At 68.2% G+C, this 52,998-nt stretch carries 57 protein-coding genes, 1 tRNA gene and 5 pseudogenes (1 of these 63 cut by a window edge); 27 read left to right on the forward strand and 36 right to left on the reverse strand.

Going from position 1 to position 52,998, the window contains the following annotated elements; genetic code table 11:
* The 3 genes in view from RUTHE_RS04310 to dusB are tightly spaced (each overlapping or abutting the next) and all read right to left on the reverse strand, a layout consistent with a single transcriptional unit that may run on beyond the window.
* Positions 1-258 carry the start of a sigma-54-dependent Fis family transcriptional regulator gene (locus RUTHE_RS04310; protein ID WP_021097071.1) on the reverse strand. It extends 1,125 nt beyond the left edge of the window, so 258 of the gene's 1,383 nt are visible here — the first part of the coding sequence; the start codon lies at positions 256-258; its stop codon lies off the left edge, out of view.
* On the reverse strand, positions 258-1,346 hold the full coding sequence (locus RUTHE_RS04315) for a two-component system sensor histidine kinase NtrB (RefSeq protein ID WP_021097072.1): 1,089 nt from the start codon (positions 1,344-1,346) through the stop codon (positions 258-260). Before RUTHE_RS04315 ends, RUTHE_RS04310 begins: the two co-directional genes overlap by 1 nt.
* Positions 1,343-2,338, reverse strand: a complete 996-nt coding sequence (gene dusB / locus RUTHE_RS04320) for a tRNA dihydrouridine synthase DusB (protein WP_021097073.1) — start codon at positions 2,336-2,338, stop codon at positions 1,343-1,345. Before dusB ends, RUTHE_RS04315 begins: the two co-directional genes overlap by 4 nt.
* A gap of 148 nt (positions 2,339-2,486) precedes the next feature.
* Here dusB and RUTHE_RS04325 point away from each other — a divergent pair, with 148 nt between their 5' ends.
* The 3 genes from RUTHE_RS04325 to RUTHE_RS04335 are packed head-to-tail and all read left to right on the forward strand — an operon-like array spanning position 2,487 to position 4,593.
* Positions 2,487-3,617: a bifunctional 2-C-methyl-D-erythritol 4-phosphate cytidylyltransferase/2-C-methyl-D-erythritol 2,4-cyclodiphosphate synthase gene (locus RUTHE_RS04325; protein ID WP_021097074.1), complete on the forward strand. Its 1,131-nt coding sequence runs from the start codon at positions 2,487-2,489 to the stop codon at positions 3,615-3,617.
* Between the two features lie 8 nt (positions 3,618-3,625).
* Positions 3,626-4,123, forward strand: coding sequence for a phosphatidylglycerophosphatase A family protein (locus RUTHE_RS04330; RefSeq protein ID WP_040644988.1), 498 nt, complete (start codon positions 3,626-3,628; stop codon positions 4,121-4,123).
* Positions 4,120-4,593: a CinA family protein gene (locus RUTHE_RS04335; RefSeq protein ID WP_021097076.1), complete on the forward strand. Its 474-nt coding sequence runs from the start codon at positions 4,120-4,122 to the stop codon at positions 4,591-4,593. Before RUTHE_RS04330 ends, RUTHE_RS04335 begins: the two co-directional genes overlap by 4 nt.
* On the opposite strand, the gene RUTHE_RS04340 is transcribed toward RUTHE_RS04335, so the two are convergent.
* Entirely contained in the window at positions 4,569-5,027 is a 459-nt protein-coding gene (locus tag RUTHE_RS04340) for a type II toxin-antitoxin system RatA family toxin (protein WP_021097077.1), read from the reverse strand. The two genes, RUTHE_RS04335 and RUTHE_RS04340, sit on opposite strands and share 25 nt — an antisense overlap.
* Before the next feature lie 136 nt (positions 5,028-5,163).
* On the opposite strand from RUTHE_RS04340, the gene hpt reads away from it, so the two are divergent.
* The 5 genes from hpt (at position 5,164) to RUTHE_RS04360 (ending at position 7,750) form a co-directional block, all read left to right on the forward strand.
* Entirely contained in the window at positions 5,164-5,700 is a 537-nt protein-coding gene (gene hpt / locus RUTHE_RS04345) for a hypoxanthine phosphoribosyltransferase (protein ID WP_021097078.1), read from the forward strand.
* 2 nt (positions 5,701-5,702) lie between these two features.
* Positions 5,703-5,873 carry a hypothetical protein gene (locus tag RUTHE_RS16765; protein ID WP_021097079.1) on the forward strand — a complete coding sequence of 57 codons (171 nt, stop codon included), beginning with the start codon at positions 5,703-5,705 and terminating at the stop codon, positions 5,871-5,873.
* Positions 5,874-5,960: 87 nt separating this feature from the next.
* A complete protein-coding gene (locus RUTHE_RS04350; RefSeq protein ID WP_021097080.1) occupies positions 5,961-6,224 on the forward strand; it encodes a GlsB/YeaQ/YmgE family stress response membrane protein in 264 nt (87 codons plus the stop codon).
* A gap of 154 nt (positions 6,225-6,378) precedes the next feature.
* Entirely contained in the window at positions 6,379-6,846 is a 468-nt protein-coding gene (locus tag RUTHE_RS04355; protein WP_021097081.1) for a c-type cytochrome, read from the forward strand.
* 4 nt (positions 6,847-6,850) lie between these two features.
* Positions 6,851-7,750, forward strand: a complete 900-nt coding sequence (locus RUTHE_RS04360) for a c-type cytochrome (RefSeq protein WP_021097082.1) — start codon at positions 6,851-6,853, stop codon at positions 7,748-7,750.
* Here RUTHE_RS04360 and RUTHE_RS04365 read toward each other — a convergent pair.
* A pseudogene (locus RUTHE_RS04365) lies at positions 7,747-8,357 on the reverse strand (lytic transglycosylase domain-containing protein). The gene RUTHE_RS04360 and the pseudogene RUTHE_RS04365 sit on opposite strands and share 4 nt — an antisense overlap.
* A 207-nt stretch (positions 8,358-8,564) precedes the next feature.
* Between RUTHE_RS04365 and ssb the strand changes: the two are divergent.
* Complete coding sequence (ssb, locus tag RUTHE_RS04370; RefSeq protein WP_021097084.1) at positions 8,565-9,044, forward strand: single-stranded DNA-binding protein; 480 nt, start codon at positions 8,565-8,567, stop codon at positions 9,042-9,044.
* Between the two features lie 15 nt (positions 9,045-9,059).
* On the opposite strand, the gene aroB is transcribed toward ssb, so the two are convergent.
* Complete coding sequence (gene aroB, locus RUTHE_RS04375) at positions 9,060-10,154, reverse strand: 3-dehydroquinate synthase (protein WP_021097085.1); 1,095 nt, start codon at positions 10,152-10,154, stop codon at positions 9,060-9,062.
* The gene (locus tag RUTHE_RS04380; protein ID WP_051150405.1) at positions 10,151-10,660 is read right to left on the reverse strand and encodes a shikimate kinase; all 510 of its coding nucleotides are present in this window, start codon (positions 10,658-10,660) and stop codon (positions 10,151-10,153) included. Before RUTHE_RS04380 ends, aroB begins: the two co-directional genes overlap by 4 nt.
* Positions 10,661-10,902: 242 nt before the next feature.
* Between RUTHE_RS04380 and RUTHE_RS16770 the strand changes: the two genes are divergently transcribed.
* The 4 genes and pseudogenes from RUTHE_RS16770 (at position 10,903) to RUTHE_RS04395 (ending at position 14,583) form a co-directional block, all read left to right on the forward strand.
* Complete coding sequence (locus RUTHE_RS16770) at positions 10,903-11,055, forward strand: hypothetical protein (RefSeq protein WP_021097087.1); 153 nt, start codon at positions 10,903-10,905, stop codon at positions 11,053-11,055.
* Between the two features lie 2 nt (positions 11,056-11,057).
* On the forward strand, positions 11,058-12,602 hold the full coding sequence (locus RUTHE_RS04385) for a hypothetical protein (RefSeq protein ID WP_021097088.1): 1,545 nt from the start codon (positions 11,058-11,060) through the stop codon (positions 12,600-12,602).
* Positions 12,599-13,555: pseudogene (locus RUTHE_RS04390) on the forward strand (tyrosine recombinase). The gene RUTHE_RS04385 and the pseudogene RUTHE_RS04390 overlap by 4 nt, the downstream one beginning before the upstream one ends.
* Positions 13,556-13,893: 338 nt before the next feature.
* Entirely contained in the window at positions 13,894-14,583 is a 690-nt protein-coding gene (locus RUTHE_RS04395) for an invasion associated locus B family protein (protein WP_021097090.1), read from the forward strand.
* A gap of 11 nt (positions 14,584-14,594) precedes the next feature.
* Here the strand turns inward: RUTHE_RS04395 and RUTHE_RS04400 are convergent, their stop codons facing one another.
* From RUTHE_RS04400 to RUTHE_RS04415, 4 genes are read right to left on the reverse strand one after another with little or no spacing between them, the layout of a single operon-like run.
* Positions 14,595-15,806, reverse strand: a complete 1,212-nt coding sequence (locus tag RUTHE_RS04400) for a beta-ketoacyl-[acyl-carrier-protein] synthase family protein (protein WP_021097091.1) — start codon at positions 15,804-15,806, stop codon at positions 14,595-14,597.
* Complete coding sequence (locus tag RUTHE_RS16385; protein ID WP_021097092.1) at positions 15,803-16,063, reverse strand: acyl carrier protein; 261 nt, start codon at positions 16,061-16,063, stop codon at positions 15,803-15,805. Before RUTHE_RS16385 ends, RUTHE_RS04400 begins: the two co-directional genes overlap by 4 nt.
* Before the next feature lie 29 nt (positions 16,064-16,092).
* Complete coding sequence (locus RUTHE_RS04410) at positions 16,093-17,175, reverse strand: UDP-3-O-(3-hydroxymyristoyl)glucosamine N-acyltransferase (protein WP_021097093.1); 1,083 nt, start codon at positions 17,173-17,175, stop codon at positions 16,093-16,095.
* Positions 17,176-17,201: 26 nt separating this feature from the next.
* Positions 17,202-18,812, reverse strand: a complete 1,611-nt coding sequence (locus RUTHE_RS04415) for a L,D-transpeptidase family protein (protein WP_021097094.1) — start codon at positions 18,810-18,812, stop codon at positions 17,202-17,204.
* Between the two features lie 296 nt (positions 18,813-19,108).
* On the opposite strand from RUTHE_RS04415, the gene mepK reads away from it, so the two are divergent.
* The gene (gene mepK, locus RUTHE_RS04420; RefSeq protein ID WP_021097095.1) at positions 19,109-19,678 is read left to right on the forward strand and encodes a peptidoglycan L,D-endopeptidase MepK; all 570 of its coding nucleotides are present in this window, start codon (positions 19,109-19,111) and stop codon (positions 19,676-19,678) included.
* A gap of 219 nt (positions 19,679-19,897) precedes the next feature.
* On the opposite strand, the gene RUTHE_RS04425 is transcribed toward mepK, so the two are convergent.
* The 11 genes and pseudogenes from RUTHE_RS04425 to iscR form a co-directional block, all read right to left on the reverse strand.
* Positions 19,898-19,974 (reverse strand) — tRNA-Arg (locus RUTHE_RS04425).
* Between the two features lie 41 nt (positions 19,975-20,015).
* Positions 20,016-21,234: pseudogene (locus tag RUTHE_RS04430) on the reverse strand (cysteine desulfurase).
* Complete coding sequence (locus tag RUTHE_RS04435; protein ID WP_021097098.1) at positions 21,227-21,829, reverse strand: YIP1 family protein; 603 nt, start codon at positions 21,827-21,829, stop codon at positions 21,227-21,229. Before RUTHE_RS04435 ends, RUTHE_RS04430 begins: the two are co-directional and overlap by 8 nt.
* The gene (locus tag RUTHE_RS04440; RefSeq protein WP_021097099.1) at positions 21,819-22,337 is read right to left on the reverse strand and encodes a hypothetical protein; all 519 of its coding nucleotides are present in this window, start codon (positions 22,335-22,337) and stop codon (positions 21,819-21,821) included. The genes RUTHE_RS04435 and RUTHE_RS04440 overlap by 11 nt, the downstream gene beginning before the upstream one ends.
* A 1-nt stretch (position 22,338) precedes the next feature.
* Positions 22,339-23,625: a SufB/SufD family protein gene (locus RUTHE_RS04445; RefSeq protein ID WP_021097100.1), complete on the reverse strand. Its 1,287-nt coding sequence runs from the start codon at positions 23,623-23,625 to the stop codon at positions 22,339-22,341.
* Positions 23,622-24,383: a Fe-S cluster assembly ATPase SufC gene (gene sufC, locus RUTHE_RS04450; RefSeq protein ID WP_021097101.1), complete on the reverse strand. Its 762-nt coding sequence runs from the start codon at positions 24,381-24,383 to the stop codon at positions 23,622-23,624. Before sufC ends, RUTHE_RS04445 begins: the two co-directional genes overlap by 4 nt.
* A 25-nt stretch (positions 24,384-24,408) precedes the next feature.
* The gene (locus tag RUTHE_RS15325) at positions 24,409-24,816 is read right to left on the reverse strand and encodes a hypothetical protein (RefSeq protein WP_051150375.1); all 408 of its coding nucleotides are present in this window, start codon (positions 24,814-24,816) and stop codon (positions 24,409-24,411) included.
* On the reverse strand, positions 24,809-25,120 hold the full coding sequence (locus RUTHE_RS04460; RefSeq protein ID WP_021097103.1) for a heavy metal-binding domain-containing protein: 312 nt from the start codon (positions 25,118-25,120) through the stop codon (positions 24,809-24,811). Before RUTHE_RS04460 ends, RUTHE_RS15325 begins: the two co-directional genes overlap by 8 nt.
* 28 nt (positions 25,121-25,148) lie before the next feature.
* Positions 25,149-26,659, reverse strand: a pseudogene (gene sufB, locus RUTHE_RS04465) (Fe-S cluster assembly protein SufB).
* 27 nt (positions 26,660-26,686) lie between these two features.
* Complete coding sequence (locus RUTHE_RS04470; RefSeq protein WP_021097106.1) at positions 26,687-27,727, reverse strand: cysteine desulfurase family protein; 1,041 nt, start codon at positions 27,725-27,727, stop codon at positions 26,687-26,689.
* Complete coding sequence (gene iscR / locus RUTHE_RS04475) at positions 27,724-28,182, reverse strand: Fe-S cluster assembly transcriptional regulator IscR (RefSeq protein WP_021097107.1); 459 nt, start codon at positions 28,180-28,182, stop codon at positions 27,724-27,726. Before iscR ends, RUTHE_RS04470 begins: the two co-directional genes overlap by 4 nt.
* Before the next feature lie 155 nt (positions 28,183-28,337).
* Between iscR and RUTHE_RS04480 the strand changes: the two genes are divergently transcribed.
* The 6 genes from RUTHE_RS04480 to typA all read left to right on the forward strand — a co-directional run bounded on the left by RUTHE_RS04480 (position 28,338) and on the right by typA (position 34,385).
* Positions 28,338-28,991 (forward strand): alpha/beta hydrolase, encoded by a 654-nt coding sequence (locus RUTHE_RS04480; protein ID WP_021097108.1) that lies wholly within the window; start codon positions 28,338-28,340, stop codon positions 28,989-28,991.
* A 24-nt stretch (positions 28,992-29,015) separates the two neighbouring features.
* Positions 29,016-29,291 carry a hypothetical protein gene (locus tag RUTHE_RS04485; protein ID WP_021097109.1) on the forward strand — a complete coding sequence of 92 codons (276 nt, stop codon included), beginning with the start codon at positions 29,016-29,018 and terminating at the stop codon, positions 29,289-29,291.
* Positions 29,292-29,450: 159 nt separating this feature from the next.
* Positions 29,451-30,665 carry an NADP-dependent isocitrate dehydrogenase gene (locus RUTHE_RS04490; protein WP_021097110.1) on the forward strand — a complete coding sequence of 405 codons (1,215 nt, stop codon included), beginning with the start codon at positions 29,451-29,453 and terminating at the stop codon, positions 30,663-30,665.
* Positions 30,634-31,257 carry a YitT family protein gene (locus tag RUTHE_RS04495; RefSeq protein WP_021097111.1) on the forward strand — a complete coding sequence of 208 codons (624 nt, stop codon included), beginning with the start codon at positions 30,634-30,636 and terminating at the stop codon, positions 31,255-31,257. Before RUTHE_RS04490 ends, RUTHE_RS04495 begins: the two co-directional genes overlap by 32 nt.
* A 178-nt stretch (positions 31,258-31,435) precedes the next feature.
* Positions 31,436-32,545, forward strand: a complete 1,110-nt coding sequence (locus tag RUTHE_RS04500; protein WP_021097112.1) for a hypothetical protein — start codon at positions 31,436-31,438, stop codon at positions 32,543-32,545.
* Positions 32,546-32,564: 19 nt separating this feature from the next.
* Positions 32,565-34,385 carry a translational GTPase TypA gene (gene typA, locus RUTHE_RS04505; protein ID WP_021097113.1) on the forward strand — a complete coding sequence of 607 codons (1,821 nt, stop codon included), beginning with the start codon at positions 32,565-32,567 and terminating at the stop codon, positions 34,383-34,385.
* Positions 34,386-34,484: 99 nt separating this feature from the next.
* Here the strand turns inward: typA and RUTHE_RS04510 are convergent, their stop codons facing one another.
* From RUTHE_RS04510 to alaS, 3 genes and pseudogenes are all read right to left on the reverse strand, one after another.
* Entirely contained in the window at positions 34,485-34,802 is a 318-nt protein-coding gene (locus RUTHE_RS04510) for a DUF1330 domain-containing protein (RefSeq protein WP_021097114.1), read from the reverse strand.
* A 154-nt stretch (positions 34,803-34,956) separates the two neighbouring features.
* Positions 34,957-35,139, reverse strand: a pseudogene (locus tag RUTHE_RS18560) (hypothetical protein); the annotation flags it as partial.
* The gene (alaS, locus tag RUTHE_RS04515; RefSeq protein WP_021097115.1) at positions 35,088-37,478 is read right to left on the reverse strand and encodes an alanine--tRNA ligase; all 2,391 of its coding nucleotides are present in this window, start codon (positions 37,476-37,478) and stop codon (positions 35,088-35,090) included. The gene alaS and the pseudogene RUTHE_RS18560, both read right to left, overlap by 52 nt.
* Positions 37,479-37,918: 440 nt before the next feature.
* Here alaS and RUTHE_RS04520 point away from each other — a divergent pair, with 440 nt between their 5' ends.
* From RUTHE_RS04520 to RUTHE_RS04540, 5 genes are read left to right on the forward strand one after another with little or no spacing between them, the layout of a single operon-like run.
* Complete coding sequence (locus tag RUTHE_RS04520; RefSeq protein ID WP_021097116.1) at positions 37,919-38,791, forward strand: hypothetical protein; 873 nt, start codon at positions 37,919-37,921, stop codon at positions 38,789-38,791.
* Between the two features lie 50 nt (positions 38,792-38,841).
* Positions 38,842-39,762: a homoserine O-succinyltransferase gene (locus RUTHE_RS04525; protein WP_021097117.1), complete on the forward strand. Its 921-nt coding sequence runs from the start codon at positions 38,842-38,844 to the stop codon at positions 39,760-39,762.
* Entirely contained in the window at positions 39,746-40,756 is a 1,011-nt protein-coding gene (locus tag RUTHE_RS04530; protein ID WP_021097118.1) for an alpha/beta fold hydrolase, read from the forward strand. The genes RUTHE_RS04525 and RUTHE_RS04530 overlap by 17 nt, the downstream gene beginning before the upstream one ends.
* Before the next feature lie 42 nt (positions 40,757-40,798).
* Positions 40,799-41,416 (forward strand): TetR/AcrR family transcriptional regulator, encoded by a 618-nt coding sequence (locus tag RUTHE_RS04535; RefSeq protein WP_021097119.1) that lies wholly within the window; start codon positions 40,799-40,801, stop codon positions 41,414-41,416.
* Positions 41,417-41,471: 55 nt separating this feature from the next.
* Entirely contained in the window at positions 41,472-41,975 is a 504-nt protein-coding gene (locus tag RUTHE_RS04540) for an acyloxyacyl hydrolase (RefSeq protein WP_021097120.1), read from the forward strand.
* Position 41,976: 1 nt separating this feature from the next.
* Here the strand turns inward: RUTHE_RS04540 and RUTHE_RS04545 are convergent, their stop codons facing one another.
* From RUTHE_RS04545 to RUTHE_RS04580, 8 genes are all read right to left on the reverse strand, one after another.
* Positions 41,977-43,110 carry an ABC transporter ATP-binding protein gene (locus tag RUTHE_RS04545; protein WP_051150406.1) on the reverse strand — a complete coding sequence of 378 codons (1,134 nt, stop codon included), beginning with the start codon at positions 43,108-43,110 and terminating at the stop codon, positions 41,977-41,979.
* Positions 43,111-43,115: 5 nt separating this feature from the next.
* The gene (locus tag RUTHE_RS04550) at positions 43,116-43,925 is read right to left on the reverse strand and encodes an ABC transporter permease (protein ID WP_021097122.1); all 810 of its coding nucleotides are present in this window, start codon (positions 43,923-43,925) and stop codon (positions 43,116-43,118) included.
* Positions 43,925-44,815: an ABC transporter permease gene (locus RUTHE_RS04555; protein WP_021097123.1), complete on the reverse strand. Its 891-nt coding sequence runs from the start codon at positions 44,813-44,815 to the stop codon at positions 43,925-43,927. The genes RUTHE_RS04550 and RUTHE_RS04555 overlap by 1 nt, the downstream gene beginning before the upstream one ends.
* A gap of 182 nt (positions 44,816-44,997) precedes the next feature.
* Positions 44,998-45,504 (reverse strand): 30S ribosomal protein S9, encoded by a 507-nt coding sequence (gene rpsI / locus RUTHE_RS04560; RefSeq protein ID WP_021097124.1) that lies wholly within the window; start codon positions 45,502-45,504, stop codon positions 44,998-45,000.
* A gap of 1 nt (position 45,505) precedes the next feature.
* Positions 45,506-45,970 carry a 50S ribosomal protein L13 gene (gene rplM, locus RUTHE_RS04565; protein ID WP_021097125.1) on the reverse strand — a complete coding sequence of 155 codons (465 nt, stop codon included), beginning with the start codon at positions 45,968-45,970 and terminating at the stop codon, positions 45,506-45,508.
* Between the two features lie 155 nt (positions 45,971-46,125).
* The gene (locus tag RUTHE_RS04570) at positions 46,126-47,595 is read right to left on the reverse strand and encodes a carboxypeptidase M32 (RefSeq protein ID WP_021097126.1); all 1,470 of its coding nucleotides are present in this window, start codon (positions 47,593-47,595) and stop codon (positions 46,126-46,128) included.
* Positions 47,596-47,719: 124 nt separating this feature from the next.
* Positions 47,720-48,856 (reverse strand): heme A synthase, encoded by a 1,137-nt coding sequence (gene ctaA / locus RUTHE_RS04575; RefSeq protein ID WP_021097127.1) that lies wholly within the window; start codon positions 48,854-48,856, stop codon positions 47,720-47,722.
* A 31-nt stretch (positions 48,857-48,887) separates the two neighbouring features.
* Complete coding sequence (locus RUTHE_RS04580; protein WP_021097128.1) at positions 48,888-49,667, reverse strand: RNA methyltransferase; 780 nt, start codon at positions 49,665-49,667, stop codon at positions 48,888-48,890.
* A gap of 96 nt (positions 49,668-49,763) precedes the next feature.
* Between RUTHE_RS04580 and RUTHE_RS04585 the strand changes: the two genes are divergently transcribed.
* On the forward strand, positions 49,764-50,387 hold the full coding sequence (locus tag RUTHE_RS04585; protein ID WP_021097129.1) for a thiamine phosphate synthase: 624 nt from the start codon (positions 49,764-49,766) through the stop codon (positions 50,385-50,387).
* Here the strand turns inward: RUTHE_RS04585 and olsA are convergent.
* From olsA to RUTHE_RS04600, 3 genes are all read right to left on the reverse strand, one after another.
* Positions 50,384-51,220, reverse strand: a complete 837-nt coding sequence (gene olsA / locus RUTHE_RS04590) for a lyso-ornithine lipid O-acyltransferase (protein ID WP_021097130.1) — start codon at positions 51,218-51,220, stop codon at positions 50,384-50,386. The genes RUTHE_RS04585 and olsA overlap by 4 nt on opposite strands.
* On the reverse strand, positions 51,217-51,981 hold the full coding sequence (locus RUTHE_RS04595; RefSeq protein ID WP_021097131.1) for a GNAT family N-acetyltransferase: 765 nt from the start codon (positions 51,979-51,981) through the stop codon (positions 51,217-51,219). Before RUTHE_RS04595 ends, olsA begins: the two co-directional genes overlap by 4 nt.
* A gap of 89 nt (positions 51,982-52,070) precedes the next feature.
* A complete protein-coding gene (locus tag RUTHE_RS04600) occupies positions 52,071-52,277 on the reverse strand; it encodes a DUF3553 domain-containing protein (protein WP_021097132.1) in 207 nt (68 codons plus the stop codon).
* A 42-nt stretch (positions 52,278-52,319) separates the two neighbouring features.
* On the opposite strand from RUTHE_RS04600, the gene RUTHE_RS04605 reads away from it, so the two are divergent.
* A complete protein-coding gene (locus tag RUTHE_RS04605) occupies positions 52,320-52,958 on the forward strand; it encodes a histidine phosphotransferase family protein (RefSeq protein ID WP_021097133.1) in 639 nt (212 codons plus the stop codon).
* Positions 52,959-52,998: the final 40 nt, after the last annotated feature.

Here is a 52,998-nt window from a genome sequence, read left to right on the forward strand (position 1 = left end):
GATGGTGTTCTGGGCCGAGATCACGATGACCGGCAGACCGGGCCGCGCCTGTCCGATCCGGGGAAGCTGCTCGAGGCCGTTGCCATCCGGCATCACGACATCCGAGATGACAAGATCGCCCTTGCCCTCCTCTATCCATCGCATCAAGGTCATCATCGAAGCGGTTGCATGAACGCGACAACCGGCCCGCGTCAGCGCCTGCGTCAGCACCGTTCGGATCGTGCGGTCATCGTCGGCGACAAGGACGGTTCCATCCATCAGCCTTCTCCTTCAGGCTCTTGCGGGGCGTCCTTCGGCACGCGAGGGAGCGAGACACGGAACGCGGTGCAGCCGGGACGGGAATCGACCGAGATCCATCCCCCCATCTCCCCCACCAGCCTGGCCACGAGAGCAAGGCCGAGACCCGTGCCGTTCTCCCGCCCCGAGACGAAGGGCTCGAACACATCCGCGGCGATGGCGGGGGGCAGACCGGGCCCGTCATCCACGACTTCGATCTGGAGGGGCAGACGGGCCTTGCTGCCATCCGGCCGGGTCACGCGCAGCGAAGGGTCGTAGAAGGTGCGCAGGCGGATGGTCCCCCCCTGCGGCTGAGCCTCGCAAGCATTGCGGATCAGGTTCAGCAGCACCTGGAGGAGCTGATCGGGATCGGCGAGCGCCTGCGGAAGGGAGGGGTCGTAATCCTCCACGAAGGTCATGTGCGCCCCGAAGCCAAGCCGGGCCGACTGTCGTGCCCGATCGAGCGTATCATGCAGGTTCACGGGGCGGATCGCCGGCGGCTGAAGCTGACCGAACTGTTCCACCTGGCCAAGAAGTGCGACAATGCGGCGGGTCTCCTCCACGATGAGATCGGTCAGCTCGAGATCGGATCCTGACAGGCCCATCGACAGGAGCTGGGCCGCCCCGGCAATGCCGGCCAGCGGATTCTTGATCTCATGGGCGAGCATCTCCGCCATGCCGATGGCGGATCGGGCCGCACGGCGGCTTTGGGAGGCCTGCGTCACCCGTCCGGCAATCTCGCGCGGGGCGATCAGGATCAGCATCGCGCCCGGCATGCCATGCATCGGCGCGGCATGAATGGAACAGGGCACCGGCGGGCGTTCGCCGCTGCCCACCAGCGCGTCATTGACCGAGAGCGAGGACTGCCGGGCCCGGGCTTGTGCTAGGGCATCATCCATAGGGGCGTCGATGGCCAGCCGTTCCCAGAGCGATTCGCCGCGCAGGGCGCGAGTGGAAAGGTTGAGGAAAAGCTCGGCGACCGGATTGGCATCGAGGATGCGGTCCGCCTCGTCAATCAGCAGGGCCGGCACAGGCAGAGAGGCCCAGATCGCCGCATCCCCGAGATTCATGCCGCGGCCCTCTCGCTGCCGGCGATGGCAGAGGGGATGAGGCGCAGGACGATCCGGGGGTTCTCCTCCGTCAGCAGGGATCGGCGCAAGGGCAGCGGAGTGCCGGCATGATCCATGAACCAGCCCAGATGCTTGCGCGCAAGACGCAGGCCGATCTCCCTTCCATGAAAGTCGAGCATCGACTCGTAATGAATTGAAACAAGATCGGAAAGATCGGTTCCGACGGGCTCTTTCGGGAGTGGACGCCCGGCCAGCGCGGCCGCGACCTGACCAGGTAGCCAGGGCCGTCCCCGGGCGGCGCGGCCGATCATCACGCCCGCCGCCCCCGACAGGCGCAGCGCCTCGCGCGCGGTGGCGGCGCAGACGATGTCGCCATTGGCGATCACGGGAATCGAGACCGCCTCGGACACGGCGCGGATGGCAGCCCAGTCGGCGCTGCCCTTGTAGAACTGATCGCGCGTGCGGCCATGGATCGTCACAAGGCGGATGCCCGCCTCTTCTGCCCGTCGGGCAAGCTCGGGCGCATTGATCGACCCGCTGTCCCAGCCGAGCCGCATCTTGAGCGAGACCGGGACCGACACCGCACCGACGACCGCCTCGATCAGGCGCAGCGCATGGCAGGGATCGCGCATCAGCGCCGCGCCCGACCAGCCGGTCGTCACCTTCTTGGCCGGGCAGCCCATGTTGATGTCGATGAGCCGCGCGCCGCCTGCCTCGATCATGCGGGCAGCCTCGGCCATCCAGCGGGCCTCGCGCCCGGCGATCTGGACCACGGACTGACCCTCGTCCAGACCGAGAGCGGCCTTCTCGCGCACGCCCGGTCTGGCCTGCACCATCTCCTGCGAGGCTACCATCTCGGACACGACCCACCCGGCCCCGAACGAGGCCACAAGCCGGCGGAAGGGCAGATCCGTGATCCCGGCCATCGGCGCGAGGGCCACCGGCGGATCCAGCACAAGCCCCGGCAGGGCGATCGGCAGAAGTCTTTCCATGGGACCTTCCTAGGCTCCGGCCTCGTCACAGGCAACGCGCAGGCCCCGACCCTTTGCATCCGGAACGGGCAAATGCCTAAAAAGAAGGCAATGCGGCGCAGGAACGGGCGGTTTGCGTCGCGCCTCGCTCTCGGCTAGCAGGGCGGACATGGAACTGGCCGGTGTCATCGTGGCGGCAGGGCGCGGATCGCGCCTGGGCGGAAGGCCCAAGCAATGGCGCCTTGTCAACGGCCTGCCCCTTGCCGGACACGCGCTGCACGCCTTCCGGCAGGCAGGAATCGCCCGCCTTGTCCTCGTCATCCATCCCGATGACCGGGCCGAAGCCGAACGCCTGATGCAGCCCGGTCTCCTGATCGTCCACGGCGCCGAAAGCCGGAGCGGCAGCGTCCGGGCCGGTCTTGAGGCGCTGGCGCCCACGCCCCCGGAGGCCGTTCTGATTCATGATGCGGCGCGCCCTTGCGTCTCTGCGGCGCTCATCCGGCGGGTGATCGAGGCTCTGGACCGGGCGGATGGCGCAGCCCCCGCCCTGCCCGTGACGGATGCGCTCTGGCGCAGCAGCGGCAGCTTCGTCGAAGCCGCCCATCCGCGCGACGGGCTGTGGCGGGCGCAGACGCCCCAGGGGTTCCGGTTCGGACCGATCCTTTCTGCCCATCAGGCGCATGCCGGCGAGGCGGCCGATGATGTCGAGGTGGCGCGGGCCGCAGGCCTGTCCGTCGCGCTGGTCCCCGGCGAGGAAGACAATTTCAAGGTGACGCTGCCGGGCGATCTCGAACGGGCGGCCCGCATCCTGGGGGAGGAGATGGAGGTTCGCACAGGCCACGGCTATGATGTCCATGCCTTCGGGCCGGGCGACCATGTCATGCTCTGCGGGGTGCGCATCCCGCATGAGCGAGGCCTGTCCGCCCATTCCGATGGTGATGCCGCCTTGCATGCGCTGACCGATGCGATCCTGGGGGCGCTGTGCCTGGGCGATATCGGCCAGCATTTTTCCCCCTCCGATCCCCGCTGGAAGGACGAGGATTCGACGACCTTCCTGCGGCATGCCCACGGACTGGCCCGCGAGGCCGGCTTCCGGATCGGGCATTGCGACATCACGATCATCTGCGAGGCGCCCCGGATCGCCCCCCATGTCGCGGCGATGCGGGAACGGATCGGTGCGGTCCTCGCGCTCTCGCCGGACCGGATCAGCGTGAAGGCCACGACATCCGAAAGACTCGGCTTCACGGGACGCCGGGAGGGCATCGCGGCCTTCGCCACGGCGACTCTGGTGCGGCCATGACATCGGCGATGACACCGGCGCGTCTGGCGGTGACGGTCCTCGGGGTCGGGCTGCTGCGCCCTGCCCCCGGCAGCTGGGGGTCGCTCTTCGCCTGTCTCCTGGCCGGTCCGCTGCTCTGGGTGGGGGGGCCCTGGCTCCTTCTGGGGGCGATTGCCGGGGCGGTCGCGCTCGGGCTCTGGGCGATTCCGCTCGCGGCCCCGCCGCATGGGGTGGAAGATCCACCCGAAGTCGTTATCGACGAGCTGGCCGGACAATGGATCGCGCTGCTGCCCGTGGGATTTGGCGCCTGGGCCAACGGTGTCGGCCCCGGCGCGCTCTGGCCTGGATGGATTGCCGCCTTCCTCCTGTTTCGCCTGTTCGACATCTGGAAGCCCGGACCCATCCGCTGGGCCGACCGCCGCACGGGGGCCTGGGGCGTGATGCTCGATGACCTGTTCGCCGGGATCGCCGCAGCGGTCGGCGTCGTGATCCTGGCCGGACTGGCCCATGGCGTGCTGATGCGATGAGCGCCGAGGACCTGATCCGCGCCGCAGCCGCAAGGGGGTTGCGCATCGCAGTGGCCGAAAGCTGCACCGGCGGGCTTCTGGCCGCGGCGATCACCGAGCCGGCCGGCGCCTCGGCCGTCTTTGATCGCGGATTCGTGACCTACAGCAATGACGCCAAGCGGGATCTTCTGGGCGTGTCGCAGGCCACGCTCGATGCCCATGGGGCCGTGTCCGAGGAGGTGGCGGCCGAGATGGCGCTTGGCGCGCGCCAGCGCTCGGATGCCGATGTGGCGGTTTCGGTGACGGGCATTGCCGGCCCCGGCGGATCGGCCTTCAAGCCCGAAGGCCGGGTCTGCTTCGGCCTGGCCACACGCAGCAGCCTGCGCACCATGACGGTGGAGTTCGGCGCGCGCGGTCGGGCGGCTGTGCGCGGGGCCGCCGTTGCGCAGGCCCTTGCCCTGCTGGTTCAGGCGGTCGAGGAGGCGCCGTAGAGCTGGCTTGCGCGCTTCTCGAAGGCGCGCACGATGGTCTGCATCGCCTGATGGAAGAACACGCCGGCCGCCTTCTGCAGCAGACGGTTGCGAAACTCGAAATCCGTGGAAAAGGACACCTCGACCCCGGCAGGCAGGTCGCGGAAGCGCCATGTGCTTTCCATCCGGCGGAAGGGACCTTCGATATACTCCGTCTCGATCCGCTTTTCGTCGTCATAGAGACGCACGCGGCTCAGGAAGGATTCGCGGAACAGCTTGAAGGACACCACGAGATCCGCAAGCATCTCGCGGTGATCCTCCCTCTGGGAGATCGAGCGGACGCGGGCCGCGGCCGTCCATGGCAGGAATTCGGGATAGCGGGCCACATCCGCCACCAGGTCATACATCTGCGCGGCCGTATAGGGCAGGACGCGCGTCTCGGAATGGCTGGTCATCTCGGCGTCCTTCCGGCGTCCTGCCTCATCTCTCCTGCCCGGACGCCATGTGCAAGAGCAAACCGAACGGCCCCTCACCCTTGCCTCCGCGCCCTGCCGGCGCGAGAGAAGGGGCAGCGCGAAAGGACGATCCGCCATGACCACCCGTCCCTATGTCATCGATCAGATGATCTCGGCCAAGACCATCGCGGCACGGGTCGAGGCCCTCGCGCGCGAGATCGAGGCCGAGTTCGCCGGCACCGACAAGCTTGTCGTCGTGGGGCTTCTGCGGGGCAGCTTCGTCTTCATCGCCGATCTGGTGCGCGAGATCGACCTGCCGATCGAGGTGGATTTCATGGAGGTCTCCTCCTACGGCGACGCCATGGAATCCTCGCGCGAGGTGCGGATCCTCAAGGATCTGCGTGCGGCCATCGAGGGGCGCGACGTGCTGCTGGTCGAGGATATCGTCGATACGGGGCATACGCTGGCCCATGTGACCCGCATCATCCAGACCCGCCGGCCCGCCCGCCTGCGGACGATCGCCCTGCTCGACAAGCCGTCGCGGCGCGAGACAGAGGTTCGGGCAGACTGGATCGGATTCTCGATTCCCGATGAGTTTGTCGTTGGTTACGGAATCGACTTCGCGCAGCGTAACAGGAACCTGCCGCATATCGGCAAGGTGCGGTTCCTCTGAGCATGGATCCACTTCGCCTCCTGATGCGGATCGCGCTTCTGGTGCGCAACCCCCCGCGCGGACGCCGGGCCGTAGCCGTGCTCCTGGTGGTCGGTGTCGTCCTGGCCTTCGGTCTGATCGAATGGCTCTGGGGCTGGCCTGTGTGGCTGACGCCACAGCGAATCAGACCTTGACGCAGCGGAGGGATCAAAACGGCTCGCTTCGGCGTTTGATGGACAGGCCGCCGGAGGCCCGGACGGCGCAACGGAAGGAACCTTGACATGACCCTCGGAGCAATCATCGGCTGGTTGATCGTCGGTGCCATCGCGGGCTGGATCGCCGAGAAGATCATGGGCCGCAACGACAGCCTCCTGACCAACATCATCGTCGGCATCGTCGGTGCGGTCATCGGCGGCTGGATCTTCGGTCTTCTGTTCGGTGCAAGCCTGACCGGAAACAGCGGCTGGATCTGGAGCATCCTCGTCTCCGTCGTCGGTGCCGTGATCCTGCTGTGGATCGTCGGCATGGTCCGCAAGCGGTCCTGACTGCTGACAGGAACAGGGGGTGCGGCAGGATTCGTCGCGCCCCCGACCTGTTTCCCGCCGGCGGGATCACGTCTCTCGCAGGTGTTTTTGCTTTGGCGAGGACGGCGCATCGCCTAGTCTGGCGCGGCAGCATCCAGCCGCAAGGAGCCAGACGATGCGTCAGTTCTCCCCTTTCATCATCGCGATCGCGATTGCCGCGAACGGCGCGCCCGCCCTTTCGCAGGACGGCAGCCCCGAGGAGCGCGCCATCGAGATCCGGCAGGGGCACATGCTCAACTATGCTGCCAATATCGGCGTCCTGGTCGGCATGGCGCAGGGGAATGCCGAGTACGACGCCGAGACCGCCCGTCGTGCTGCCGACAATCTGTTTCACCTCGCCTCCATCGACCAGTCGCATTACTGGCTGCCCGGCACCGCACAGGGCGAGATCGAGGGGAGCGGTGCCCTTCCCGCAATCTGGGAGAACATGGCCGATTTCGAGGCCCGCCATGCCGCCCTGCTCGAAGCCGTGACAGCGCTGCAGTCCGCGGCAGGAACCGATCTGGCCGCCCTGCAGGGGGCCCTTGGCGCCGTGGGACAGGCCTGCAGCGGCTGCCACCAGAGCTATCGCGCGAGGGAGTAAGGCCTTGGCCCGGGCGCTGCTCGTGCTGCTGGCCGTCGCGGCGCTGGGGGGTGCGGCCGGCTGGTGGGCCTCCGCGGCCGACCCCCTGCCCGCCTCGGCGCTCGAAGGGGTCGAGGGCGATCCTGAGCGCGGGCGTGTCGTCTTCGCGGCCGCCGGCTGCGCCTCCTGCCATCGGGCCCCCGGCGACGAAACCATCGAAGCGCCGGTCCTATCGGGCGGGCGCGCCTTCGTCTCGGACTTCGGGACATTCCATGCGCCCAACATCTCTCCCTCGCCGCAGGGGATCGGGGAGTGGACCGATGCCGAGGTGATTCAGGCCGTGATGCGCGGGGTCTCGCCTTCGGGGTCGCATTACTATCCGGCCTTTCCCTACGCCTCCTACCGGCGGGCCGAGATTCAGGACATCGCCGATCTGGTCGCCTATCTGCGCAGCCTGCCGCCTTCGGATGCGGCGGATCTGCCCCATGAGCTGCCCTTTCCCTTCGGCATCCGGCGCGCCGTCGGGATCTGGAAACTGCTCTATTCCCGCGATGGCTGGGTCGTCGAAGGCGACCTCACCCCCGAGCAGGAGCGGGGACGCTATCTGGTCGAGGCGCTGGCCCATTGCGGGGAATGCCATACCCCGCGCAACGCGCTGGGCGGGCCGGACCTGTCACGCTGGCTGGGCGGGGCGCCGAATCCGGCGGGCGAAGGGCGCATCCCGAACATCACCCCGGCCGCCCTGACCTGGAGCGAGGGCGAGATCGCTGCCTATCTGGCCACCGGCTTCACGCCGGATTTCGACGTGGCCGGCGGCGAGATGGCCGAGGTCATCCGCAACATGGCCCAGCTGTCCGATGCGGACCGGGCCGCGATCGCCGCCTATCTCAAGGCGGTTCCGCCCGTTCCCTCCGCCGGGAACTAGGGTCCCCAGATGGCCCGGACGTAGCCCTGGGTCTCGGCATAGGGGGGAATGCCTCCGTATTGCTGTACGGCGGCCGGGCCGGCATTGTAGGCGGCCAGCGCAAGGGGCCAGCTTCCGAAGGTCTCGAACTGATGCCGCAGATAGCGCGCCCCGCCTTCGAGATTCTGTTCGGGATCATGGGGATCCACCCCAAGCAGCAGGGCCGTCCCGGCATCAGCTGGGCCAGTCCGATGGCCCCCTTGTGCGAGACGGCCCGCACATTCCACCCCGATTCCTGCTGGACCAGCCGCAGGAACAGATCCTCCGGAATCCCGTGGCGGCGGGCGGCGGCGCGTGCCGCCTCCAGATAGGGGCTGGCCAGAGAACCGGCATAGGGAGGCGGTCCCTCAAGCCCCGGCGGGGGCGGAACCTCGATCCGTGGGGGCTGGAGACGGATCGAATCATTGTATTGCTGGGCCGCCCGTCCATCGAGCACCGCAATCTGGGACCGGAACAGGGCCAGCCGGTCCGAGGTCGAGATCCGGTCCTGTCCCTGTGCCGCGCCGGCCGGAAGGGCCAGCGCCCCCAGCAGCAGCATGGCGGTGCAGCGATGACGATATCCCCGCATGGGCCCCCTGTCCGTTCGCCCCCTGTCCGCTCCTGCAACAGCTCGCAGGCTAACCTGCGCACGCCATCCGTCCATCCGGTTTCTGTGCCACATCGGCGGAACGCTGCCATGCCGTGACGGCAGAACGACGTCCCTGAAGGCCGCGTGCCCCTGTCCTTCCGGCCCCGGGCGTGATGTAAACAGCCCGAAACGAGAGGGGAGGCCGCAATGGCGGGCGTGAACAAGGTCATCCTGGTGGGGCGGCTGGGCCGCGATCCGGAGGTCCGCAGCTTTCAGAACGGCGGGCGGGTGGTCAATCTGCGGATCGCCACATCCGAGACCTGGAAGGACCGCACCAGCGGAGAGCGCAAGGAACGGACGGAATGGCATTCCGTCGCCATCTTCAACGAAAATCTGGGCCGGATCGCCGAGCAGTATCTGCGCAAGGGATCCCAGGTCTATATCGAGGGCCAGCTCGAGACCCGGAAATGGCAGGACCAGTCCGGTCAGGACCGCTACACGACCGAGATCGTCCTGCGCCCCTATCGGGGCGAGCTGACGCTTCTGGACGGCCGGGGCGGCGACGGCGGAGAGGATCGGGGAGGGCCCGACGAAGGGGGCTATGGCGGCGGATCGGGCGGCCGTGCCTCCGGGGGCGGTGGATTCGGGGGCAGCCGGCCCGATCTGGACGACGACATTCCCTTCTGACCCTTCTGCAGGCCCCTACCCGTCCCGCAGCGTGGCGATCACTGCTTCCTGCGGGACGTCATCGGTCACGAAGGCCTGGCCGATCCCGCGCGCAAGGACAAAGCGCAGCCGCCCGGCCACGGCCTTCTTGTCCTGCGCCATGAGGGCCAGAAGCGATTCGGGATCCGGCAGGGGACCGGGAATGTCCGAAAGCCGCGCCTTCATCCCCATCGCCTGCAGATGGGCCCGGATGCGGGATGGCTCCTCCTGCGCGCAGAGGCCGAGGCGCGCGGACAGATCGAAGGCCAGCCCGAGGCCCACGGCGACCGCCTCGCCATGGAGGAGACGGTCGGAATAGCCCGTCGCGGCCTCGAGAGCATGGGCAAAGGTATGGCCGAGATTCAGCAGCGCGCGCTCGCCCGTCTCGGTCTCGTCGCGTTCGACGATCCGCGCCTTCATCTCGCAGGACCGGACCACCGCCTGTTCCAGCAGCGCAGGATCCGAGAGGAGATGCGGTCCCTGCGCCTCGAGCCAGCCGAAGAAGGCGGCATCGCCCAGCAGGCCGTATTTCACCACCTCGCCATAGCCGGACAGCAGATCCCGATGCGGCAGGGTGGACAGAAGCGCGGGATCCGCGATCACGACGACCGGCTGATGGAAAGCCCCCACCAGATTCTTCCCCTGGGGCGTGTTGATGCCGGTCTTGCCGCCCACGGACGAATCGACCTGGGCAAGCAGTGTCGTCGGCATCTGGGCAAAGCGGACACCGCGCCGCAGGATGGCCGCGGCAAAGCCGGCCAGATCGCCGATCACGCCGCCGCCGAACGCGAGCACGAGATCATTCCGTTCCACCTTCTGCTCGAGCAGCCATTCCACCGTGCGGCCGAGCGTGGCCCAGTCCTTGCTTCCTTCGCCCGGCGGCAGGACCAGCATGAGGGTTTCGATCCCCGCCGCCGCCAGCCGTGCCCGGAGAGCCTCGCCCTGGGCCGCGGCGACCCGCTCTTCTGTCACGACGGCAAGGCGGGGCCGGCGCAGATGCGGGCGCAGCAGATCGGGCGCGGCCTCCAGAAGACCGGCGCCGATATGGATGTCATAGGCCCGACCGGGCAGCGCGACATGAACCGTGGTCAAGAGACGGACTCCAGAATGCCCGGATGGGCGGTCAGAAGAGCCAGGGCCCTGGCGGCGGTCTGCTCTACCGAGGAGCGGGGATCGACCGCAAGCCGCAGGGGGGCAAGCCGGTAGATGGGGGTTCGGGCCGCAAGAAGCGCGGCCAGCGTGCCGCGGGGATCGGGGGTGCGCAGCAAGGGGCGGCTTTCCTTGTGACGCACCCGTTCCCAGAGGGTTTCCAGATCGGCATCGAGCCAGAGGGCCACGCCGTGTTCGGCGATGTTGCGGCGGTTGCGTTCGGCAAGGAAGGCCCCGCCACCCGTGGAGACGACGGCTGGCGGGCCGGACAGAAGGCGCGCCAGAACCTCTGCCTCCCGGTCGCGGAAGAAGGGCTCTCCGTCCCGCGCAAAGATTTCCGCGATGCTGGCCTGGGCGGCTTCCTCGATCGCCTGATCGCTGTCCAGGAACGGAACCCCCAGCTTCTGGGCCAGCGCACGGCCGACCGCGGTCTTGCCCGAACCCATCATCCCCACAAGGACGATGCTGCGGAGAAGGCGCGCAGGAGAGGCATGGCCGGAGGAAAAGACAGCGGTTCCCTGCTCCGCATCCTGATCGCGTCTGCCTTCCCTCATGTCCCGACCCCTGCCCCCTCTCTTTCCCGCCGAAGGCGCCATCCGGCTCCCTAATGGGGTGAACTCCCCGGAAAGACCATATATAACCTCCCCAGAGGCAAGGGCGGGACCGCAGGGCAACGCGGGGGAAGGCAAAGATGTGGCGACTGATCAAGCTGTTGCTGATCCTTGCCGTGCTGGCGGGAATTGCCCTGGTCGCCTATGCCTATATCGGTCCCCTGCTCTTCCCGGACGACTTCGCCCCTCCCCTGCGGGAGGTGACGAAGCCCGTGGATCTGGATCTCGACTGAGGATGCGGCGCCTGATCCTCGCCTCGGTCGCGACCCTGGCCGGCCCCCTGTCTGCACAGGATTCCGGGGCGCCGCTGTCGGCGATCGACTGGCTGTCGCACAGCGTCGAGCCGGCGGCGATCTCCCCCCCCCTGCCTGGCTCGCCACTTCCGCCCGAGGCGCCGGTCGCCACCGATGCCGCCGTGCCGGATATCAGCGTCATGCCGCTCGACGCCTCTGCCGGCGCCGTGCGGGGCGTCCTGCCGCCCGAAGTGACGGGGCTGCCCGTCGATCTCTGGACGGCAAGCGAGGAAGATGTCCTGGTCGGACTGATCGCATCTCTGCCTGCCGAACCGCTTCCGGCCCTGCAGGACCTGACGGTCACGCTGATGCTGGCGGAGGCTGCGCCGCCCGCCGGCGCGCAGCCGCAGGGGCCGCTGTTCCTCGCCCGGGTGGACCGCCTTCTGGCGATGGGCGAGGTGGAGGCCGCCCAGTCGCTGCTCGAATCAGCGGATCTGAGGGATCGCGACGTCTTTCGCCGCTGGTTCGATGCCACCCTGCTCACGGGGACCGAAGGCGATGCCTGCGAGATGCTCCGGACCCACCCGTCGCTGGCCCCCACGCTCGAGGCGCGCGTCTTCTGCCTGGCCCGCAACGGCGACTGGGACACCGCGGCCCTGACGCTCGGGACGGCGCGGGCCCTGGGTGATGTCTCGCTGGAGGACGACGCGCTGCTGAGCCGCTTCCTCGATCCGGATCTGGCCGAGATGGAGGAGGAGATCGGCCCGCCGGCCCGCCCCACCCCGCTCGATTACCGCCTGCTCGAGGCCGTGGGCATGCTGATGCCGACCGATGGGCTGCCCCTCGCCTATGCGAATCTCGATCTGAGGCCGGTGGTCGCCTGGCGTGCCCAGATCGAGGCGGCCGAGCGTCTGGCCCGGCGCGGCGCGCTGTCCGAGAATGTGCTGCTGGCCGTCTATACCGCCCGCGCCCCGGCAGCTTCGGGAGGTGTATGGGACCGTGCGGCCGCCATCCAGAAACTGGACCGCGCGCTGGCGCAGGGTGATGCGGAGGCCGTGGCCACGCTCCTGCCCGATCTCTGGCCGCTCATGGACGCGGCCGGTCTGGCGGTGCCCTTCGCCCGCCTGTTCGGCGAGGCGCTCGCGGGGCTGGATCTCACGGGCGAGGCAGGAGAGATCGCGCGAATGGCCGGGCTTCTCTCTCCCGGTGCGTCCCGCGTGGCGCGGATGAGGCCGGCCACGGATGACCGTGGCGCGGTCTGGGATGCGGTGGCAGCCGGCGATCCCGGGGCCGTTGCGCCGCCGGACGGCCCCTCTGCCGCCGTTCTGGAGGGTCTTGCCACCTCTCCGCCCGAGGAGATGGCCGCCCTTCTGGCCGCGGGCCGCACCGGCGAGGCGCTGTTACGGGCCATCCTTGCCTTCGAGGACGGGCTCGATGGCGATCTCCGTTCGCTTTCGGGGGCCCTCGCGACGCTGCGTGCCGCCGGTCAGGAAGCCGTGGCCCGGCAGGCGGCTCTCGAATATCTGATCCTCTTCGCACCCCGATGACGGGCAGGTCACGCTGGATCGGGGCCTTTCTCGATTCGCTCCTGGCCGAGCGCGACGCCGCGGCGAATACCCGCGCCGCCTATGCGCGCGATCTGGCAGATTACGAAACCTGGCTTCAGGGCCGCGGCCTGTCCGTCGAACAGGCAGGACGGGCCGAGATCGAGGCCTATCTTCAGGTCTGCGAGGCCAGCGGCCTGTCCAAGGCGACCCGGGCCCGCCGGCTGTCGGCTCTGCGGCAGTTCCACCGCTTTGCCCATGAGGAGGGGTTGCGATCCGACAATCCCGCTCTGGGCCTGCGCGGGCCCGGGTCAGGGCGCAGACTGCCTGGCACGCTGACCCTGGCCGAGATCGAGGGGATGATCGCCGCCGCCCGCTCTGCCCCCCGCGACCGGGAGCGCGAGACCTGCCTGCTGGAGCTGCTCTATGCCACAGGTCTGCGCGTGAGCGAGCTTGTCTCGCTGCCCGTGGCTGCCGTCCGCGGACGACCCCCGCGCCATCCTCGTGCGGGGCAAGGGCGGCAGGGAACGCCTTGTGCCCCTTTCCGATCCCGCGCGCGAGGCCGTGAGGGACTGGCTCATCCAGCGCGATGCCCTCGAGGCCGGCCGGCCCGTGGGCAGCCCGCCTTCGCCCTGGCTGTTCCCCTCACGCGGGAGGTCGGGTCATCTCACCCGACAGGCCTTTCATGCGATCCTGAAGGCCAATGCCCTGAGGGCGGGGCTGGATCCCGATCGCGTCGCGCCCCACCGGCTGCGCCATGCCTTTGCCACGCATCTGCTGCCGGGGGGGCGGATCTGCGCTCCATCCAGACGATGCTGGGCCATGCCAGCCTGGCCACGACCGAGATCTATACCCATGTCCTCGACGAACATCTTCGGACCCTCGTGACGACGCATCACCCGTTGGCCCGGGACCCTGCGGACGATACGGGGCCGGAGACGTTAACCGAATCTTGACATCTTCATGTCAGAGAGGGGGCATCCGACCTGTCTTCTGTTCGGGCCGGATGCACTCCTCCCTGACCGACTTGGCCGCGTCTGCCGACGCGGCCGTTTTTTTGCGGCGCGGCCTGCCGGCGACGGCGTTGACGCCCATGAGAGCTTGTCCTAGGGTCCAAGCAGGAAAGTCGGCCAAGTCCGGCAGGGAGAGGGGGAAAGGGACGCTGCGGCAGCGTCCCTTTCTCTTTTTCGGGCAGATCCTTGCCTGCCGCGCCGCCAGGGCGGGAACGCAGGATGTGACAGGGGCTGCGCCGCGTGATACTGCGCCCCCAGACCGCTTCTGGAGGACGCTTTTCATGACGATCCGCCTCGTGTCCCTGCTGGCCTTGCTCGCGCTGGCCGGCCCTCTGGCCGCGCAGGAGGCCACGGACCCCGCGCCGACCGAGCCCGCTTCGCCTGCCGATCCTGCGGCCGATCCTGCCGCACCCGCCCAGGAAGAAGGCAGCGATCCGGCCGGGACGGGCCTGTCGATGGGCGAGCCGGTCGATCAGGCGGCCGAGCCCGCCATCGGCGAACCCTATATCCGTGAGGTCTTCGGCGACTGGGCCTTGCGGTGCGTGCGCGAGGAGGAAGGCCCCGATCCCTGCCAGCTCTATCAGCTCCTGCATGATGGCGAAGGCAATACGGTGGCCGAAATCAGCATGTTCCCCCTGCCCCCCGGTCAGGCGGGAGAGGCTGTGGCCGGTGCGACGATCGTCACCCCGCTCGAGACGCTGCTGCCCGAGGGGCTGCGCCTGTCCGTGGATGGCGGAGCGGAGCGGCGTTATCCCTTCACCTTCTGCATGCGGGCGGGTTGCGTGGCACGAGTGGGCTTCACGGCTGCCGAGCTGGACCAGTTCCGCCGGGGCAATGCAGCGCTGCTCCGGATCGTGCCGGCGGCGGCCCCGGATCAGGTCGTGGATCTGCGGATCTCGCTCTCTGGCTTTACTGCGGGCTTCAACACGACGGCCGCGGCCGCCGAAGCCCCCGCCGAGCCGGCGCAGTGATCCAAGGCGGATCAGGCGGCCTTCAGTGCCAGCACGGCATTGAGACCGCCGAAGGCAAAGGCATTCGACAGGCAGGCCCTGATGCGGGCCTGCCGCGCCTCATGGGGCACGATGTCGAGCGCGCAGTCGGGGTCGCGCTCCCGCCAGCCGACTGTCGGGGCAATGATCCCTTCGCGCAGCGCAAGGAGACAGGCGAGAAGCTCGACCGCCCCGGTGCCACCGATCAGATGGCCATGCATCGCCTTGGTCGATGATACCAGGAGGCGGTCCGCAGCCGATCCGAAGACGGCATGGATCGCGGCGGCCTCGGTGCGGTCATTCGCGGCCGTTCCGGTGCCATGGGCATTGACATAGCCGATATCCCCGGGCGCGAGCCCCGCATCGGCCAGGGCGCCGCGCATCGCCCGTTCGGCCCCCTCGGCAGAGGGCAGGACGATGTCCCCGGCATCCGCCGTCATGGCGAAACCCGCCACTTCGGCCAGGATGTCGGCTCCGCGTGCGGCAGCATGATCCCAGTCCTCGAAGACGAAGACTGCGGCGCCTTCGCCCTGCACCATGCCGTCGCGCGTGGCGCAGAAGGGGCGACATCCGGTGGGGGACATCACCCGCAAGCCTTCCCAGGCCTTGATCCCGCCGAAGCAGAGCATCGCTTCGGATCCGCCGGTCAGCATCACGGTCGCCGCCCCGGAGCGGATCATCTGAAAGGCAAGGCCCATCGCATGATTGGAAGAGGCGCAGGCCGAAGAGAGCGTGAAGGCCGGCCCCTTCAGGCCCAGCGCCATGCTCACATGGCTGGCGCCGGCATTCGCCATCAGACGGGGAACGGTGAAGGGGTGGACCCGATTGCGGCCTTCGGCATAGACGGCGCGATAGCTGTCGTCCACCGTCTGCAGCCCGCCCCCGCTGTTGCCCAGCACCACACCGCTGCGAAGCGCCAACTCTCCTTCGAAGGCGAGGCCCGCCGCGGCCACGGCCTGTCGCGCGGCCAGCACGGCGAACTGGGCAAAACGGTCCATCAGGGCGGCTTCGCTGCGCGAGAAATGCGCCGCCTCGTCATAGTCCCTGACCTGTGCGCCGATCCGTATGCCAAGGCGGTCGGCATCCCGGATCTCGAGAGGGCCGATGGCCGTCCGCCCTTCGCGCATCGCGGCCCATGTCGAGGGCACATCGGGACCGAGCGGATTGATCGTCCCGGCGCCGGTGATCGCGACGCGGCGCGTCACGCGGCGCGCTCCGCCACCAGCCGTTCGACGGCCGCGACGATGGCGCCGACGGAGGAGATGTCGAAATCGCTCTTGAGCGGCTCGTTGGCGTTGAAGGGGACACTGATGTCGAAGGCTTCCTCGATGGCAAAGATGCTTTCCACCACGCCCAGGGAATCGATCCCCAGATCCTTCAGCGTCATGTCTTCGTGCACGTCGGAGGGATCGAGCAGGGCCTGCTCGGCAAGGATGGCGATGACGCGGTTCCTGATATCCATCTGCGCCCCTGGCCTGACCTGCCGCCCGTCTAGTCCGCGCCGCGCCCTTTGGGAACCCCTGCGGACCATTCGCGCAGCAGGCGCGGCAGGCGGCGCAGGGCCTTGTAGCTCTCGACATGCAGGTCGATGCGGGTAGCCGGGTTGCCCATCATGACGCGACCGCGCGGCACATTGGAATGAATGGCCGATGCGCCGGTGATCACCACGTCATCCCCGACGACGAGATTGTCCCCTACCCCGGCCTTGCCACCCAGAACGACCCGGTCGCCGAGCACGCTCGATCCGGCGACGCCTGACTGACCGCACAGGAGGCAGTGCCGGCCCACCACCACATTATGGGCAACCATCACGAGATTGTCGATCTTCGTGCCGTCGCCGATCCGGGTCGGGCGGATCGTCCCCGCATCCACCGTGGAGCCGGCGCCGATCTCCACATCATCGCCGATCTCGACCCCGCCGAGGGAATGGATCCGATGCCATGTGGGATCCTCGAGCGCGGGAATCTCTCCTTCGGCCATGCGGCTGCGGGCCAGTTCGACATGCGAGGGGGCGGCCGTGACAAAGGAGAAGCCATCGGCGCCGATCACCGCATTGGGATGGATGATCACGCTGCGGCCGATGGTCACACGCCGTCCGATGCGGACGCCGGCATGGATCTGTCCCCCTGCACCGATGCGGACGCCCGGCGCGATCGTGACATGGGGACCGATCCGCGTTCCAGGGCCGATCACCGCCCCTGCACCGACGACCGTGAAGGCGCCGATCGCGACATCCTCTGCCAGTTCGGCACCCGGATCGATAACGGCCGAGGGATGGATGCCGGGCGGCAGGGCGGGTTCGTCCAGAAGGGCCGTCAGGCGTGCCATCGCCAGACGCCCGCGGGGCACGAAGATCGCCGCATCGAGACCGAGAGCCTGCCAGTCCGCCTCGGGCCAGAGAAGGGCGGCCCGCGCCCGTCCCCTGGCGAGATCCCCGGCCCAGTCCGGCGCGATCGCGATGGCCAGCTCATCCGGGCTGGCGGATCCGGGCTCGGCCGCGCCCCGCACGGACAGCGACAGATCCCCTTCGGCCCTGGCGCCGAGCGCTTCGGCAATGCGGGCGATGGTCAGCATGGGCACCCCCTTCCGGAAGAGGGCTTCTATCCCTGAAGCGGCGCTGCCTCCACCCCCCTGGCGGCCAGGGCCTCCCAGATGCGGCCGTCGCGGCCATAGATGTCGCGGCGGAACTGAAGGCCGCCCCGGACCTTCGTGAAGGCCGTCCGGTATTCGAGATGGACGGGCACGGGCTCTTCGAGATCGACCCGCGTTTCGGCCCCGCTCTGCAGATGGCGGGCGAAGAATCCCTCCGGATCATCGGTCTGCCGCGCGAGAAGATGATAGGCGAACTCGCGCGGCCTCTGCAGACGGATGCAGCCATGGCTGAAGGCCCGCACCTCGCGCGCGAAGAGATCACGGGCCGGCGTGTCATGAAGATAGATGTTCCACGGATTGGGGAACATGAACTTCACCTCGCCCAAGGCGTTGTTCGGTCCGGGCGGCTGGTGCATGGCAAAGGGGAAGCTCGAGGCGGAATAGCGCGAGAAATCGACGGCCGCGCGGTTGATCAGCCGTCCGGCCGAATCGGTGATGCGCAGATGTCCGGCGGCATTGGGGTTGCGCTGAAGCTGCGGCAGATACTCCCGCACGATGATGGAACGGGGCACGAACCAGCTCGGATTGATGACCATGTATTCCATCTGGTCCGAGAATTCGGGGCTCTGGCGATGTTCTTCGACAGCCCCGATCACCGCGCGGGTCCGGAAGGTGACGGCATCGTCGTCCACGATCTCGGCCGAGAAGTCGGGCAGGTTGACCCAGATGTGACGCTGCCCCCGCGGTGCGGCATTCCAGCGTTCGCGCTCGAGCGCGACAAGCACCGAACGCAGCCGTTCGGCCGGGCCCAGATTGATCTCGCGCAGCGTTCCGTCGCCGGCGATGCCGTCGGGCTCGAGACCGTGATCCGCCTGGAAGCGCGACACGGCCTCGGCCAGCGCGGCGTCATAGCGGGCGCGGGCCGTGGGCCGCAGATAGCCCATGGCGATCAGCCGGTCGCGCAGGCGCAGGACGGCCGTTCCGGTCATTCCGGGCTCGAGCCGGCCGCCGGGAACCGTCTCGCCCCAGCCGCCGGCCCGGATGACCTGATCGAGCCGCATCCTCTCGCGCAGGAGGCGGGCATATTCCGGCGTCCGGGGCCACAGATCGCGCAGGAAGACCTCGGGATCCTCGGACGGGAAGACCGTCAGAAGGGCCAGAGGATCGGCCGCCATCGCCTCGCGCTTGATGTGGGGATCGGTCTCTCCGGGAACGAGCATGCCCCGGCCCAGATCGCTGGCAAGGCGCAGCAGGGCGCGGCTCATCTCCACCTCTGCCCTGCCCTGGTCGTAGGGGGTGCGCGCTTCTGTCAGCAGCCGCAGCAAGGCCTGCGGATCGTGCCGTGCCGTGCCAAAGCCATGCAGCGGCGTCTCGGCCATGGCCGAAAGCAGCGCATTGCGGCGCGCGACCTCGACCGGATCGTTGCCGGCCCAGAGTGGCTCGAAATTGCGCCCCCTGTAGAAAGCCGACAGGACCGCATCCTGCGCTGCCGCCTCGGCAACCCCCAGCCGGAAGCCCGTCACCACCGCAAGGGCTCTGGCACGCCCCGCCGGCAGCACGGCTGCCGCAGCGCCCGCAGCGAGGGAGAGAAGAAGACGGCGACGCGTGAGATCGGACATCGGTTTCCCGGAGATGATCGGCTTGCCTGTCCGTCAGGATAGCCCCGGTCATCGTGGCCGCCAATCGCCGTATCGGCAGATCCCGTTGCACAGGGCCGCAGCGCCACATCGGCAAAGTCCGGCCGGTTGCGCAGATTCCTGCCGAATGGGGTGATTCGTTAGGAACCGGATGACAGACTGTCCTTGGTCGGCCGCGACGGCTGTGCCATAGTGCAGCCTGCATCTGGGGATGGAACCAAGAATAGGGCTGTTGAAACAACAGCTTGATACAAGGCGACGGGACAGGCAACGGCGACATGAACAGCGACAGCTCTCTGGGCATTTCTCGGCGCGCCCTTCTTGGCGTGTTTGCGGCGACGGCAGTCACGGCCGCTCCGACCTTCTCGAATGCAGCCGGATTCCTCCGCGGTGCCGGCGACATCCGGCGGATCCGGATGTATTCCGGCCGCACCGGCGAACGGATCGACACCATCTACTGGATCGATGGCGAATACATCGCCGAAGCCGTTCGCGAGATCAGCCTCTTCATGCGCGACTGGCGCACCGGTCAGGCCGTCGCCATCGACACCCGCACCATCGACATCATGACGGCAGCCTACAATCTGCTCGAGGTGAACGAGCCCTACATGCTGCTGTCCGGCTACCGCTCGCCCCAGACCAATGCCATGCTGCGCGCCCAGTCCTCGGGCGTGGCGCGCAACTCGCTCCACATGCGCGGACAGGCGGCGGATCTGCGGCTCGATTCGCGGTCGGTGAACCAGATTGCCCGCGCTGCCCTGGCCTGCCGTGCCGGGGGTGTCGGCCGCTACAGCCGATCCAACTTCGTCCACATGGATTGCGGCGACGTCCGCACTTGGGGCGCCTGAAAGACCCGCACAGAGTCGCCTTTCGTCATTCGCATCCTGTCGCGCCCCCCCTGCGGGGGCGTTGTCGTGTCAGGAGGTGACAGGACAGGGATCGGAGGGAGGGGGCAGAGACAAAGCCGGAAAGCGGGCACGCGGCATTCCGGGCGTCCCCGGGCTGGGTGCCGGACCCTTCTGGGGGAATTCACGGCAACCGGACAAAGCGGCAGCCAGGCAGGAGGCTGGCGCACCCGACAGGATTCGAACCTGTGACCTCTGCCTTCGGAGGGCAGCACTCTATCCAGCTGAGCTACGGGTGCCTGCGCGCGGCATAGGCCATCGGCCGATCGGGCGCAAGCCGTCAACCGAACAGATCGCGGCAGAGCTCGAGCCCCTCCACGAGGGCATCGACCTCTTCGACCGTGTTGTAGAGACCGAAAGAGGCCCGGCAGGTGGCAGACTTGCCGAAGAACTCCAGCAGCGGCATCGCGCAATGCGTGCCTGCGCGGACCGCGATCCCCCGGCGGTCGAGCACCGTGGACAGGTCATGGGCATGCGCCCCTGCCATGGTGAAGGAGAAGATGGCGGCCTTGTCCTCGGCCCGGCCCTGAAGCTCGAGCCAGTCCAGCGCCTCCAGCCGCTGGCGGGCATGGTCCCGCAATGTCCGCTCATGCGCGGCAATGTTCTCCATCCCCAGAGACGTCAGATAGTCCAGGGCCACGCCGAAACCGATCGTCGGCACGATACCGGGTGTGCCGGCCTCGAACTTCATGGGGGGGATCGGCATAGGTCACGGTATCGCGCGTGACCTCGCGAATCATGTCGCCGCCGCCCAGGAAGGGGCGCATCTCGGCCATGCGCTCGCGCCGGATCCAGATCGCGCCCGATCCCGATGGACCATAGAGCTTGTGCCCCGTGACGGGATAGAAATCGCAACCGATGGCCTGCACATCCACCGGCATGTGCACGGCGGCCTGACTGCCATCCACCAGGACGGGCACCCCCTTCTCGCGCGCGCCGGCACAGATCGCCGCCACATCGACGATGGTGCCGGTCACGTTCGACAGATGCGTGACCGCGACAAGCCGCGTGCGCGGGCCGATGGCGTCGATCACCGCCTGCGGGTCAAGGCGCCCCTCGCGGTCGCATTCGACCCATTTCAGCACGATTCCCTGCCGTTCACGCAGGAAATGCCAGGGCACGATATTGGCATGGTGCTCGAGCAGCGACAGCACGATCTCGTCCCCGGCCTCCATCCGGGGCATGGCCCAGGCATAGGCGACCAGGTTGATTCCCTGCGTCGTGCCGGTGGTGAAGACGATCTCGTCCTCATGCGCGGCATGAAGGAAGCGCGCGATCTTGCCGCGCACGGCCTCATAACGCTCGGTCGCGACTGTGGAGAGGAAATGCAGGCCGCGATGGACATTCGCATAGTCCTCGGCATAGGCCTGCGTCACCGCCTCGATCACCGGCCGAGGCTTCTGCGCCGAGGCCCCGTTGTCGAGATAGACGAGAGGGCGGTCATGCACCCGGCGAGACAGGATCGGAAAATCGGCCCGGATGGCGTGAACGTCATACATGGGCGGCCTCCAGTGGCGCGATGAAGGGACCGAGGAGGAGCGTCAGCCCGATCGCCAGGGCGACAAGAGCAAGGAGCAGCGTGGCGATCGTCCGGCCATAGCTGTGGAAACCATGCAGTTCCCGGACGAAATGCACGAGGCACCACAGCATGATCCCCAGCCCGGCCAGGGCGGCAAGGCCCGCAAGGGGGGGGAGCAGAAGCAGGATCAGCGCCTGAACGACCTGGACCGCGAGTCCCACGACCTCGAGCCAGCCCATCAGCAGGAGGGCCTCGGTCAGCCGGCCCCTACCCCCCAGCATCTGCCCGGCCACCTGGATCGCCCCGGCCGAAAGGGTCAGCGAGACGAACAGCAGGACGGCATGGGCCAGAGGCCCCAGGCTGAGCATCTCATCCTCCGAGACGGGGAGGACGAATCGCCCGCCCCCCACCATCCCCACGAGAAGGGCATCGAGCACGCACAGCAGGACCACAAGTTCCACGACGGTCCCCAGTGGCAGGCCCCAGCGCATGAGCCGCGCGGCAAGCTTCTGCGGCGTGGTGATGCTCTCGCGCAGGAGGGCCAGGAGACCGGGAGGGGCGGGTTCAGGCGGCACGGATCTGCCCCTTTCGCGCCGCTTCCTGATGGCAGACGACCCAGAAGCCGGCAAAGACGGCGATCCAGAGGATCCCGGTCAGATTCGCGGCAACCGTGCCGCCCGTCAGGGCCCGGGCCATGCCCGACAGCAGCGCCAGAGGCGAGGCCGCAAGCCAGGCCCAGAACAGCCCGAGGCGGGCCGACCAGGGCTGCGTTCCGCCCCCAGCCAGACGCGTGACCTGATGTGCGACGAAGGCCAGGAAATAGAACAGCAGCGGCACGATCATGAGCCATCCGAACAGTGCGGTGCCCGCAAGCTGATCGAAGGCGGCCCCCGGCGGATCCATCAGCCGGTTGGCCGCCGCTTCCTGCAGAAGCCGCGGCCACTGGGCGATCCAGACGAGGAGGCACCCGATCATCAGGAAGGCGAGAGCGCGGGCCTCCTGCGGCCCGCGGGCCAGATGCTCGCGCATCACCTGCCGCGGTCCGCGACGCAGGCTCCGGACGATATCCGCCGTCACGCCCATCCTAGCGATGCCTCCGCAGCCAGCCCTCGAGCTTTTCCGACAGCTCGCCGGCCAATCTTTCGTCGGGGATCTCGTCCAGCGCCTCGTGCAGGAAGGCCAGAGTCAGCAGATCGCGGGCCTCCTCGGCCGGCACCCCGCGCGAGCGCAGGTAGAACAGGGCTGTCTCGTCGATGGCGCCGGCGGTTGACCCGTGCGAGCATTTCACGTCGTCGGCATAGATCTCCAGCTCCGGCTTGGCGAGGAACTGGCTCCGCTCGTCCAGCAACAGCCCCTGCGAGATCTGATAGCCATCGGTCTTCTGCGCGGTCCGTTCCACGAGGATCTTCCCCTGGAACACGCCCACGGCGCCATGGCGCAGGACCTTCTTGAAGACCTGCCGGCTTTCGCAGCCCCGCCCCCGGTGGGTGACGAACACCGTGTCATCATGGTGGAAATCGCCATCGCCGACGGCGGCACCGGCGACATGGGCCACCGCTTCGTCGCCCGTCAGCGTCACGAAGGCCTCGTTCCGGCTGAGCGCGCCGTTGAAGCCGAGCGTGAAGGAGCGGAACTCGCCCTGCCCCGCCACCCGCGCGAACAGATGGGTGACGGCGATCCGTGCCGGATCGCGGCCCTGCAGGCGGACGTGATGGAAGCGGCTGCCTTCGGCAACATCCACCTCCAGCACCGTGTTCAGGCGGGCGGCGCCGACCCCGCTTTCGAGCAGCGTCACACTCGCCCCGCCTTCCACCCGGACAACATGATGAAGAAGGACCTCTGCCCCGTCCCCTGTGCGGCGATAGACGAGATGGATGGGGCGGGAGGCCTCGCCGCGCACGCGGATGAGCGCGCCTTCCGCGGCGAAGGCGGTGTTCAGCGCAGCGAAGGGGCGCGGGACCGGCTTCTGGCCTTCGGCCTCCAGGACGCCGAAGAGAGAGGCCGCCCAATGGCCCTCGGCTGGCTCCAGCCTGCCCAGATGCCCGATCTCCACCCCCTCGGGCGCAAGGGGATCGGAGGCCGCGGCATCGAAACGGCCATCGACAAAGACGATCCGTAGAGGCTCGACCGCGGCGAAGGCCGGCTTCTCGTCATCCTCGCGCAGCGGAACGGCCGGCACGGCAGGGGAGACAAGGCGTCCCGGATCGGTGAAACGCCAGTATTCGTCGCGCCGTTGAGGCAGGCCCATCCGGCGCAGCCTCTCCAGCGCGGCATCGCGCGCCGCGCCGAGCCAGGCCGCACCTCCCGGGCGCGGCAGCGCGGCGATCAGCGCCTCGGTCGTTTCCTGACGAAGGGTCGATTGCATCGTCATGCCGCTGCTCCGGCGCCGAGGATTCCGGCATAGCCGTTGGTCTCGACCTCGAGCGCGAGATCGGGCCCGCCGCTGCGGACGATCCGTCCATCGGCCATGATATGCACCACATCCGGGACGATATGATCCAGCAGGCGCTGATAATGCGTGATGACCAGGAAGGCGCGCCCCGCATCGCGCAGTGCGTTCACCCCATCCGCCACCAACCGCATCGCATCCACATCAAGGCCCGAATCCGTCTCGTCGAGGATGCACATGCGCGGCTCGAGCACAGCCATCTGGAGGATCTCGTTGCGCTTCTTCTCTCCGCCCGAGAAGCCGACATTGATCGGCCGCTTGAGCATCTCGGCATCGATGTTGAGGGCGCGCGCCTTCTCGCGGACGAGGCGGAGGAAATCGCCGGAGGAGATCTCTTCCTCGCCCCGTGCCTTGCGCTGGGCGTTCAGCGCCGTGCGCAGGAAGGTCATGTTGCCGACGCCGGGAATCTCGACCGGATACTGGAAGGCGAGGAACAGCCCCGCGGCGGCCCGCTCCTCGGGCTCCATGGCAAGGATGTCCTCGCCATCGAGCCGTGCGCTGCCTTGCGTGACCACATAGCCCTCCCGGCCGGCGAGGACATAGGACAGCGTGGACTTGCCCGAACCGTTCGGGCCCATGATGGCGTGGACACGGCCCGCCTCCACCGTCAGGTCGAGACCCTTGAGGATGGGCTTGCCCCCTTCCTCCAGTTCGACATGCAGATTCCTGATTTCCAGCATCGAATCCTCCAGAGGCCCGGCGGGCCTAATGTGCTCGTGTGAAGACGTCCATCACCCAGGTCAGATCGCCGGGATGCAACGCCGTGGGGGTCAGGTCGAATCGCGCCATCCGGCCGACCATCGCGGCAGGACGTGCATAGCGTTCGACTTCGCGATAGGCGGGACGATCGGCATCGTCGTCCCAGAAAACCGTGACCGGCCTTTCGCCGCGGAACAGCACCGTCAGGAAGCAGGCGGCGCGGGACCGGCCCCAGGACGAGACGGGGCCGACTGCGCGCTGTGGCTGGGCGGCCGCCATCAGCATGAACCCCCCGCCCCGTATTCGAGGATCACCTCCGATCACCTCCGCGCGCGAGAGGCCATCGCGCAGGAAAGCCGCCTCGGCATCGGGGAGGAGAAGTTGCGGCCGTTCTGCCGTCAGCGTCTCAGCCAAGCCGCACCGCCGTGCCCGAGGCCGAGACCATCAGCATGTTGTTGATGACCTCGTAGTCCAGATCGACGCCGATGACCGCGTTCGCGCCCAGCTTCGCCGCGCGTTCCTGCAGCTCGCGCAGGGCGGTCTCGCGCGCCTCGGCCAGAGAGGCCTCGTAGGCCGAGGAGCGCCCGCCGACGATATCGCGCACCTGCGCGAACAGGTCGCGGAACACATTGGCGCCCAGGATCGCCTCGCCCACGACGATGCCCAGATAGGCCTCGATGCGGCGCCCTTCGACCGAAGGTGTCGTCGTGACGATCATCGCCGTCTCTCCCCTGCCCCAGACCATCTCAACCGACGCTCCCCTCAAGGCTGATGGCGACGAGGTTCTGCGCCTCGACCATGAACTCCATGGGCAGGACCTGAAGCACCTCGCGGCAGAAACCGTTGACGACCAGCGCCACGGCCTCCTCCTCGGTCATCCCGCGCGAGCGGCAGTAGAAGAGCTGATCCTCGTTGACCTTCGATGTGGTCGCCTCGTGCTCCACCTTGGAGGTGGTGTTGCGAACCTCGATATAGGGGACGGTATGGGCCCCGCAGCGGTCGCCGATGAGCAGCGAATCGCACTGCGTGTAGTTGCGGGAATGTTCGGCCTTGGGGTGCATGGAGACCAGCCCCCGATAGGTGTTCTGCGCCTGCCCTGCGCTGATCCCCTTGGACACGATGCGCGACTTCGTGCGCTTGCCCAGATGGATCATCTTGGTGCCCGTATCGGCCTGCTGGGCATTGTTGGCGATGGCGATGGAATAGAACTCGCCCTGCGAATGTCCCCCCGCAGGATGCAGGAGGGATATTTCCAGGTGATCGCCGATCCCGTCTCCACCTGCGTCCACATCACCTTGGAGCGGTCGCCGCGGCAGTCGGCCCGCTTGGTGACATAGTTGAGGATGCCGCCCTTCCCCTCGGCATCGCCGGGGAACCAGTTCTGGACGGTGGAATACTTCACCTCCGCATCCTCCTCGGCGATGATCTCCACCACCGCGGCATGAAGCTGGGCCGTGTCGCGACGCGGCGCGGTGCAGCCTTCGAGATAGCTCACATAGGCGCCCTTGTCGGCGATGATCAGGGTGCGCTCGAACTGGCCGGTATTCTCTGCATTGATGCGGAAATAGGTGGACAGCTCCATCGGGCAGCGCACGCCCGGCGGGACATAGACGAAGGATCCGTCCGAGAAGACGGCGCTGTTGAGCGTGGCATAGAAGTTGTCCGAAGGCGGCACCACCGAACCCAGATACTTCCGCACCAGGTCGGGATGTTCGCGGATCGCCTCGCTGATGGAGCAGAAGATCACACCGGCCTTGGCCAGCTCCTCGCGGAAGGTGGTACCGACGGACACGCTGTCAAAGACGGCATCCACCGCCACCTTGCGCTCTGCTCCCTGGACGCCGGCCAGGATTTCCTGCTCGCGCAGGGGGATGCCGAGGCGGCGATAGGTCTCGAGCAGCCTCGGGTCGACCTCGTCGAGCGATTTCGGCCGCACCTCCATGCTCTTGGGGCGGGCATAGTAATACTGCTTCTGGAAGTCGATCTTCGGCAGCCGCAGCATCGCCCAGTCCGGCTCCTCCATCCGCTGCCAGCGGGCATAGGCCGCCAGGCGCCATTCGGTCATCCAGGCGGGTTCGTCGTTCTTGCGGCTGATGAGGCGGATGATGTCCTCGTTGAGACCGAGCGGGGCATAGTCCGTCTCGATCTCCGTTTCCCAGCCGTATTTGTAGGTGCCCAGCGAGGCCACGGCGGCAACCGTCGCCTCGTCCACACCGTCGCGGACCTCCAGTTCGGAACGGGTATCGAGTGCAGCCATGCTTTCCTTCCTTGTCGCAGGCCCCGCTCAGGCGGCGCGGCTCTTGTGTTTCTTCAGGGCGGCGGACCAGGCATCGGCCAGGCGCAGCACCTCGTCCTCCGTCACGGCGGGACCGAGCGAGACCCGCATCGCGCAGGCCGCATCGCCCTCGGCAAATCCCATGGCACGCAGGGTCCGGCTGGCCCGGACCTTGCCGCTGGAACAGGCCGAACCGGAGGAGACGGCAAATCCCGCCAGATCCATCGCCATCACCTGCGTTTCGCCCTTCCATCCGGGGGTGAGCGCCAGCATCGTATTGGGCAGACGCGCAACCCCGCGCCCGACGAATATGGTGCCAGGCGAGGCCGCCTCAAGGGCGTTTTCTAGAATGTCTCTAAGTTGTGCCACGCGCTCCCACAGGCCGTCGGCGAGATCGCGCAGGGCGGCCCTGGCGGCAGCGGCCATGCCGGCGATGGCGGGCACATTCTCGGTGCCGGCGCGCCGTCCCATCTCCTGCCCGCCGCCCTTTGCGCGGGGTTCGGGATGATGGCCGCGCGGCAGGATCAGGGCGCCAGCCCCCTTGGGCCCGCCGAACTTGTGCGCCGACAGGATCGCCATGCCGACCCCCGCCCAGTCATGCGCATAGGGAAGCCGCCCGATCCCCTGGGTGACATCGCTGACAGCAAGCCCTGCCGGCAGGGTCTGCACCACGCCCGTTTCCGAATTGGCAAGCTGGAGGGTGCTGCCGGCGGGATCCTCGACCGTCACGCGACCGTCGCGGTCCACCGGCAGGCTTGTCTCCACCCAGGCGGCAACCGCGTCATGTTCCACCGCCGCCCCCTTCAACCCCCGTCCGGCCAGCGCCAGCGCGGCCGCCTCGGTTGCCCCGGAGGTGAAGACAAGATCCGACTGCGTGGCGCCCAGCGCCTCGAGCAGATCCTCGCGGGCACGCTCCACCAGGGCCCTTGCGGCACGCCCCTCGGCATGGACCGAGGACGGATTGCCCACCACATCGAGCGCCTCGGCCATCGCCGCCCGGGCCTCGGGACGCAGCGGCGCGGTCGCGTTCCAGTCGAGATAGACCCTCATTCGTCCACGAGCTCGAACAGCGCCGGGACCGCCGGACAGGGCGCGAGCTGATTGCGCACGACATCCGCCAGCCGCGTCTGATGCAGGAAGACATAGACATGCGCCGACAGCCCCTCCCAGAGCCGGTCGGTCAGCACCTGCGCCTCGGTGCCCGTGTTGGCGCCATGGGCGCCCGCCCCCTTGTGCAGCGCGCTCACGGTTTCATCCACGGCGGCCAGGATCTCCGAGACGCGGATCTCCGATGCCGGCCGGCCGAGGCGGTAGCCCCCTCCGGGGCCGCGCACCGATTCGACAAGCCCCATCCGCCGCAGCTTGACGAAGAGCTGCTCGAGATAGGGCAGCGACAGATCCTGCCGCCGCGCGATCTCGCCCAATGTGACCAGGGCGCCGTCCGGCTGCATCGCCATGTCAGCCAGTGCCACCATTGCATAGCGTCCCTTGGTCGAAAGCTTCATGGTTCATCCCAGGCCGTTGACGCGCACGGGCGGCATGATTACCTCCCGTCCGCACATGGCTGCACCGGTGCGACCGGGGCAGCCTGTTTAGAACGACTCTAAGGTGTCCGACGGTTTCCGTCAAGAAACCGTGGATCCGGATGTGAGGGGACTGGATGCCCGAAGTCATCTTCCCCGGCCCCGAGGGCCGGCTCGAAGGCCGCTATCATCCGCAGAAGGATCGCGACGCCCCGATTGCCATCATCCTGCACCCGCATCCCCAGTTCGGGGGGACGATGAACAACCGGGTGGTCTACAACCTGCATTACGCCTTTTACGAGATCGGCTTCACCGTGCTGCGCTTCAACTTCCGCGGCGTGGGGCGGAGCCAGGGCGAATACGATCAGGGCGTGGGCGAGCTGTCGGATGCGGCGGCGGCGCTTGATTATCTGCAATCCATGAACACCAGCGCCAAGCATTGCTGGGTCGCCGGCTTTTCCTTCGGCGCATGGATCGGGATGCAGCTCCTGATGCGGCGGCCGGAGATCACCGGCTTCGTCTCGGTCGCTCCGCCGGCGAACATGTATGATTTCAGCTTCCTTGCGCCCTGCCCGGCCTCGGGGCTCATCATCAACGGCTCGGCCGACCGCGTGGCCCCGCCGGCCGATACCCTGGCCCTGGTCAACAAGCTGCATGAACAGAAGGGGATCACCATCACCCATGAGGTGATCGAGGGGGCCGGCCACTTCTTCGAGGATCCGCACATGGATCGCATGATCGAGACGGTGAAGGCCTATGTCCGCCGCCGTCTGACAGAGAAGACGCGCTGAGGGGCACTGGCGCATGGGTGTCGCATGGGTGTGATCGAGGATCTGGCCGACGCCCTGGCGCGGGACGTGATCGCCGCGGCCGAGGAGCTGGGCGACGAACAGCTCATCGCCGAGATCGGCTCGGTCCTCGGCGCGTCCTCTCCGACCACGCAGGAGGCCTTCATGACCTCGGTGCGGGTGCGGCTGGCCGAACGCCGCGCCCGCAGGGTCCTGGCCGAACGGCTTTCGGCGGCCGCGACGGCGCGGCAGGACAGCTCTGCCCCCTCCTTCCCGACTGCGCCGGGTCGAGGCGGCCTCTGATCCTCTGGCGTTAACCGGATCTTTACCTTTTCCTGGCATCACCGGGGGCAGGAGGATCATGAAACCGATGCGCCGCCCCCGCAGTATACGACGGCATACCCTACCCTTTGCCGGCCGGTCGCGCTATAGCGGCCGCGAACAGCGCCAGAGGGAGTCCCGATGTCGAAGATCAAGGTAGAAAACCCTGTCGTCGAGCTCGACGGCGACGAGATGACCCGGATCATCTGGGACTTCATCAAGAAGAAGCTGATCCTCCCCTATCTCGACATCGACCTGAAATATTACGACCTGTCGATCCAGAACCGCGACGCGACCGATGATCAGGTCACCATCGATGCGGCCCATGCGATCAAGGAATACGGCGTCGGGGTGAAATGCGCCACCATCACCCCCGATGAGGCGCGTGTGCAGGAATTCGGCCTGAAGCAGATGTGGAAGTCCCCCAACGGGACGATCCGCAACATCCTGGGCGGCGTGATCTTCCGCGAGCCGATCATCTGCCGCAACGTGCCGCGCCTCGTGCCGCACTGGACAAAGCCCATCGTCGTCGGTCGGCATGCCTTTGGCGACCAGTACAAGGCCACCGATTTCCGGTTCCCCGGCAAGGGCACGCTCAGCATCCGCTTCGTGGGAGAGGACGGCGCCGTGATCGAGAAGGAGGTCTTCCAGGCCCCCGGCGCCGGCGTGGCCATGGCGATGTACAACCTCGACCAGTCGATCATCGACTTCGCCCGTGCCTCCTTCAACTACGGGCTGGCGCGCAACTTCCCGGTCTATCTCTCGACCAAGAACACGATCCTCAAGGCCTATGACGGCCGCTTCAAGGACCTGTTCCAGAAGGTCTTCGACGAGGAATTCGCCGAGGAGTTCAGGAAGCGCGGCCTGACCTACGAGCACCGGCTGATCGACGACATGGTGGCCTCGAGCCTCAAATGGTCGGGCGGCTATGTCTGGGCCTGCAAGAACTATGACGGCGACGTGCAGTCCGACACCGTGGCGCAGGGCTTCGGCTCGCTCGGCCTGATGACCTCGGTGCTGATGACGCCCGATGGCAAGACCGTGGAGGCAGAGGCCGCTCACGGCACCGTCACGCGCCACTACCGCGAGCACCAGAAGGGCAAGGAGACCTCGACGAACTCCATCGCCTCGATCTTTGCCTGGACCGGCGGCCTGAAGCACCGTGCCAAGCTCGACAGCAATGCCGAACTGCTGCGCTTTGCCGAAACGCTCGAGCGGGCGACCATCCAGGCGGTGGAAGATGGCTGGATGACCAAGGATCTGGCGCTGCTCGTGGGGCCGGATCAGAAATGGCTGACCACGATGGGCTTCCTCGAGAAGGTGGATGAGTATCTGGGCCGTGCGCTCGGGGGCTGAGACGGCGCATACCCCTCTGGACGACGCGCAGGGGTTGGCAGCGGGCGCCGTCCTTGCCGCCTTCGGCATCGTGGTGCTGACGCATCTGGGCCTCGTGACGGGTCAGACGGCGGGCCTTGCGGTGCTGATCTCCTACGCGACGGGGCTGCCCTTCGGCCCCGTCTTCTTCCTCATCAACCTGCCCTTCTACTGGCTGGGCTGGCGCCGGATCGGTCGGGACTTCGTCATCAGGACATTCCTGGCCGTCGCCGCGGTCTCGGCGCTGACGATGGCGATGCCGCGATGGGTGTCCTTTGCCCATCTCGATCCGCTGTTCGGAGCCGTGCTGTTCGGCCTTGTCTCGGGGGTGGCCCTGCTGGCGCTGTTCCGGCATGGCGCCTCGCTCGGGGGGGTGGGGATCCTCGGCCTGCTGATCCAGGACCGCACCGGATTCCGCGCAGGCTGGACACAGCTTCTCTTCGATGCGGCCCTGTTCGGGGTCGCGCTCCTGCTCATCGAATGGCAGACCGTGGCCATCAGCGCATTGGGGGCGCTGGTGCTCAATCTCGTCATCGCGATCAACCATCGGCGCGATCGCTACGTGGCCACCTGAGGCGCAGAGAAACGCGCGGAACCGCCCCCTGAGGAGTCGCGTTGGGACGGCACCTCACGCCGGTGCGAGCGAACGCACGGCACTCCTAGGGAAGGCCACATATGAACGGTATCATCTATCTGATCGGCTTGGTCGTTGTCGTCCTTGCCGTTCTTTCTCTGCTGGGGCTGCGCTGACCATGGCCGAACGGACCACGATCCTCACCCCGCCCCCGGCCACGTCTGCGACACCGGCTCACTACGTGGATTGGCCCGCCATCCTGGCCGGCGCCGTCGTGGCTGCGGCCATCGGCGTGGTCTTCGCCGGCTTTGGCGCGGCGCTGGGGCTTTCCGCCCTGTCTGCCGAACGCGGCGAAGGCAGCGGGACCGTGTCGCTGATCCTGACGGCTCTCTGGGCCCTGATCACGCTGCTCCTGGCCTATGGGGCTGGCGGCTATGTCGCCGGTCGGATGCGGCGGCGCGTCGATGTCGCCACGGGCGAGGAGGTGCAGGCCCGCGATGCCCTTCACGGGATGGTCGTCTGGGCTCTCGGCATCCTGGTCGGCGCCTGGATGGCCGGCTCGGTCGTCGGGGCGGCGGCCAATGCGGTGGGCCATGTGGCCTCGGGTGCGGCCCGGACCGTCGGCGCCGTGGCCCAGGGCATGGGCACCGCCGCCGCGGGCGCAGCACAGGCGGCTGGCGAGGCCGCGGCGGGCGGGAACGGTCTGGACCTGTCCGGCTTCGATCCCATCGAGGCCATCAACAACCGTCTCCTGCGCGGCACGGGCGAGCGGATCGATTCGGATGTCTCCGTGTCGCCCGTGGTGCGCGACATCCTCTTCGAGGTTGCCCGCACGGGCGAGCTGACCGAAGGGGACCGCGCCATCCTTGCCGAGGAGATCGCCGCCAACAGCACGCTGACGCCGCAGGAAGCCGAAGCCCGGATCGATGAGGCCGTGGCCCGCCTTCAGGAGCTGCGCCAGCAGGCCGAGCAGGCGCTGGCACAGGCCGAGCAGGCCGCCCGCGATGCCGCCGAAACCGCCCGGCGTTCGGCGGTGCTGACGGGCTTCCTCGCGGCCGCTGCGGCAGTGATCGCCCTTGCAGCAGCCATGTATGGGGCAGGTCTCGGGCGGACGCCATCGCGACGAAGGACAGCTCCTGCGCTGGCTGCGCACCTGGTAACGGTCGCGCGGCCCTGCTTCGATCCGCAGCCGATTCCCGGACGATCCCCGGATCGGACGATTCCCGCAGGGGGGCGCTTCGGCGCCCCTCTGGCCTTTCGGAGCCCGAGCCACTATCTGCGCGGCTGATCCCGGACAAGAGACACTCATGGACATCCGCAACATCGCGATCATCGCGCATGTGGACCACGGCAAGACAACGCTCGTGGACCAGCTTCTCAGGCAGTCGGGCGCCTTTCGCGACAATCAGGCGGTCGCCGAACGGGTGCTGGACAGCAATGACATCGAGCGCGAGCGGGGCATCACGATCCTCGCCAAATGCACGTCCGTCGAATGGAAGGGCACGCGCATCAACATCGTGGACACCCCCGGCCATGCCGATTTCGGCGGCGAGGTGGAGCGCATCCTGAACATGGTGGATGGCGTCTGCCTGCTGGTGGATGCGGCCGAAGGGCCGATGCCCCAGACCAAGTTCGTCACCGCCAAGGCCCTCGGGCTCGGGCTGCGGCCCATCGTGGTGCTGAACAAGGTGGACAAGCCGGAGGCCGATCCCGACGCCGCTCTCGATGCCTGTTTCGACCTCTTCGCGGCCCTCGGCGCCAGTGATGAGCAGCTCGATTTCCCCCATCTCTATGCTTCGGGACGGGCGGGGTGGGCGGATGCGGAGCCGAACGGCCCGCGCAAGGACCTTTCGGCCCTTTTCGATCTGATCCTGCGTCATGTCCCGCCCCCCCGGCAGGCCGCCAACCGGGATCAGCCCTTCCGCATGCTGGCCACGACCCTGTCCTCCGATCCCTTCATCGGCCGCATCCTGACAGGCCGCATCGAATCGGGCACAGTGCGGGCGGGTGACATCGTGAAGGCCCTCTCGCGCGATGGCGAGCGGCTGGAACAGTTCCGTGTCTCCAAGGTCCTCGCCTTCCGCGGCCTGACCCAGACGGCGATCGAGATGGGCGAGGCGGGCGATATCGTCACCATCGCCGGCATGTCGAAGGCGACCGTAGCCGATACGCTCTGCGCGCCGGAGATCGACATCCCCCTGCCCGCGCAACCCATCGACCCGCCGACCATCTCTGTCACCTTCGGCATCAATGACAGCCCGCTGGCCGGGCGCGAGGGCAAGAAGCTCCAGTCCCGCGTGATCCGCGAAAGGCTGATGAAGGAGGCCGAATCGAACGTCGCCATCAAGGTGACGGATACGCCGGGTGGCGAGGCCTTCGAAGTCCATGGACGGGGCGAGCTGCAGATGGGCGTCCTGATCGAGAACATGCGGCGCGAGGGCTTCGAGTTGTCGATCTCCCGACCCCGTGTCCTCTTCCGCGAGGAGAACGGCCAGCGGCTCGAACCGGTCGAGGAGGTGACCATCGACGTGGACGACGAATTCACCGGCGTCGTGGTCGAGAAGCTGACCGGCCAGCGCAAGGGCGAACTGGTGGAGATGCGCCCCTCAGGGGCCGGCAAGACCCGGATCGTCGCCCATGTCCCCTCGCGCGGGCTGATCGGCTATCAGGGCGAATTCCTGACCGATACCCGCGGCACGGGTGTCCTCAACCGCCTGTTCCACGGTTGGACCCCCTACAAGGGCGAGATCCAGGGCCGTCGGCAGGGCGTGCTCGTCTCCATGGAGAATGGCGCCGCGGTGGCCTATGCGCTCTGGAATCTCGAGGAACGGGGGCGGCTGTTCATCAATCCGCAGGATCCCGTCTATGAGGGCATGATCATCGGCGAACATTCGCGCGACAACGACCTCGAGGTGAACCCGCTCAAGGGCAAGAAGCTGACGAATATCCGTGCCGCCGGCAATGACGAGAACGTCAAGCTGACCCCGCCCGTGCAGATGACGCTGGAACAGGCCATTGCCTATATCCAGGATGACGAGCTGGTGGAGGTGACGCCCAGCGCGATCCGTCTGCGCAAGCGTCATCTCGACCCCCATGAGCGCAAGCGCCAGGCGCGAGCGGCGGGCTGATCCGACTGCTCCCGGTGGGGCCGGCCGGGCCGGCCCCCTGAGCGGTCCTGCGCGGCCGGCACGACCGATGGTGTATCCCTCCGCCGGGGGCGGAGAGAATCAGGCGGGCGCGCCTTCCTCGACGATGACGAGGTCGCGTTCCGCCGCCCCCTTCGCATGCGCCAGCGCCGCCTGATAGGCGGGCGACTCATAGCAGGCGATCGCAGCCTCGAAGCTGGGAAAGCGGGCGACCACATTGCGCGGCCGGTCTTTCCCTTCCAGTTGCCGGTAACGCCCCCCCCGTGCCAGGAAGACCCCGCCATGTGCGGCGATGGCCTCGGTCGCAAGTCTGGCGTAACGGCCATAGGCCTCCGGGTCCGTCACCTCGACATGGGCGATCCAGAAGGCCCCCGGCCCGTTTTCGCGCGCTGTGGTCATGCCAGCACCCCCTCGATGACGGATTCGGCAGCACGGATGGCCGCCTCGGCATTGGCGGCGCTGGCCGCCCCGCCCTGCGCCAGATCGGGACGCCCCCGCCGCCCCGGCCGCCCAGTTCCGTGACGGCAGCCCGCAGGATATCCACGGCGGACAGACGCCCGGCCAGATCGGCCGTCACCCCTGCCGCCACGGCCGCCTTGCCGCCATCCTCGGCGATCAGGAGGATCGCACCGGATCCCATCTCGGCCTTCATGCCGTCGATCAGGGCGGGCAGATCCTTGCCCGTCACGCCGCGCAGCACCTGCGCCCGGAAGGGCACGCCCCCGATCTCGCGCATGGGGGGGGCGCCTGGGCGGATCCCCCCAGGGCGACCTGCCGGCGCAGCTGGGCCACTTCGTTCTGGAGGGCACGCCGCTCGTCCGACAGGGCGCGGACGCGCTCCACGACCTCGCCGAGGGGGGCCTTGAGGATCGCCGCAACCTCGGCCAGCCGCCGTTCCTGCGCGCGCAGGTGATCGAGAGCGGCCTGCCCGGTCAGCGCCTCGATCCGCCGCACCCCGGCCGAGGAGGCGCTGTCCCCCAGGATCACGAAGGCCCCCACATCCCCCGTGCGCACGACATGCGTGCCGCCGCACAGTTCGATGGAGTAGGCCCTGCCATCGATTCCCTTGCCCGATCCCGGCAGCACGCCCATCGAGACGACGCGGACCTCGTCCCCGTATTTCTCGCCGAACAGGGCCTGTGCGCCCAGGGCGCGCGCCTCGTCCGGGCTCATCAGACGCGTCTCCACCGGGGCGTTCTGGCGGATATAGGCATTCACCTCCGCTTCGACGCGGGCCAGCTCCTCATCCGTCAGTGCCTGACCATGCGTGAAGTCAAAGCGCAGCCTGTCGGGGGCATTGAGGCTGCCCCGCTGGGCGACATGCTCGCCCAGATTGCGGCGCAGCGCCTCGTTCAGCAGATGGGTGGCGGAGTGATTGGCACGGATCGCGGCACGGCGGTCATGATCCACCTCGAGCACGACGGCATCGCCCACGCTCAGAGGCCCGCGATCCAGCCTTGCCCGATGCGCGATCAGCCGTCCTTCGGCGAATTTCCGGGTGTCGAGAACCGTTGCGCCGCCGTCCCCTTCGCCAAGACGGCGCAGCCAGCCGGTATCGCCGACCTGCCCCCCTGCTTCGGCATAGAAGGGTGTCTGATTGCTGACGATCCAGACCGTCTCGCCTTCCTGTGCGGTCTGGATGGCCTCTCCGTCGCGGATCAGCGCCAGAACCTGCGCCTCGGCCTGTTCGGTGTCGTAGCCCAGGAACTCGGTGCTGCCCAGACGGGAGGCCAGATCGAACCACAGCGCGGCATCGCGGGATTCGCCCGAACCCGCCCATGAGGCACGGGCGCGGGCGCGATCCTCGGCCAGGGCGGCCTCGAAACCCGCGACATCGACGCCCCGCCCCTTCTCGCGCAGGGCATCCTGCGTCAGATCGAGCGGGAAGCCATAGGTGCCGTAAAGACGGAAGGCGGCTTCGCCCGGAAGGTCGGCGCCTTCGGGCAGCCGGGCCAGCTCCTCGTCCAGAAGGCGCAGACCGCGGTCGAGCGTCTCGCGGAACCGGGTCTCCTCGCGCCGCAGCGTGTCGGCGATCAGGGCCTCGCCGCGGACGAGTTCGGGATAGGCCTGCCCCATCTGGCGCACGAGCGCCGGAACAAGGCGGTGCATCACCGGATCTTGGGCGCCCAGCATCGCCGCATGGCGCATGGCGCGGCGCATGATCCGCCGCAGGACATAGCCCCGCCCTTCGTTCGACGGCATCACCCCGTCGGCGATCAGGAAGGCCGTGGAGCGCAGGTGATCGGCGATCACGCGATGATGGATCCGCCCCGGGCCATCCGGATCGCCGTCCGTTGCATGGGCCGAGGCTTCGATCAGGGCGCGCATCAGATCGGTGTCGTAATTGTCATGCTTGCCCTGCAGCAGCGCGCCGATCCGTTCGAGCCCCATGCCGGTGTCGATGGACGGGCGCGGCAGGGCTTCGCGCCGTCCGTCCTCGAACTGCTCGAACTGCATGAAGACGAGGTTCCAGATCTCGATGAAGCGGTCGCCGTCCGCCTCGGCACTGCCCGGCGGCCCGCCCCAGACCGAGGGGCCGTGATCGTAGAAGATCTCGGTGCAGGGGCCGCAGGGACCGGTGGGGCCCATCATCCAGAAATTGTCATGGGTCGGAATGCGGATGATCCGCTCCTCCGGCAGGCCGGCCACCTTGCGCCAGAGCGCCGCCGCCTCGTCGTCGGTGTGATAGACCGTCACCCAGAGGCGGTCCTTCGGAAGGCCGAAATCGCGCGTCAGCAGCTCCCAGGCGAAGGGGATCGCCTGCTCCTTGAAGTAGTCCATGAAGGAGAAGTTGCCGAGCATCTCGAAGAAGGTGTGGTGCCGCGCCGTGTAACCCACATTGTCGAGATCGTTGTGCTTGCCGCCGGCGCGGACGCATTTCTGCGCGGTGGTGGCGCGCCGGTAGGGCCGCGTCTCGAGCCCCGTGAAGACGTTCTTGAACTGCACCATCCCGCTGTTGGTGAACATCAGCGTGGGATCGTTGCGCGGCACGAGCGGCGAGGACGGCACGACCTCGTGGCCGTTGCGGGCAAAGAAGTCGAGGAAGGTCGATCGGATGTCGGCAAGACTGGTCATCGGCGGGCGTCCCCCTGGCGGTTCGGCTGGAATAGCCCCCGAGTCGGGGCGGGTCCAGTGGCTTGACCCCGGTATGGACCGGCAAGGGTTAACAATTTCATCCTGCAACGCGCGCTCCTGCCGCGATTCGCGCAACACCTCCCGCAGGGCACGAATCGCTGCCGCGGCGACAGCGCCCCGTTGCCGTGGATCGAGGCTCACCCGGGCTCAGCGGCATCCGTCCCCTGCCGGACGGGCGCCCTGGGAACCTCCGCCCGGCCTGTCCGGCCCGGTCAGGCACGCCTTCATGCCAGGAGCATGGCCCTTGACGCCGGGCGCCTCTTCGTCGGTTCCTTGAGGGCGGCTCGAGGGCGGCTTCGATGCCGGATGCGCAGCCCCTCCCTTGCGCCTCTGCCGACGCTCTGGTCATGTCGCCCGGCCATCCGCGAAGGACATGCCGCATGATCTACGACTCGCCCGAAGCCTGGCGCGCCGCACCGGAAAAGCATGTGCTGCTGTTCGGCATGTCGGGTCTGGGCAAGACCCATCTGGCCAAGATGCTGCGCGCCTCGCGCCGGTGGTTCCACTATTCGGTCGATTACCGGATCGGCACACGCTACATGGGCGATCTCATCGCCGACAACGCCAAGCGCGAGGCGATGAAGGTTCCCTTCCTGCGCGAACTTCTGCTGTCTGATTCGATCTATATCGGCTCCAATGTCAGCTTCGACAATCTGGAGCCCGTCTCGACCTATCTGGGCAAGCCGGGCGATCCCGCCCGCGGCGGCCTGCCCTTCGAGGAATACCGGCGCCGCCAGGCCGAATTCCGCGAGGCCGAGGTGAACGCCCTGCTCGACACGCCGCGCTTCATCGCCCGCGCGCGGGATCTCTATGGATATCCGCATTTCGTCTGCGACACGGGCGGGTCGATCTGCGAATGGGTGGACCCGGACGATCCCGACGATCCGGTGCTGCGCGTGCTGTCGGATCACTGTCTCATGGTCTGGATCGAGGGAAGCGAGGCGCATACCGCCGAGCTCGTCCGCCGCTTCGACCGCGCGCCCAAGCCCATGTCCTATCGCGAGGATTTCCTTCTTGCCATGTGGGATGGCTACCGCGCCGAAAAGGGGGTGCCGGAGGATCGTGTGGATCCGGACGATTTCATCCGCTGGACCTATGCGAAGGCCCTGGCCCACCGCCAGCCGCTCTATCGCGCGATGGCAGAACGCTGGGGCGTGACCGTCCCGGCCGAGACCATGGCGCGCGTCGGGGACGAGGCCGGCTTCATCGATGCCATTGCCGATGCGATCGGGGCACGAATGCGGGGCGGTTGAAGCCCGCCTGCCGCTGCCCTAGAACCGCCGCCCTCTTCCGGGGACCGACCATGCCGATCAAGCTGCCGCAGAACCTGCCCGCCTTCGATGTCCTCTCGCGCGAGGGGGTCATGGTGATGTCCGAAACCCGCGCCGCGCGTCAGGACATCCGCCCTCTGCGCATCGGCCTGCTCAATCTCATGCCCAAGAAGATCCAGACGGAGATCCAGTTCGCCCGTCTGATCGGGGCCACGCCGCTCCAGATCGAGCTGTCGCTGATCCGCATGACCTCGCACGAGACGAAGAACACCGCCGCCGAGCACATGGAGCAGTTCTACCGCCCCTTCGCCGCGGTCGAGGCCTCGGGCGAGAAGTTCGACGGCCTCATCGTCACCGGCGCCCCGGTCGAGCATCTGCCCTATCACGAGGTCACCTACTGGGACGAGCTGCGCCGCGTCTTCGACTGGAGCCGGACGCATGTCCATTCCACCTTCGGCGTCTGCTGGGGCGGGATGGCGATGGCCTGGCACTTCCACGGCATCGAGAAGCACATGCTCCCGCAGAAGGCCTTCGGGCTCTACCGGCATCGGGCGCTTGTCCCTGCCTCGCCCTATCTGCGGGGCTTTTCCGATGATCTGGTGGTGCCGGTCAGCCGCTGGACCGAGGTGCGCCGCGACGAGGCCGAGGCGAAGGGCCTGATCACCCTCCTGCACAGCGATGCCGTCGGCCCCTGCCTGATGGAGGACGCGGATCACCGCACGCTCTACATCTTCAACCATCTGGAGTATGACAGCGACACGCTCCGGCAGGAGTTCGAACGCGATGTCGCCGCCGGCCTGCCGATCCGCATGCCGCACGACTATTTCCCGGACGACGATCCCAGCCGCCCCGTGCCGAACCGCTGGCGCAGCCATGCGCATCTGCTCTACGGCAACTGGATCAACGAGATCTACCAGACGACGCCCTACGACATCGATGCCATCGGCCGCTAGCCTGATCGTCGCCCTGACCCTGGCCGCAGGCGGCGCCACGGCCGCAGGGGCGCACAGGCGGGCGGCGCGCGCGGCCATCACCCATCCGCCGGAGGGGCGTCTGATCGCCCTGCCGGACGGGCGGCGCGTTCATGCGGTCACGCGCGGATCGGGGCCGGATCTGGTGCTCATCCACGGGGCCTCCGGTTCCTCGCGCGACTGGACCTTCCGCTTCGTCGGGATGATCGAGGGGCGCTATCGCGTCACCGCCTTCGACCGCCCCGGCATGGGCTGGAGCGATCAGCCGCGTCCCGGCCTCGACCATCCCTTCTGCAACGAAGGGGCCAGCCCTGCCGAACAGGCCGCCATGCTGCGCGAGGCGGCCCGGCTGATCGGCCTGCAACGGCCCATCCTTCTGGGCCATTCCTACGGGGCTTCCGTCGCACTCGCCTGGGCTCTCGACGACCCCCAGGGAACGGCAGCGGTGGTCGATGTCGCGGGGGCGACCATGCCCTGGCCGGGACGGCTCGGACGGCTTTACCGGCTGAACGCCTCGCGTCTGGGCGGGCTGCTGCTGCCGCCGCTGCTCGCAGCCTTCGTGCCGCCCGCCCTCGTGCACCGGGCGATCGCCGCAACCTTTGCGCCTGATCCCGTGCCGCCGGGCTATGCCGCCCATTTCGGCCCGGACCTCACCCTGCGCCTGCGCAGCCTGCGCAGCAATGCCCGGCAGGTCGCCAGCCTGCGCCCGCATCTGGTGGCGATGGCGGCGCGCTATCCTGCGATCACGGTCCCCGTGGAGATCATCCATGGCGATGCCGATCCGACGGTGCCGCTCGAGGTCCATTCCCGTCCTCTCTGCCGCCTGATTCCCACCGCGCGGCTGACGGTGCTGCCGGGCATCGGCCACATGCCCCATCACAGCGCCCCCGCGGCGGTGATCGCCGCCATCGACCGCGCGCGGGATCGCGCGGGGCTCCGGACGCGGATTGCCCCTGTCCCGGCCGATCCCACATAAGGGCATGCACACAGGGCCCGTATCGGCAGGGAGACCAGCGGCTTGCACAAGCGCGGCTATCATCACGGCAATCTGCGTCAGGCCCTGGTCGAGGTCTGCCTGCGCCTGATCGCCGAACGCGGTCCCAACGGATTCACCCTGTCCGAGGCCGCGCGCGAGGCGGGTGTCACCCCCGCCGCCGTCTATCGCCATTTCGCCGGGCGCGAGGATCTGATCGCCGAGGCCGCGCGGCAGGGCTACGAGATCTTCGCCGACCTGCTCGACTATGCCTACAACGAAGGCCAGCCCTCTGCCCTTGCCGCCTTCGAGGCGACAGGCCGCGCCTATCTGGCCTTTGCGCGCAAGCATCCGGGGCATTACGTCGCCATGTTCGAATCGGGCATCTCGATCCAGCGCACACCCGAGCTCGCGCAGGCCGCGGCGCGCGCCACCGCCGTCATGGAGAAGGCCGCCGCCGACCTTTCGCGCCATATCCCGCCGGAGAAGAGGCCGCCCCCTTCGATGTTCGTGGCCCATGTCTGGGCCCTGTCGCATGGCGTGGTGGAGCTGTTCGCCCGCGGCGTCCCCGGCACGCGCAGCCCCTTTTCCCCCGAAGCACTGCTCGAATCCGGCATCGGGGTGTATCTGCGCGGCCTCGGTCTGATCCCGCCGGACATCTGATCCTTCCCCCAGAGAAGACGCTTGTTCAGTCTGGCCGTCGGAAACGGAGATTCGGATGAGTGTGTCGCTGGCGTCGCTGGCCTTGATCGCATCAGGTGTGGTCCGGCTCTGGACCGACTGCCCCTTTCCCTGTCTCGAACGGATCGAGACCCCGGCCGGCTGGTCCGTGACCGCCGCCGCCGTCCTGTGGAAGCAGGAACCGGACGGATTCGAGATCGCCCTGGCCCACGCCCTTGACCGCCAATGGGGCGCCTTCCAGCCCGTCGCCGGCCTGTCCCTGACATCCGGCGGCGATGTCTGGGCGGGTGCCGGTCTCCGCTGGAGATGGGGCAGCGATCGCCTCTGGCTGGAGGCGTCCTTCATGCCTGGGCTTTATGCGGCCGGCGATCACGACCTGGGTCATCCGGTCGAGTTCCGCAGCGCCCTGGCCCTTGTCTGGGGCCTTGATGACGGGGCCACGCTCGCGCTGACCGTCGATCACCGCTCCAACGGCAATCTCGGGAGAGAGAATCCGGGGATGGAGACGGTCGGGCTGCGCTGGTCCTGGCCCCTCGACTGAGCTAGCGGCTCAGCACCACAAGCGACCGTTCATCCCAGATCACCTGCGTCGGCGTGCCGACATCAAGAACGGGTTCCCCGATGAAATTCTTGTTGGAGATGGTCAGCGGCTCGGGCACGCCTTCGATGCGCACGTCGTAATAGGTCATGTCGCCGTAATAGACGACCTCATCGACGATACCGGGGGCCAGGCGGCGGTCGGTGGTCTCGCCGGGGAAGAGGATGCCCAGCGTCTCGGGACGGATGCCGACGATGGTGGAGCCGGTCACCGCTCCGCCGGGGGCCTGTTCGGGCGACACCTCGGCCCGGCCCAGCCCGGCCACATCCACGACGATCCGGCCGCCCTCGGCCGTCACATGGGCGGGCAGCATGTTCATCTTGCCGATGAAGCTGGCCACCTGACGGGAGTTGGGACGGCGGTAGAGCGTTTCGGGATCCGCCATCTGGGCGATGGAGCCCTCGAACATCACGGCGATGCGGTCGGACATGACCAGGGCCTCCTCCTGATCATGCGTGACCAGGATGAAGGTGATGCCGACATTGCGCTGGAGCTTGATCAGCTCCACCTGCATCTGCTCGCGCATCTTCTTGTCGAGGGCCGAAAGCGGCTCGTCGAGCAGCAGGACCTTGGGCTTGAGGATCAGGGCCCGCGCCAGGGCCACCCGCTGCCGCTGCCCGCCCGAGAGGGCATGGGCCGCACGGTTGCCATAGCCGCCAAGGCCCACCATCTCCAGTGCCTCGGCCACGGCACGCGCCTTCTCGGCCTTGCTGCGCGGATCGCGCCGGAGGCCGAAGCCGACATTCTCGGCCACGGTGAGATGCGGGAAGATGGCATAGGACTGGAACACCATGTTGGTGGGGCGCAGATTCGCGGGCACCCCCTTCATGTCCTGTCCGGCGATGGACAGGGTTCCCTGGCTTGGCTGCTCGAATCCGGCGATGGTGCGCAGCAGCGTGGTCTTGCCGCATCCCGAAGGGCCCAGCAGCGAGAAGAACTCGCCCTCGCGGATGTCGAGGTCGATACCCCGCAAGGCATGGTAATCGCCGTAATACTTGTGCACGTCGCGCAGACGGATCAGTGTCGGCCGCTCCTTGGCGGGCGCTGGCCGGGCGGGGACGGCCGGTGCAGGGGCGATGTCGGTCACAGGAACCCTCCGGAGTCCTTGATGCCGGCACGGGCCAGGCCGCGGCGGCGGAACCATTCGGCAATGATGAGAAGGGTGATCGACAGCGTCACGAGGATGGTCCCCAGTGCCATGATCACCGGAAGCGCGTCCACGAAGCGGGTCAGGCCGTAGATATAGACCGGCAGCGTCGGGTTCTGCCCGGTCAGGAACTGGGCCAGCACGAAATCGTCCAGCGAGATGATGAAGCAGATGAGCAGCGAGGAGACGATCCCCGGCATCACCAGGGGCAGCGTGACAAGCCGGAAGGCGCCCCACCGCCCTTCGCCCAGGTCCATCGCCGCCTCCTCGTAGGAGGGATCGAGATTCTGGAAGGCTCCGTTCAGGATCGCGATGGAGAAGGGCATGCAGATCACGGTATGGGCCGCGATCACCGTCCAGTTGGACAGGTCGAGGTCCAGGACCTGCCGCACGACAATCAGCAGCGCCACTGCCACGATGATCTCCGGCAGCACGAGGGGGAGCATGACAAAGCCCAGCATCGCCCGCTTGCCGGGGAAGGAGGCCATCGCCCCTGCCCGCGCCGCGCAGACCCCGAGTGTCGTTGCCAGCAGGGCCGTGACCGTCGCGATCACGAGAGAGTTGCGCAGCGCCTGATGCAGCGCGGGCGTGCTCCAGAGCTGTTCGAACCAGCGGGTGGAGAAACCGGCCAGCGGGAAGGCGATGATCGCCGCATCGTTGAAGGCGAAGATCGGCAGAAGCAGGATCGGCGCATAGAGGAAGGCCAGCATCAGGATCACATAGATCCGCAGGGGCCAGCCGCGCATCACGAACGCCCCCGCAGCCAGCGGCGATTGATCGCCACGAACAGCAGCGCCACCAGCACCACCACCGTCATCGTCACGAGGGCCAGCGCCGCCCCCAGCGGCCAGTTGTTGAGCTGGAGGAACTGCGCCTGGATCATGTTCGCCATCAGCCGTCCGCCTGCGCCCAGCATCAGCTCGGGCGTGACATAGTCTCCGATCACCGGGATGAAGACGATCAGCACCGCCCCCACGATTCCCGGCACCGCCAGGGGCAGCGTCACGCGCAGGAAGGTCGTCACCCGGTTCTCGCCCAGATCCTGCGCCGCCTCGAGCAGCGAACGGTCGATCTTCTCCAGCGCGACATAGATGGGCAGCACGGCGAACACGATATAGCTGTGCGAGAGGGCGATGATGACCGAACTGAGGTTGTAGAGCAGCACCTGCAACGGCTCTTCGATCACGCCCGCTGCCTGCAGGGCGGTGTTCACCACCCCGTTGAAGCCCAGGATCACCTTCCACAGGAAGATGCGGATCAGGTAGCTGGTCCAGAACGGGATGGTGATCAGGAAGAGCCAGAGCGACTTGCGGCCCGGATCGACGTGAAAGCTCACGAAATAGGCGATGGGGAAGGCCAGCACCACGGTGATGAGCGTCACCATCCCCGCCACGAAGAGAGAGACCGGCAGCACGCCCCAGCGCTGTGCATTGCCCCAGATGTAGACCGGGGAGGTGAAGATCTCGCGATAATTGGCGAGCGTCGGCGTCAGATCGAGGCCCACCCCCTGCTGGGTCATGAAGGAGACCGCCACGACGGTGACAAGCGGCAGGGCCAGCAGCAGCACGGCATAGAGGAAGGGTGGCGCCGCCAGCGCGGCGGCGCGGGCGCGGGGAGAGGATTCGAAGATAGCCATGCCTCGCGCGCTCGCCGCTGTCCTGTCCGGTCGGGATGTTCACCGAAGGGCTGCGAAGGTCAACGGGGAAGTGGCGGCACGCCCGCAGCCGATGCAGGGCGTCGCATCCCCGATACGCGGCCCGACATGCGAGGGGGCGGCGCCCTCCGGCACCGCCCCGCTGCGGAATCGTCCCCTGCGCGTCAGCGCTTGGAGAACTGGAAGCTGCGGCGTGCCTTGCGCTTGCCGTATTTCTTGCGCTCCACCACGCGGGCATCGCGGGTGAGGAAGCCGGCTGCCTTGAGGGCGGGGCGCAGCGCCGGATCATAGAGCTGGAGCGCCTTGGAGATGCCGTGCTTGACGGCACCGGCCTGCCCCGAGAGCCCGCCGCCGGAGACGGTGGCCATGACATCGAACTGTCCGTTCACCCCGGCCACGGCAAAGGGCTGACGCAGGATCATCTGCAGCACCGGACGGGCGAAATATTCGTTCATGTCCTTGCCGTTGACCGTCACCTTGCCCGAGCCCGGCCGCACCCAGACACGGGCGACGGCATTCTTGCGCTTGCCGGTGGCATAGGAGCGGCCGAATTCGTCGCGGACGGGTTCGCGCGCGGGGGCCTCGGCGACGACGGGGGTCTGGGCCGTGGCGGCCTGCGCAGCAGCCGCAGCGTCGGCGAGCTGGTCGAAGGACCGGATCTGTTCGGCCATGTTACGCAGTCCTCGTGTTCTTCGGGTTCATCGCGGCGACATCGAGACGCTCGGGCTTCTGGGCCTCCATGCCATGCTCGGGCCCGGCGAAGACGCGCAGATGGGACAGCTGCCGGCGGGCCAGGGCGTTCTTGGGCAGCATGCGGCGCACGGCATTTTCGACGACGCGTTCGGGATGGCGGCCTTCCAGGATCTGGCCCTGGGTGCGGCCCTTGATGCCGCCCGGATAGCCGGTGTGCCAGTAGAAGACCTTCTGGTTCCGCTTGTCGCCGGTGATCTGGACCTTGGCGGCGTTGATCACGATGACATTGTCGCCCATGTCCATGTGCGGGGTGAAGGTCGGCTTGTGCTTGCCACGAAGGCGCATGGCGACGATCGAGGCCAGGCGGCCCAGAACGACGCCCTCGGCGTCGATCAGGATCCACTTCTTCTCGATGTCCGCCGGGGTCGCGGTGAAGGTCTTCATCATCAGTCCCGGATGTGAGGGCGGGCCATCGCCCGCATCGGAATGGCCGGGTTCTACGCCGTCACCGCGCCAAGTCAACCCCGCATGAGTGAAATTATATCCTTTCAAAACAATGATTTAAAATGAAAGGTATCATGATACCACATCCTGCCCGGTCATCCTCCGGCCAGCGCCCCGAACTTCTCCTCCAGATAGGCCAGCAGCGGTCCCTCGTCCGGCTCCCGTCCGGCGGCCGCGGCCACGGTCTCGCGCGGGGGGCGCAGGGCACCATGCCGGTGGACGCGCTCCCGCAGCCAGGCGACGGCCGGCCCCGCCTCTCCGCGGGCCAGACAGGCATCCAGATCCGGGACCGCCGCGCGCAGCGCCGCATGCAGGCAGCCGGCATAGACATTGCCCAGCGCATAGGTCGGGAAATAGCCGAACAGCCCCACCGACCAGTGCACATCCTGCAGCATCCCCTGCGAGGGACGCTCTACGGCAAAGCCGAAATCCGCCAGAAAGCGGTCGTTCCAGGCCGCCTCGAGATCGGCCACGGCGAGATCGCCCCGCATCAGCGCCTGTTCGAGGTCGAATCGCAGCATGATGTGCAGATTGTACTGCACCTCGTCGGCCTCGGTGCGGATATGGCCGTCGCGCACGGCATTGACGGCGCGATAGAACGCCTCCTCCGAGGCGATGCCGAAATCGCCGAACAGATCGCGCATCCGGCCGTAGAGCCACCCCGCAAAGGCGCGGCTCCGCCCCAGCTGGTTCTCGTAGAGGCGCGACTGGCTCTCATGCACGCCCATCGAGGCCCCCTGCCCGACCGGCGTCAGCCGATGCGCGGGATCCACATTCTGTTCATAGGTCGCATGGCCGACCTCATGGATCGTCGCATAGAGGCAGTTGAAGGGATCCTCCGGGTTCGTGCGCGTGGTGATCCGTACATCGAGACCCGACCCCGACGAGAAGGGATGCACCGCCTTGTCGAGCCGCCCGCGGGCAAAGTCGTATCCGAAGACCGTCGCCACCTCGCGGGCAAGGGTCATCTGCGTCTCCTCCGCGAAGGGGCCGCGGAGGACCGGTGCCGGCGGCGCCGCACGCATTGCCGCGCGCAGGGCGACGAGGCGGGGGCGCAGCCGCGCGAACATCGCCGCCAGATCGGCCGAACGGGCACCCGGTTCATGGTCGTCCAGAAGGGCGTCATAGGGATCGCCGCCGTCGGCGATCGCCGCTCCCTCCTCGCGCCGCAGGGCGACGACCTCGCTCAGCACAGGCAGGAAGGCGCCGACATCCTCTGCCGCCCGCGCCTCGGCCCAGATCCCCTGCGCGCGCGAGGTGACGCGCGCAATCTCGGCCGCAAGCCGCGCGGGCACCTTGCAATGGCGTTCGTAGCTGCGCTGCAGGATGCGCAGGTTGCCCGCAGCCACCTCATCCTCGGCCACGGCCGCGGCCAGCCAGTCCCCAAGGCGCGGATCGGTTCGGCGCGCATGCAGGACGGCTTCGAGCGCCGCCATCTCTTCGGCCCGCTGGGGCGCAGCGCCCGGCGGCATCACGGTTTCCTGATCCCAGCCCAGCCGACCCATCACCTGGGCCAGCGCCTCGGTCTCGCGCTGAAAGGCCATCAGTTCGGCATAGGCGGTCATCGGGCGACTCTCCTCTCGGATCGGGGGCAGGATCGGGGCAGGATCGGACGGGGTGCCGGGGCCTCTCGGCGGGGGACGCACGGCCAGGGTGCCTCCCGCAAGGGGTGCCTGCCGGTGGGGTCGGTCAGCCGGCGATGCGGCTGACGATCGGGGCGCGGGCCAGGAAACGGGCGCGGATGACCAGAACCCAGAGCAGGACCGCCACCGCCTGATGCGTGATGGCGACATGCAGCTGGGCCTGACTCAGCACCGCCCAGATGCCGAGGGCGATCTGCACGGCCACGGCGCCCAGCACTGCGTCGAAGGCCCGCCGCGTGGTCGCATGGGGGGATCCGCGTGCGCGCAGCCAGACCAGGACGGCCAGGATCGCCACCGCGTATCCCGTCATCCGATGGATGAACTGCACGGTGCCGGCATTCTCGAACAGGTTGCGCCAGAGGGGCGTCAGGCCCCACATGTCCGGCGGCAGGAAACCGCCCCCCATGTCCGGCCAGGTCGGAAAGGCCCGGCCGGCATCGATCCCCGCCACCAGCGCCCCCAGGACGATCTGCAGAAACAGCAGATGCATGAGCCCCGTCGCCCCGGAGAACAGCCGTCGCTCTCCCTGCCGGCGTGCGGCCAGAATCTCGGCCTGCGGGCGGGAGAGGCGCAGCACGTCCCAGGCGATCAGGCCCAGGATCACGAAGGCCAGACCCAGATGCACGGCCAGCCGGTAGGAGGCGACCGATGTCATGCCGGGCTGGAGCCCCGAATGCACCATCCACCAGCCGATCGCCCCCTGCAGGCCGATCAGCGCGCCAAGGCCCAGCAGCCGCAGCGGCCAGCCGGGCGGCAGCCGCCCCAGCGCCCAGAAGGCGAGGAACCCCGCTGCCCAGACCAGACCGATCACCCGGCCCAGGAAGCGGTGCCCCCATTCCCACCAGTAGATGAAGCGGAACTCCTCGATCGTCATGCCGCGGTTCATCAGCTCGTATTGCGGACTGGCGCGGTAGAGGTCGAATTCCCGCTGCCACTGGGCCTCGGACAGGGGGGGCAGCGTTCCGGTGACCAGGTTCCATTCGGTGATGGACAGCCCCGAATCCGTGAGCCGCGTCAGACCGCCCACGACGATCATCGCCACGACCAGGGCGAACAGGGCCGTCAGCCACATCCGGATCTGCCGGCGCGAATCGGGTCGTCCGCGGTCGATGACGCCGGCCTGCGTGGCGGGGCGGTCGCTGCTCTGCACCTCCTCGAAGATGCTGCGGGGCTTCGTGGCCATCGGGATCGGTCCTCCCTGGACGGCCGGGACCCTAGGCCTCCGGCCCGTCCCCTTCAACCCGGCCGCCCCGCCTTGCCCATCGGACCATCTGCCGCAGGATGCCGTGCAGGATCTGGACATCATGCCCCGTCAGCGGCATCCGGCTCCAGAGGTTGCGCAGCGTGGCCTTCATGCTGTCGGCGCGGTGGGGCGGCCAGAACCAGCCGGCCTGCTCCAGCCGTTCCTCGTAATGGCGGGCCAGATGCTCCATCTCCTCCGCCGTCGCCCATTCGGCGCCGGCCATGGCGATCCGCACGGGCTCGGCGGCATGGGTCGCGCGGCGCCATTCATAGGCCATGAGCAGGACGCACTGGGCCAGGTTCAGCGACGGGAAATCCGGGTTGACATCCACCGTGACGATGACATGGGCGCGGATCACGTCGTCATTGGTCAGCCCCGACCGTTCCGGTCCGAACAGCACGGCCGCCCGTCCGCCGGCCTGCACATGGGCGGCCATGTCGCGCGCGGCCTCCTCGGGGGTCATCACGACCTTGGTCATGTCGCGGGGCCGGGCGGTCGTCGCATAGACGCGGGTGCAGTCGCCCACGGCCTGCGCGACATCGGGATGAACCTGTGCCGCATCCAGCACACGCCCCGCGCCCGAGGCCATGGCCACCGCCGCAGGGTTGGGCCAGCCGTCGCGCGGGGCCACAAGGCGCATCCGCGTCAGACCGAAATTCAGCATTCCCCGCGCCGCCGCGCCGATATTCTCACCCATCTGCGGGCGCACGAGGACAAAGACGGGCGGGACGGGATCGGGCCTTTCGCTCATGCCTGTCCCGATAGCGGTCCCCTCGCCGCTTGCAAAGCCCGCAGTGGCGCGTCACAAGCCCGCCCCAGTGCGAAGGACCGCGAAAGGACCGCCGCCATGGCCGAGACCCGCGAACGCCCCCAGATCGTCCTGATCTCTCCGCCCGAGCTGGATCTGGCGGTCTTTCCGGGGATCCTGGCGCGCCTGCTCGATGCCGTGCCCGTCGCCTGCCTGCGGCTTGCGCTCTCCACCCGCGACGAGGACCGCATCGCCCGCGCCGCCGATGCCCTGCGCGAGACGGCCCATGCCCGCGACATCCCGCTGGTGATCGAAAGCCATGTGCTTCTTGCACGGCGCCTTGGCCTCGACGGGGTGCATCTGGTCGATGGCGCACGATCGGTGCGCAAGGTCCGCCGGGAGCTGGGGCGCGATGCCATCGTCGGCGCCTTCTGCGGCGCCTCGCGCCATGACGGGATGACGGCGGGCGAGCTGGGGGCCGACTACATCGCCTTCGGTCCCGCCGGGGCGACGCCGCTCGGCGACGGGCGGCAGGCGACGCATGATCTCTTCGCCTGGTGGTCCGAGATGATCGAACTGCCCGTCGTCGCCGAAGGCGCGCTGGACGAGGCGACGGTGCGCGATCTCGCCCCGGTGGCGGATTTCTTCGCCTTCGGGCCGGAAGTCTGGGAAACCCCCGATCCCGTCGCGGCCCTGCGCGCGCTGGATGCCGCACTGGGCTAGGAGGGGGGCACGGCCTCTGCGGAAAGGGCGCTGCGCACCGCGGCCTCGGCCCGTGCGGCCAGGGTCTTGCGGTCATGCCCCGCAACGGGGATCGGCGGATGGAAGGTCACCCGGACGCCGCCCTGCCGCCGTGCGGCCAGCACAGCCAGGGCATGGCTTCCGAAGGCGGCCCCTCCCCACCAGCCATAGAAGCGGGGATCCTCACCCGGAGGCGCCCGCCAGTCCAGCGTCACCGGCTGCAGGCAGAAGCCCGGCGGCAGCGCCGGATCCAGCAGCGCGGCGAACAGGGCCGGCTTGAAGGGCAGCACGCGCTGGCCGTCGGTCGATGTGCCCTCCGGGAAGAACAGCAGGACCTGCCCCGATTGCAGCTTCCGGGTCAGGGCTCGCGCCTGCGCCGCGGCCTCTCCCCGGGCCTCGCGGCGGATGAACAGGGTTCCCGTGATCCGGGCCAGAAGTCCGATTCCCGGCCAGCGCGCGACCTCGGCCTTGCTGACAAAGACCATCGGCCCCTGCGCATTGAGCGCGAAGATGTCGAGCCAGGATACATGATTCGCCACCATTGCGCCGTGGCTGCGGATCGGCTGGCCTGTCCTCTCGGCCCGCAGGCCGAGAAGGCGCAGCGCGGCGCGGCAGACAAGGACCGTCACCCAGGGCGAGACGGGCCGCCGCAGGCCGCACAGGGGCCGTTCGGGAAGCCTGATCGCGGCCTTGACCGCCACACCCGCCGTCAGCAGCAGCAGCAGCAGCAGCCCCCGCAGTGCCGCCCTCGCCCAGCCTGCGGGGCCGGGACGGGCTGGCATCATCGGCGCCTCGCCCTGCCATGTCAGGCTCATGCGGGACGTGCCCCGCCATAGATGGCCCGCTCGCGCTCTCCGATCCCCTCGGCTTCCAGCACGACGCAGACATCAATGCAGCGGAAGTCGGGGTCGTGATAGCCCCCCTCCCCGACCCGGGCCCCGAGCCGCAGATAGGCCTTGAGCAGGGGCGGCATGGCCAGGATCGCGGCCCGGCGGTCGATCGGCGCATCCGGTTCGGGGTCCATCGGCACCGGCCTGCGCGAGAGGGGCCGCATCGTCTCGGGCGCCAGCCGGTCGCGCCTGAGGCAGGCGAGCATCTCGCGCATCGCCTCGGGGCGTTCGCCGGGCAGCGAGGCCAGGCCGATCAGGATGTCGATCCTGCGGGCCTCGACGAGGGCGGCCAGACCCTGCCACAGCCGGTGCATCGCCAGGCTGCCGCGGTGTTCGGGCAGCAGGCAGACGCGCCCCACCTCCATCAGGCGCCGCCCCGAGGCGCGCAGGCGCGAGAGATCGAATTCCTCCTCGGTGGCGTATCCGCCGGCCCGTTCGGCCCCTTCCGGGTCCATCAGGCGCGCGGTGCCGATCGGCTCGGTTCCGTGCAGGACATCATAGAGCAGCAGATGATCGCAGAACCGGTCGAAGCGGTCGGCCTCGATGCCCGAGGCCGGACAGCTTTCGCCCCCGCCACGCACGCCCCCTTCCTCGACGAAGACGCGGTGGCGAAGCCGCTGGGCCGCATGTCTGTCGGCCTGCGATGCAGCCATGCGCAGCGCGAATCGGGGGATGTATTGGGTCATGGGGTCTCCTTGCGGAAATCTTGCCTCCCCGATCGGGGTGTTAACCCTTTCGCAACCAATTCCGGGCATGATGACAGCCGGGTGACGAATCACTCGGGCCCCGGTGGGTCTGTCGGTCCCGTCGCCACAAGAAGGAGGGAGATCCGCGTGCCATCGATGACCACCTTGCCGGCATCCGGCCACATGACCGTCACCAGCCGGCCTGTCACGGACTGCACCATGCCGGTGCCCCAGTCGGGTCGCCCCGGATGCGCCACGAGCATGCCCGGCGCCAGGATTCCGGTCAGGTCGCTCATCCCTCACCTCCTTGGCGGCAAAGCCTCAAATTGCCTTGCACCATGACCGAAGTCCACCTTTTCCCGGATGCCGCCTCCCGCATCCGCTCCGCGGGAGAGGATCTGTCCGCCGCGGTTGCCTCGCGCATCTGCCATGACCTGATGAATCCGCTGGGGGCCATCGCCAACGGGGTCGAGCTGATGGGTCTGGCCGGCCTTCCTCCTTCGCCGGAGACGGATCTGATCCGCGAAAGCGTGGAGAATGCCGTGGCCCGCCTGCGCTTTGTCCGCCTGGCCTACGGCACCGCACCGGAGGGGGCCCTTGTCCCGCGGTCCGAGCTGGTCTCCACCCTCCGCGCGGTTTCGCGCGCGGGGCGCCTGTCCTATGACTGGGAAGCGCCGGGCGATGTGCCGAGGGCCGAGGCGCGGGCGCTCTTCCTGCTTCTCCAGTGCTTCGAATCGGCCATGCCGATGGGCGGGCATATCCGCGTCCTGCGCGAGGGGGCACAGTGGTGGGTCCATGGCGAAGGCCCCCGGATGCGGGTGGACGAATCGCTCTGGGCGGCCCTCCTGACCCCTCATGCCCGTCCGCCGGACGGGGCCGCCCGGGTGCAGTTCGCCCTGCTGCCCCCCGCGCTGCGGGGGTTGGGACGGACCCTTGCCTTGTCGATCTCCCCGGACCGGATCGAGGCGCGGCTCTGACAGCCGGACAGGCCGGGCTTGCCCGGGTCCTTGCGGGGCC

The organism is Rubellimicrobium thermophilum DSM 16684 (genome assembly GCF_000442315.1).
GTDB lineage: Bacteria > Pseudomonadota > Alphaproteobacteria > Rhodobacterales > Rhodobacteraceae > Rubellimicrobium > Rubellimicrobium thermophilum.

What these genes read in the sequence shown, in the direction of transcription:
- ssb (WP_021097084.1), top strand. Translation starts at nt 8,565, where the DNA reads ATGGCGGGCGTGAACAAGGTCATCCTGGTGGGGCGGCTGGGCCGCGAT.
- alaS (WP_021097115.1), bottom strand. Translation starts at nt 37,478, where the DNA reads ATGACCAGTCTTGCCGACATCCGATCGACCTTCCTCGACTTCTTTGCC.
- RUTHE_RS04570 (WP_021097126.1), bottom strand. Translation starts at nt 47,595, where the DNA reads ATGACCGCCTATGCCGAACTGATGGCCTTTCAGCGCGAGACCGAGGCG.
- RUTHE_RS04415 (WP_021097094.1), bottom strand. Translation starts at nt 18,812, where the DNA reads ATGTCCGATCTCACGCGTCGCCGTCTTCTTCTCTCCCTCGCTGCGGGC.
- mepK (WP_021097095.1), top strand. Translation starts at nt 19,109, where the DNA reads ATGAACAGCGACAGCTCTCTGGGCATTTCTCGGCGCGCCCTTCTTGGC.
- RUTHE_RS04355 (WP_021097081.1), top strand. Translation starts at nt 6,379, where the DNA reads ATGCGTCAGTTCTCCCCTTTCATCATCGCGATCGCGATTGCCGCGAAC.
- RUTHE_RS04325 (WP_021097074.1), top strand. Translation starts at nt 2,487, where the DNA reads ATGGAACTGGCCGGTGTCATCGTGGCGGCAGGGCGCGGATCGCGCCTG.
- RUTHE_RS04330 (WP_040644988.1), top strand. Translation starts at nt 3,626, where the DNA reads ATGACACCGGCGCGTCTGGCGGTGACGGTCCTCGGGGTCGGGCTGCTG.
- RUTHE_RS04445 (WP_021097100.1), bottom strand. Translation starts at nt 23,625, where the DNA reads ATGACGATGCAATCGACCCTTCGTCAGGAAACGACCGAGGCGCTGATC.
- typA (WP_021097113.1), top strand. Translation starts at nt 32,565, where the DNA reads ATGGACATCCGCAACATCGCGATCATCGCGCATGTGGACCACGGCAAG.
- rplM (WP_021097125.1), bottom strand. Translation starts at nt 45,970, where the DNA reads ATGAAGACCTTCACCGCGACCCCGGCGGACATCGAGAAGAAGTGGATC.
- RUTHE_RS04315 (WP_021097072.1), bottom strand. Translation starts at nt 1,346, where the DNA reads ATGAATCTCGGGGATGCGGCGATCTGGGCCTCTCTGCCTGTGCCGGCC.
- RUTHE_RS16770 (WP_021097087.1), top strand. Translation starts at nt 10,903, where the DNA reads ATGTGGCGACTGATCAAGCTGTTGCTGATCCTTGCCGTGCTGGCGGGA.
- RUTHE_RS04460 (WP_021097103.1), bottom strand. Translation starts at nt 25,120, where the DNA reads ATGATCGTCACGACGACACCTTCGGTCGAAGGGCGCCGCATCGAGGCC.
- RUTHE_RS04500 (WP_021097112.1), top strand. Translation starts at nt 31,436, where the DNA reads ATGGCCGAACGGACCACGATCCTCACCCCGCCCCCGGCCACGTCTGCG.
- RUTHE_RS04335 (WP_021097076.1), top strand. Translation starts at nt 4,120, where the DNA reads ATGAGCGCCGAGGACCTGATCCGCGCCGCAGCCGCAAGGGGGTTGCGC.
- RUTHE_RS04440 (WP_021097099.1), bottom strand. Translation starts at nt 22,337, where the DNA reads ATGGGCGTGACGGCGGATATCGTCCGGAGCCTGCGTCGCGGACCGCGG.
- RUTHE_RS04530 (WP_021097118.1), top strand. Translation starts at nt 39,746, where the DNA reads ATGCCATCGGCCGCTAGCCTGATCGTCGCCCTGACCCTGGCCGCAGGC.
- olsA (WP_021097130.1), bottom strand. Translation starts at nt 51,220, where the DNA reads ATGAGCCTGACATGGCAGGGCGAGGCGCCGATGATGCCAGCCCGTCCC.
- RUTHE_RS04595 (WP_021097131.1), bottom strand. Translation starts at nt 51,981, where the DNA reads ATGACCCAATACATCCCCCGATTCGCGCTGCGCATGGCTGCATCGCAG.
- RUTHE_RS04350 (WP_021097080.1), top strand. Translation starts at nt 5,961, where the DNA reads ATGACCCTCGGAGCAATCATCGGCTGGTTGATCGTCGGTGCCATCGCG.
- RUTHE_RS04495 (WP_021097111.1), top strand. Translation starts at nt 30,634, where the DNA reads ATGAGTATCTGGGCCGTGCGCTCGGGGGCTGAGACGGCGCATACCCCT.
- rpsI (WP_021097124.1), bottom strand. Translation starts at nt 45,504, where the DNA reads ATGGCCGAACAGATCCGGTCCTTCGACCAGCTCGCCGACGCTGCGGCT.
- RUTHE_RS04605 (WP_021097133.1), top strand. Translation starts at nt 52,320, where the DNA reads ATGACCGAAGTCCACCTTTTCCCGGATGCCGCCTCCCGCATCCGCTCC.
- sufC (WP_021097101.1), bottom strand. Translation starts at nt 24,383, where the DNA reads ATGCTGGAAATCAGGAATCTGCATGTCGAACTGGAGGAAGGGGGCAAG.
- RUTHE_RS16385 (WP_021097092.1), bottom strand. Translation starts at nt 16,063, where the DNA reads ATGGATATCAGGAACCGCGTCATCGCCATCCTTGCCGAGCAGGCCCTG.
- hpt (WP_021097078.1), top strand. Translation starts at nt 5,164, where the DNA reads ATGACCACCCGTCCCTATGTCATCGATCAGATGATCTCGGCCAAGACC.
- RUTHE_RS04410 (WP_021097093.1), bottom strand. Translation starts at nt 17,175, where the DNA reads ATGCTGACCATCGCCCGCATTGCCGAAGCGCTCGGCGCCAGGGCCGAA.
- RUTHE_RS04585 (WP_021097129.1), top strand. Translation starts at nt 49,764, where the DNA reads ATGGCCGAGACCCGCGAACGCCCCCAGATCGTCCTGATCTCTCCGCCC.
- RUTHE_RS04380 (WP_051150405.1), bottom strand. Translation starts at nt 10,660, where the DNA reads ATGATGGGTTCGGGCAAGACCGCGGTCGGCCGTGCGCTGGCCCAGAAG.
- RUTHE_RS04470 (WP_021097106.1), bottom strand. Translation starts at nt 27,727, where the DNA reads ATGAGGGTCTATCTCGACTGGAACGCGACCGCGCCGCTGCGTCCCGAG.
- RUTHE_RS04385 (WP_021097088.1), top strand. Translation starts at nt 11,058, where the DNA reads ATGCGGCGCCTGATCCTCGCCTCGGTCGCGACCCTGGCCGGCCCCCTG.
- iscR (WP_021097107.1), bottom strand. Translation starts at nt 28,182, where the DNA reads ATGAAGCTTTCGACCAAGGGACGCTATGCAATGGTGGCACTGGCTGAC.
- RUTHE_RS04340 (WP_021097077.1), bottom strand. Translation starts at nt 5,027, where the DNA reads ATGACCAGCCATTCCGAGACGCGCGTCCTGCCCTATACGGCCGCGCAG.
- RUTHE_RS04480 (WP_021097108.1), top strand. Translation starts at nt 28,338, where the DNA reads ATGCCCGAAGTCATCTTCCCCGGCCCCGAGGGCCGGCTCGAAGGCCGC.
- RUTHE_RS04600 (WP_021097132.1), bottom strand. Translation starts at nt 52,277, where the DNA reads ATGAGCGACCTGACCGGAATCCTGGCGCCGGGCATGCTCGTGGCGCAT.
- RUTHE_RS04525 (WP_021097117.1), top strand. Translation starts at nt 38,842, where the DNA reads ATGCCGATCAAGCTGCCGCAGAACCTGCCCGCCTTCGATGTCCTCTCG.
- RUTHE_RS04395 (WP_021097090.1), top strand. Translation starts at nt 13,894, where the DNA reads ATGACGATCCGCCTCGTGTCCCTGCTGGCCTTGCTCGCGCTGGCCGGC.
- dusB (WP_021097073.1), bottom strand. Translation starts at nt 2,338, where the DNA reads ATGGAAAGACTTCTGCCGATCGCCCTGCCGGGGCTTGTGCTGGATCCG.
- RUTHE_RS16765 (WP_021097079.1), top strand. Translation starts at nt 5,703, where the DNA reads ATGGATCCACTTCGCCTCCTGATGCGGATCGCGCTTCTGGTGCGCAAC.
- RUTHE_RS04540 (WP_021097120.1), top strand. Translation starts at nt 41,472, where the DNA reads ATGAGTGTGTCGCTGGCGTCGCTGGCCTTGATCGCATCAGGTGTGGTC.
- RUTHE_RS04485 (WP_021097109.1), top strand. Translation starts at nt 29,016, where the DNA reads ATGGGTGTGATCGAGGATCTGGCCGACGCCCTGGCGCGGGACGTGATC.
- RUTHE_RS04550 (WP_021097122.1), bottom strand. Translation starts at nt 43,925, where the DNA reads ATGCGCGGCTGGCCCCTGCGGATCTATGTGATCCTGATGCTGGCCTTC.
- RUTHE_RS04555 (WP_021097123.1), bottom strand. Translation starts at nt 44,815, where the DNA reads ATGGCTATCTTCGAATCCTCTCCCCGCGCCCGCGCCGCCGCGCTGGCG.
- RUTHE_RS04520 (WP_021097116.1), top strand. Translation starts at nt 37,919, where the DNA reads ATGATCTACGACTCGCCCGAAGCCTGGCGCGCCGCACCGGAAAAGCAT.
- ctaA (WP_021097127.1), bottom strand. Translation starts at nt 48,856, where the DNA reads ATGGCCACGAAGCCCCGCAGCATCTTCGAGGAGGTGCAGAGCAGCGAC.
- RUTHE_RS04580 (WP_021097128.1), bottom strand. Translation starts at nt 49,667, where the DNA reads ATGAGCGAAAGGCCCGATCCCGTCCCGCCCGTCTTTGTCCTCGTGCGC.
- RUTHE_RS04490 (WP_021097110.1), top strand. Translation starts at nt 29,451, where the DNA reads ATGTCGAAGATCAAGGTAGAAAACCCTGTCGTCGAGCTCGACGGCGAC.
- RUTHE_RS04510 (WP_021097114.1), bottom strand. Translation starts at nt 34,802, where the DNA reads ATGACCACAGCGCGCGAAAACGGGCCGGGGGCCTTCTGGATCGCCCAT.